Annotated in this window: 51 protein-coding genes (2 of these 51 running past the window's edge); 24 read left to right on the top strand and 27 right to left on the bottom strand. The window is 62.3% G+C overall.

The window, feature by feature from the left end; translation table 11 throughout:
- The 4 genes from atpD to J7396_RS17510 all read left to right on the top strand — a co-directional run.
- A protein-coding gene (gene atpD / locus J7396_RS17525) for a F0F1 ATP synthase subunit beta (RefSeq protein ID WP_209261812.1) crosses the window boundary here: on the top strand, window positions 1-98 show its end. 1,309 nt of this gene lie to the left of the window's left edge; the window shows 98 of its 1,407 coding nt (coding positions 1,310-1,407); its start codon lies beyond the left edge, outside the window; the stop codon is at window positions 96-98.
- 143 nt (window positions 99-241) lie between these two features.
- A complete protein-coding gene (locus tag J7396_RS17520) occupies window positions 242-664 on the top strand; it encodes a F0F1 ATP synthase subunit epsilon (RefSeq protein WP_003484011.1) in 423 nt (140 codons plus the stop codon).
- Between the two features lie 62 nt (window positions 665-726).
- Entirely contained in the window at window positions 727-897 is a 171-nt protein-coding gene (locus J7396_RS17515; protein WP_154671624.1) for a hypothetical protein, read from the top strand.
- Entirely contained in the window at window positions 894-1,463 is a 570-nt protein-coding gene (locus J7396_RS17510) for a chorismate mutase (RefSeq protein WP_031424971.1), read from the top strand. The genes J7396_RS17515 and J7396_RS17510 overlap by 4 nt, the downstream gene beginning before the upstream one ends.
- A gap of 518 nt (window positions 1,464-1,981) precedes the next feature.
- Here J7396_RS17510 and J7396_RS17505 read toward each other — a convergent pair.
- The gene (locus J7396_RS17505; RefSeq protein WP_008571035.1) at window positions 1,982-2,365 is read right to left on the bottom strand and encodes a GtrA family protein; all 384 of its coding nucleotides are present in this window, start codon (window positions 2,363-2,365) and stop codon (window positions 1,982-1,984) included.
- Between the two features lie 144 nt (window positions 2,366-2,509).
- Here J7396_RS17505 and glmU point away from each other — a divergent pair, with 144 nt between their 5' ends.
- The gene (gene glmU, locus J7396_RS17500) at window positions 2,510-3,874 is read left to right on the top strand and encodes a bifunctional UDP-N-acetylglucosamine diphosphorylase/glucosamine-1-phosphate N-acetyltransferase GlmU (protein ID WP_031424970.1); all 1,365 of its coding nucleotides are present in this window, start codon (window positions 2,510-2,512) and stop codon (window positions 3,872-3,874) included.
- 301 nt (window positions 3,875-4,175) lie between these two features.
- Here the strand turns inward: glmU and J7396_RS17495 are convergent, their stop codons facing one another.
- From J7396_RS17495 to J7396_RS17465, 7 genes are all read right to left on the bottom strand, one after another.
- Window positions 4,176-5,522, bottom strand: a complete 1,347-nt coding sequence (locus J7396_RS17495) for an ATP-binding protein (protein WP_029820332.1) — start codon at window positions 5,520-5,522, stop codon at window positions 4,176-4,178.
- Between the two features lie 8 nt (window positions 5,523-5,530).
- Window positions 5,531-6,874, bottom strand: a complete 1,344-nt coding sequence (locus J7396_RS17490) for a sigma-54 dependent transcriptional regulator (protein ID WP_136733232.1) — start codon at window positions 6,872-6,874, stop codon at window positions 5,531-5,533.
- Between the two features lie 160 nt (window positions 6,875-7,034).
- Window positions 7,035-7,340, bottom strand: a complete 306-nt coding sequence (locus tag J7396_RS17485; RefSeq protein WP_031424968.1) for a hypothetical protein — start codon at window positions 7,338-7,340, stop codon at window positions 7,035-7,037.
- A gap of 225 nt (window positions 7,341-7,565) precedes the next feature.
- Entirely contained in the window at window positions 7,566-8,792 is a 1,227-nt protein-coding gene (locus J7396_RS17480; RefSeq protein WP_014091118.1) for an FtsX-like permease family protein, read from the bottom strand.
- 55 nt (window positions 8,793-8,847) lie between these two features.
- Window positions 8,848-10,149 (bottom strand): ABC transporter permease, encoded by a 1,302-nt coding sequence (locus J7396_RS17475; protein WP_014091117.1) that lies wholly within the window; start codon window positions 10,147-10,149, stop codon window positions 8,848-8,850.
- 11 nt (window positions 10,150-10,160) lie between these two features.
- Window positions 10,161-10,880, bottom strand: a complete 720-nt coding sequence (locus tag J7396_RS17470) for an ABC transporter ATP-binding protein (RefSeq protein ID WP_209261811.1) — start codon at window positions 10,878-10,880, stop codon at window positions 10,161-10,163.
- Window positions 10,881-10,928: 48 nt separating this feature from the next.
- A complete protein-coding gene (locus tag J7396_RS17465) occupies window positions 10,929-12,200 on the bottom strand; it encodes an efflux RND transporter periplasmic adaptor subunit (protein WP_209261810.1) in 1,272 nt (423 codons plus the stop codon).
- Between the two features lie 205 nt (window positions 12,201-12,405).
- Between J7396_RS17465 and glmS the strand changes: the two genes are divergently transcribed.
- From glmS to J7396_RS17450, 3 genes are all read left to right on the top strand, one after another.
- Complete coding sequence (gene glmS / locus J7396_RS17460) at window positions 12,406-14,235, top strand: glutamine--fructose-6-phosphate transaminase (isomerizing) (RefSeq protein ID WP_136733233.1); 1,830 nt, start codon at window positions 12,406-12,408, stop codon at window positions 14,233-14,235.
- 350 nt (window positions 14,236-14,585) lie between these two features.
- Window positions 14,586-15,059 carry a hypothetical protein gene (locus tag J7396_RS17455; protein WP_005914723.1) on the top strand — a complete coding sequence of 158 codons (474 nt, stop codon included), beginning with the start codon at window positions 14,586-14,588 and terminating at the stop codon, window positions 15,057-15,059.
- A gap of 233 nt (window positions 15,060-15,292) precedes the next feature.
- Entirely contained in the window at window positions 15,293-16,432 is a 1,140-nt protein-coding gene (locus J7396_RS17450; protein ID WP_209261809.1) for a hypothetical protein, read from the top strand.
- Window positions 16,433-16,562: 130 nt separating this feature from the next.
- Here the strand turns inward: J7396_RS17450 and J7396_RS17445 are convergent, their stop codons facing one another.
- The 6 genes from J7396_RS17445 to J7396_RS17420 all read right to left on the bottom strand — a co-directional run bounded on the left by J7396_RS17445 (window position 16,563) and on the right by J7396_RS17420 (window position 23,741).
- Window positions 16,563-18,428, bottom strand: a complete 1,866-nt coding sequence (locus J7396_RS17445) for a peptidoglycan-binding protein (RefSeq protein WP_209261849.1) — start codon at window positions 18,426-18,428, stop codon at window positions 16,563-16,565.
- Between the two features lie 106 nt (window positions 18,429-18,534).
- Entirely contained in the window at window positions 18,535-19,293 is a 759-nt protein-coding gene (locus tag J7396_RS17440; RefSeq protein WP_209261848.1) for a hypothetical protein, read from the bottom strand.
- Window positions 19,294-19,616: 323 nt separating this feature from the next.
- Complete coding sequence (gene gloA / locus J7396_RS17435) at window positions 19,617-20,141, bottom strand: lactoylglutathione lyase (protein ID WP_005914729.1); 525 nt, start codon at window positions 20,139-20,141, stop codon at window positions 19,617-19,619.
- Between the two features lie 161 nt (window positions 20,142-20,302).
- Window positions 20,303-21,397 (bottom strand): copper resistance protein B, encoded by a 1,095-nt coding sequence (locus J7396_RS17430; protein WP_209261808.1) that lies wholly within the window; start codon window positions 21,395-21,397, stop codon window positions 20,303-20,305.
- Complete coding sequence (locus J7396_RS17425) at window positions 21,394-23,199, bottom strand: copper resistance system multicopper oxidase (protein ID WP_209261807.1); 1,806 nt, start codon at window positions 23,197-23,199, stop codon at window positions 21,394-21,396. Before J7396_RS17425 ends, J7396_RS17430 begins: the two co-directional genes overlap by 4 nt.
- Before the next feature lie 86 nt (window positions 23,200-23,285).
- Window positions 23,286-23,741 carry a CopL family metal-binding regulatory protein gene (locus tag J7396_RS17420; protein WP_033478377.1) on the bottom strand — a complete coding sequence of 152 codons (456 nt, stop codon included), beginning with the start codon at window positions 23,739-23,741 and terminating at the stop codon, window positions 23,286-23,288.
- 91 nt (window positions 23,742-23,832) lie between these two features.
- Between J7396_RS17420 and J7396_RS17415 the strand changes: the two genes are divergently transcribed.
- From J7396_RS17415 to J7396_RS17405, 3 genes are all read left to right on the top strand, one after another.
- Entirely contained in the window at window positions 23,833-24,936 is a 1,104-nt protein-coding gene (locus tag J7396_RS17415; protein WP_005914733.1) for a PLP-dependent cysteine synthase family protein, read from the top strand.
- Window positions 24,937-25,120: 184 nt separating this feature from the next.
- Entirely contained in the window at window positions 25,121-27,145 is a 2,025-nt protein-coding gene (locus J7396_RS17410) for a M3 family metallopeptidase (protein ID WP_031424961.1), read from the top strand.
- Window positions 27,146-27,284: 139 nt separating this feature from the next.
- Window positions 27,285-27,992, top strand: a complete 708-nt coding sequence (locus tag J7396_RS17405; RefSeq protein WP_184421074.1) for an SH3 domain-containing protein — start codon at window positions 27,285-27,287, stop codon at window positions 27,990-27,992.
- Between the two features lie 276 nt (window positions 27,993-28,268).
- Here the strand turns inward: J7396_RS17405 and fabB are convergent, their stop codons facing one another.
- Both fabB and fabA read right to left on the bottom strand, forming a co-directional pair.
- A complete protein-coding gene (gene fabB, locus J7396_RS17400; protein ID WP_209261806.1) occupies window positions 28,269-29,477 on the bottom strand; it encodes a beta-ketoacyl-ACP synthase I in 1,209 nt (402 codons plus the stop codon).
- A complete protein-coding gene (fabA, locus tag J7396_RS17395) occupies window positions 29,477-29,992 on the bottom strand; it encodes a 3-hydroxyacyl-[acyl-carrier-protein] dehydratase FabA (protein WP_014091107.1) in 516 nt (171 codons plus the stop codon). Before fabA ends, fabB begins: the two co-directional genes overlap by 1 nt.
- Before the next feature lie 347 nt (window positions 29,993-30,339).
- Here fabA and dinB point away from each other — a divergent pair, with 347 nt between their 5' ends.
- Both dinB and gph read left to right on the top strand, forming a co-directional pair.
- Window positions 30,340-31,419: a DNA polymerase IV gene (gene dinB, locus J7396_RS17390; protein ID WP_008571016.1), complete on the top strand. Its 1,080-nt coding sequence runs from the start codon at window positions 30,340-30,342 to the stop codon at window positions 31,417-31,419.
- Window positions 31,420-31,561: 142 nt separating this feature from the next.
- Window positions 31,562-32,212, top strand: coding sequence for a phosphoglycolate phosphatase (gph, locus tag J7396_RS17385; RefSeq protein WP_031424958.1), 651 nt, complete (start codon window positions 31,562-31,564; stop codon window positions 32,210-32,212).
- Between the two features lie 293 nt (window positions 32,213-32,505).
- On the opposite strand, the gene J7396_RS17380 is transcribed toward gph, so the two are convergent.
- Window positions 32,506-32,904, bottom strand: a complete 399-nt coding sequence (locus J7396_RS17380) for a TfoX/Sxy family protein (RefSeq protein ID WP_031424957.1) — start codon at window positions 32,902-32,904, stop codon at window positions 32,506-32,508.
- Window positions 32,901-33,383, bottom strand: a complete 483-nt coding sequence (locus J7396_RS17375; RefSeq protein WP_005920832.1) for a GAF domain-containing protein — start codon at window positions 33,381-33,383, stop codon at window positions 32,901-32,903. The genes J7396_RS17380 and J7396_RS17375 overlap by 4 nt, the downstream gene beginning before the upstream one ends.
- Window positions 33,384-33,614: 231 nt before the next feature.
- On the opposite strand from J7396_RS17375, the gene bioD reads away from it, so the two are divergent.
- Window positions 33,615-34,289: a dethiobiotin synthase gene (bioD, locus tag J7396_RS17370; RefSeq protein ID WP_127166848.1), complete on the top strand. Its 675-nt coding sequence runs from the start codon at window positions 33,615-33,617 to the stop codon at window positions 34,287-34,289.
- 112 nt (window positions 34,290-34,401) lie between these two features.
- On the opposite strand, the gene J7396_RS17365 is transcribed toward bioD, so the two are convergent.
- From J7396_RS17365 to J7396_RS17355, 3 genes are all read right to left on the bottom strand, one after another.
- Window positions 34,402-34,737 carry a phasin family protein gene (locus J7396_RS17365; RefSeq protein WP_014091104.1) on the bottom strand — a complete coding sequence of 112 codons (336 nt, stop codon included), beginning with the start codon at window positions 34,735-34,737 and terminating at the stop codon, window positions 34,402-34,404.
- Between the two features lie 191 nt (window positions 34,738-34,928).
- Complete coding sequence (gene queD, locus J7396_RS17360) at window positions 34,929-35,282, bottom strand: 6-carboxytetrahydropterin synthase QueD (RefSeq protein ID WP_008576903.1); 354 nt, start codon at window positions 35,280-35,282, stop codon at window positions 34,929-34,931.
- 135 nt (window positions 35,283-35,417) lie between these two features.
- Window positions 35,418-36,806 carry a DEAD/DEAH box helicase gene (locus J7396_RS17355; protein ID WP_209261805.1) on the bottom strand — a complete coding sequence of 463 codons (1,389 nt, stop codon included), beginning with the start codon at window positions 36,804-36,806 and terminating at the stop codon, window positions 35,418-35,420.
- A gap of 313 nt (window positions 36,807-37,119) precedes the next feature.
- Here J7396_RS17355 and J7396_RS17350 point away from each other — a divergent pair, with 313 nt between their 5' ends.
- Together J7396_RS17350 and maiA are read left to right on the top strand one after the other, a co-directional pair.
- Window positions 37,120-38,178 (top strand): fumarylacetoacetate hydrolase family protein, encoded by a 1,059-nt coding sequence (locus J7396_RS17350; protein WP_029820312.1) that lies wholly within the window; start codon window positions 37,120-37,122, stop codon window positions 38,176-38,178.
- 31 nt (window positions 38,179-38,209) lie between these two features.
- Window positions 38,210-38,872, top strand: coding sequence for a maleylacetoacetate isomerase (maiA, locus tag J7396_RS17345; RefSeq protein ID WP_065628030.1), 663 nt, complete (start codon window positions 38,210-38,212; stop codon window positions 38,870-38,872).
- A gap of 401 nt (window positions 38,873-39,273) precedes the next feature.
- Here maiA and J7396_RS17340 read toward each other — a convergent pair whose 3' ends face one another.
- Window positions 39,274-40,407 (bottom strand): PilT/PilU family type 4a pilus ATPase, encoded by a 1,134-nt coding sequence (locus tag J7396_RS17340; RefSeq protein ID WP_008576907.1) that lies wholly within the window; start codon window positions 40,405-40,407, stop codon window positions 39,274-39,276.
- 98 nt (window positions 40,408-40,505) lie between these two features.
- Between J7396_RS17340 and J7396_RS17335 the strand changes: the two genes are divergently transcribed.
- From J7396_RS17335 to J7396_RS17300, 8 genes are all read left to right on the top strand, one after another.
- Window positions 40,506-40,889: a DUF4398 domain-containing protein gene (locus tag J7396_RS17335; RefSeq protein ID WP_005914753.1), complete on the top strand. Its 384-nt coding sequence runs from the start codon at window positions 40,506-40,508 to the stop codon at window positions 40,887-40,889.
- Entirely contained in the window at window positions 40,886-41,776 is an 891-nt protein-coding gene (locus J7396_RS17330) for a hypothetical protein (protein WP_209261804.1), read from the top strand. The genes J7396_RS17335 and J7396_RS17330 overlap by 4 nt, the downstream gene beginning before the upstream one ends.
- 351 nt (window positions 41,777-42,127) lie before the next feature.
- A complete protein-coding gene (locus J7396_RS17325; RefSeq protein WP_003484103.1) occupies window positions 42,128-42,346 on the top strand; it encodes a YdcH family protein in 219 nt (72 codons plus the stop codon).
- A gap of 235 nt (window positions 42,347-42,581) precedes the next feature.
- A complete protein-coding gene (locus J7396_RS17320; protein WP_008576911.1) occupies window positions 42,582-43,952 on the top strand; it encodes a pyridoxal-phosphate dependent enzyme in 1,371 nt (456 codons plus the stop codon).
- A gap of 99 nt (window positions 43,953-44,051) precedes the next feature.
- The gene (locus J7396_RS17315) at window positions 44,052-45,248 is read left to right on the top strand and encodes a cystathionine gamma-synthase (protein ID WP_209261803.1); all 1,197 of its coding nucleotides are present in this window, start codon (window positions 44,052-44,054) and stop codon (window positions 45,246-45,248) included.
- Window positions 45,248-46,090 (top strand): ABC transporter permease, encoded by an 843-nt coding sequence (locus J7396_RS17310; protein WP_008576915.1) that lies wholly within the window; start codon window positions 45,248-45,250, stop codon window positions 46,088-46,090. The genes J7396_RS17315 and J7396_RS17310 overlap by 1 nt, the downstream gene beginning before the upstream one ends.
- Window positions 46,080-47,399, top strand: coding sequence for an ABC transporter ATP-binding protein (locus J7396_RS17305; protein WP_033479206.1), 1,320 nt, complete (start codon window positions 46,080-46,082; stop codon window positions 47,397-47,399). Before J7396_RS17310 ends, J7396_RS17305 begins: the two co-directional genes overlap by 11 nt.
- Before the next feature lie 20 nt (window positions 47,400-47,419).
- A complete protein-coding gene (locus J7396_RS17300; protein ID WP_008576919.1) occupies window positions 47,420-51,667 on the top strand; it encodes a glycoside hydrolase family 99-like domain-containing protein in 4,248 nt (1,415 codons plus the stop codon).
- Window positions 51,668-51,794: 127 nt separating this feature from the next.
- On the opposite strand, the gene J7396_RS17295 is transcribed toward J7396_RS17300, so the two are convergent.
- The 5 genes in view from J7396_RS17295 to J7396_RS17275 are tightly spaced (at most 23 nt apart) and all read right to left on the bottom strand, a layout consistent with a single transcriptional unit that may run on beyond the window.
- Entirely contained in the window at window positions 51,795-53,357 is a 1,563-nt protein-coding gene (locus tag J7396_RS17295; protein WP_008576920.1) for a hypothetical protein, read from the bottom strand.
- Between the two features lie 19 nt (window positions 53,358-53,376).
- A complete protein-coding gene (locus tag J7396_RS17290; protein WP_126952644.1) occupies window positions 53,377-55,356 on the bottom strand; it encodes a hypothetical protein in 1,980 nt (659 codons plus the stop codon).
- Window positions 55,356-55,757 carry a GtrA family protein gene (locus tag J7396_RS17285; protein ID WP_033479217.1) on the bottom strand — a complete coding sequence of 134 codons (402 nt, stop codon included), beginning with the start codon at window positions 55,755-55,757 and terminating at the stop codon, window positions 55,356-55,358. The genes J7396_RS17290 and J7396_RS17285 overlap by 1 nt, the downstream gene beginning before the upstream one ends.
- Window positions 55,758-55,765: 8 nt before the next feature.
- Complete coding sequence (locus J7396_RS17280) at window positions 55,766-57,073, bottom strand: NAD(P)/FAD-dependent oxidoreductase (protein ID WP_033479208.1); 1,308 nt, start codon at window positions 57,071-57,073, stop codon at window positions 55,766-55,768.
- Between the two features lie 23 nt (window positions 57,074-57,096).
- A protein-coding gene (locus J7396_RS17275) for an NAD-dependent epimerase/dehydratase family protein (RefSeq protein ID WP_209261802.1) crosses the window boundary here: on the bottom strand, window positions 57,097-57,302 show its final stretch. It continues 739 nt past the right edge of the window; the window shows 206 of its 945 coding nt (coding positions 740-945); its start codon lies off the right edge, out of view; the stop codon is at window positions 57,097-57,099.

The following is a 57,302-nucleotide window of genomic DNA, read 5'->3' as shown; positions in this document are numbered from 1 at the left end:
ACGGCGAATATGACCACCTGCCGGAGCAGGCGTTCTACATGGTCGGCAGCATCGAAGAAGCGGTCGAGAAAGCCAACAAGATGAGCGCCAAGGCGTAAGAGCCGGGATTTGGCATTCGGGATTCGGGATTTGGTACGGCGGTAATTGGGGAGCGGAAACGAGGTGAGTGACCACAGTGAAAGCTGCGGTTACCAATCCCGAATCCCGCATCCCCAATCCCCGCCTCACAGAGTGAGGCAGCATGAGCACTATCCGTTGCGACATCGTCAGCGCCGAGAAGGAAATCTTCCACGGTGAGGCGACGCTGGTCGTGGCTACCGGCGAGTTGGGCGAGCTGGGCATTGCGCCCAAGCACGCGCCGCTGATCACACGCCTGAAGCCGGGCAAGGTGGTGGTGACCACCGCCAATGGCGAACAGCTGGATTTCGCCATTTCCGGCGGCATCCTGGAAGTGCAGCCGCAGGTGGTGACCATCCTGGTCGACACCGCGGTGCGTGCGCAGGACATTGACGAGGCGGCCGTGCGCAAGGTCAAGGAAGAGGCCGAGCGGCTGCTGGCCAACCGTGGCAACACGGTGGACGTGGCCGAGGCACAGCGTCAGCTGGCCGAAGCGACAGTACAGCTGCAGGCGCTGGAGCGCTTGCGTCGCAACCTCAAGCACTAAGCGTGGTCTGTCCACTCCAGGGTGGGCATGCACGTCCGACTGCTGCAAGTTCGTCTGCAGATATGAAGTTCGAAACGCCGACCATCGTGTCGGCGTTTTCGTTTTTGGAGCGCCGCGTGCGGGTGCGTGAATCCGCGGTGGCGCGCGGCAGGCACACTGCGTGCCTTGGCGCACCGCTGCACCGCAGCGCTGCATGGCAAGCTTATCCCGGCACGTTGAGGAAGATGGCATGACCCGTTCGATCGATGGCATTCGCGCTTACATGGTGAGCGGCCTGTTGGCCGCCGGACTGCTGGGGTGCGCATGGCCGGCGCGCAGCCAGCCGCCGTTGGATCTGCTGATGGATCGCATCGTGCAGCGCAATGCCATTGGCGATGCGGTAGCGCTAAGCAAGTGGGACAGCGGCAAGCCGGTGCTGGATCAGGCGCGCGAGGCGGCGGTGCTGCAGAGCGTGCGCGATCAGGCGCCGGCGCATGGGCTGGATGCCGACGACGCGGCGCGGTTCTTTGGCGCGCAAATCGAGGCCAACAAGTCGGTGCAGTACGCGCTGCTCAACCATTGGCACGAGCGCGGACATGCGCCGAACACCGCACGTCCGGATCTCAGCGCGCTGCGCGCTCGCCTGGATCAACTGCAGAGCGAACTGCTCGATGCGCTGGCCGATGTGGCCTCGACGCGCAGCGCGCCCGACTGCCCGGCCAGCACCGCGCGTGCCGCTGCGCATTACGCAGAGCAGTGGCAGCTGGATGCGCTGCATCGTGCGGCACTGGTGCGCGGCCTGGGCGATTTTTGCCACTGATCCATAGCGGCAACGTGTCTGCGAGACCAACGCGCTGTCATGCGGTTGGAGCGGCCGACAAGACGTGTGCGCGTTCGCTTGGTGGCGATTGCAGCGGTTTTGTCGGCCGCATCCTGGTGGATGCAGTCAGGCGTTCAGATCGAACGCTGAGCGTGTCCAAGGCGCGGTGCACTGGGCGCTCGCCAGGCGCGCCCTCAACCCGTCCTGGAAAGGCGATGACGGCATCCATGCGGTCAACTGTCATGCAATCGGCGAGGACGCTGTACGAGAAAGGTCGCTGGCAGCCTGGTTGAATGCCACGCACACCGGCCGACGCGACTGGTTTTTGTTCCCCGACCGGGTGTGGACCCGATGCAGCATGGATGCCGCATAAGAGCGACAAGGACATCCGCGCGATCGATCAGCACTGGAACAGATGCCGCGCCTGTGCTGCGCGCTGTCTGCGCGCAAGCGGTGTCCCCTTTTGCGTCGTATCGCCACACGATCGAGCAATCGCTCGGCGCCTGCGCATGCCTCGATCAGCGATACACCACATGCCGGCCCAGGAAGAACGACACGACCGCCAGCCCGCCTTCGACCAGCGGTTTTGCCAGCCATGCCTGACGCAGGCCGAGTAGGTCTACCGTGGTCGAGAGCAGCCAGGTGCTGATCAGCGTGAGCGTCAGCCACATCACCGCAAAGCGGCCGAAGCGTCGCCAACCCAGCCGCGCATCGCCTTGCTGGGCGAAGGTGTAGCGGCCGTTGAGCCAAAAGCCGAGCATGGCGCCGCCGATGCGTCCGAGCAGATTGGCGGGCACCGCAGGCATGCCTGCGGCGGTGGCGGCGATGAAGATGCCGCAATCGACGACCAGCTGCAGGGCGCCAATGATCATGAACTGGCTGCCTTGGCGGAACAGACTCATGCGTGCGGGGTAAAGGAAAGGGGCGCCCATCCTAGCGGCAGCAAGGCGCAAACGTTGTTAGTGCGGGCGAACGCTGCATCCGGGCAACGACGTGAGGGGGCGCAGCGACTAGAATTTGGACATCTCCATGCCTGGAATGTCTTGATGACCCTGCCCCTGCACGTTGTGATCCTGGCCGCAGGCGAAGGCAAGCGCATGCGCTCGTCCCTGCCCAAGGTGCTGCAGCCGCTGGCGGGCCAGCCGATGCTGGCGCATGTGATCGCCACTGCGCGGCAGCTGCAGCCGGCGGCAATCCATATCGTGTACGGGCATGGTGGCGACCAGGTCCAGGCAGCCTTCGCCGATCAAGGCGATCTGCAGTGGGCCGAACAGCGCGAGCAGCTGGGCACCGGACATGCCGTGCAGCAGGCGATGCCTGCGATTCCCGATGCGGCAACGGTGCTGGTGTTGTATGGCGATGTGCCGCTGATCCGCAGCGAAAGCCTGTTGCAGTTGCTGCATGCACCGGGCCGCATGGCGGTGCTGGTTGCCGAACTGGCCAATCCCACCGGCTATGGGCGCATCCTGCGCGATGCGGAGGGCAAGGTGGCCGCGATCGTCGAGCAGAAGGACGCCAATGACGAGCAGCGCCGCATTCGTACCATCAATACCGGCATCCTCACCGCTGAATCCACTGCGCTGCGCCGTTGGCTGGCTGGTTTGTCCAACGACAATGCGCAGGGCGAGTTCTATCTCACCGACGTGTTCGCCAGCGCCGCAGCCGATTTCACGCCGGCCGACATGGTGCACGTGGCCGACCCGCAGGACGTGGAGGGTGCCAACGACCCGTGGCAACTCGCCCAGCTCGAACGTGCCTGGCAACTGCGCGCCGCGCGCACCCTTTGCCTGCAGGGCGTGCGCATGGCCGACCCGGCGCGTGTGGAGCAGCGCGGCAGCGTGCAGGTGGGGCGCGATGTGCAGCTGGATATCGATGTGATCCTGGAAGGCAATGTGACGCTGGGCGATGATGTGGTGATCGGCCCGTTCGTGCGCTTGCGCGACGTCACGCTCGGTGCCGGCACGCACGTGCGTGCGCACAGCGATCTGGAAGGCGTGGTCACCGAAGGCGCGGTGCAGATCGGCCCGTTCGCGCGTTTGCGCCCCGGCACCGTGTTGGCCGATGGCGTGCATATCGGCAATTTCGTGGAGACCAAAAAGGTCACCATGGGCGTCGGCAGCAAGGCCAACCATCTGACCTATCTGGGCGATGCGGTGATCGGCAGCAAGGTCAACATCGGCGCCGGCACCATCACCTGCAACTACGACGGGGTGAACAAGTCGCAGACCACCATCGGCGATGGTGCGTTTGTCGGCTCCAACAGCGCATTGGTGGCACCGATCGAGATTGGCGCCAATTCCACCATCGGTGCCGGTTCGGTGATCACGAGCGATGCGCCAGCGGGCCAGCTCAGTGTGACGCGTGCGCGGCAGACCGTGATCGAAGGCTGGAAGCGGCCGACCAAGAAATAGGCTGCGGTGCACGCTGGATCGCAGGGAACAGCGCCGCATTGGCGCTGATTGCGCCTGTTGGCCCGATGCATGGGAAGTGCGCAACAGCTCCGCCGTTCTCGGAACGACGCATCAAGGCTGCTCGCGGGACCAGGCGGCCCGGCCGCTGGCGGAGCGCTGAACGTGCGGGAGCGCCCCCGGGCGCGATCGGCCGTCCATCGCGCCCAGGGGTGCTGCCATGACATGCGCGGGGCGCGTGCGCTGACGGAAGGCGTGATGCAACGCATGGATTGCATCGCAAGTCCTGCAAGCCTTGCTGCGTTCAAGCCGCCAATGGCAACAGCAAGGTCACGCACAGGCCGCCGTGTTCGCGGTTGTGCAGCGAGATGCGGCCGCCGTGCGCTTCGGCGATTTCGCGGGTGAGGGCAAGCCCAAGACCTGTGCCATTGCGCTTGGTCGAATAGAACGGCATCAGTGCGTTGTGCAGCACCGCTTCGTTCATGCCGTTGCCGCGGTCGAGCACTTCGATGCGTAGCCACTGCGGCACGCGCGTGACGCGTAGGGCGACATCGCTATTGGGCGGCTGTGCTTCGCTGCAGGCCTCGTGGGCATTTTTCAGCAGATTGAGCAGCGCCTGCTCGATCTGCGCTGCATCGATCCGGCTGGAGACATCGGTCAGCGTGCCCTGTACCTGGAACGGAATCTGCTGCTGCAAGCGCTGCAAAAACGGCGCCCATTCGATGGTCTGCAGCTGCGGTTGCGGCAATTTGGCAAAGCGCGCATAGCCGCGGATAAAGCCTTCCAGGTGACGCGCGCGTTCTTCGATGGTCTCGAACACCGTCCCCAGGCGATCGGTGCGTTCGCGGCGCAGCAGCTCGGCGCCCGAATGCGCCAGCGAGGCGATCGGTGCCAGCGAATTGTTCAATTCGTGGCTGATCACGCGGATGACTTTTTTCCAGGTCTGCACTTCCTGGCGGCGTAACTCGGTGGTCAAGGTGCGGATCAACAACAGCTCGTGCCCGCGCCCGTTGATGTGAAAGCTACGCCGCGACAGGTGATAGATCTGCTCGTCTTCTTCGTCGTCGCCATCTTCGCGTACCGCGAACAGGCAATCCCCGCCACGTGCCAGCGCATCGCGCAATTCGGCCGGCATGCGGCCGAGCACATCGTCCAGATGCTGGCCTTCCAGCTTGCGTCCTTCGTACAGCAGCTTGCGTGCGGCATTGTTGGAAAACCCGATCCGCCGCAGGCCATCGCCGCCGGCGACCACCAGCAGCATGGCCACCGGTGTGTTCTGCAGCATGGTGTCGAGCATCAGCTCGCGCTGTACCAGATGGCTACGCTGCGCACGCAGCACATCGCCAAGCTCGGCATGCGCCTGCACCAGTTGCGCCAGTTCGTCGTTGCCGCGCCAATACACACCGAAGTTGTATTCGCCATCGCGGTAGCTGCTGGTGGTGCCGGCCAGCGCACGAAACAGCGAGCGCATCGGTGCGGTGGCGCGGTTGAGGCTGAACCACATCGCTGCCAGCAGGACGAGGACCGAAATTGCCGCCACCTGCCAGCCGTGGTCCAGCCAGTACGCCATGAACCATGGCAATGCAGCCGCCAGCGCAAGCACCGGCAGCAAGCGCAAAAACAGCGAAAACGTGAAAGAGCGGTTCCGCATGCGAAGGTTCATTCCGAGCTGATGCCGTAACGGTCCATGCGCCGATACAGCGCCTGGCGGCTCAACCCCAGCTCGGCGGCCGCTTGTGCGATCACGCCTTGCGCGCGTGCCAGCGCCTGTTCGATACGCGCGCGATCCGGCTCGACTGCAGCCGGCGTCGCCGGCCGTGGCGCGGCTGCACGCGGCAGGTTCAGATCGCCCGCCTCGATGCGCGCGCCCTGCGCGAGCAAGGCGGCACGTTGCAGCACGTTGCGTAACTCGCGCACGTTGCCGGGCCAGGCATGCCGTTGCAAGGCATCGCGCGCCTGCGCGGATAGCGGCTTTTCACCGGCAAGGAAGTGCTCGGCCAGCGGGCCGATATCGCCCGGGCGTTCGGCCAGTGCGGGCAGTGCGATTTCCACCGTGTTGAGCCGGTAATACAGATCCTCGCGAAAACTGCCGTCGCGGATCATCGCCGGCAGATCTGAATTGGTGGCGCTGATCACGCGCACCTTGGCGTGGCGTTCGCGGTTGGAACCCAGCCGCTCGTAACGGCCGGTTTCCAGCACGCGCAGCAACTTCATTTGACCCGCCAGCGGCAGGTTGCCGATCTCGTCGAGAAACAGCGTGCCGCCATCGGCCGCTTCGAACTTGCCTTCGCGCGCCTTGTTGGCGCCGGTGTAGGCGCCGGCTTCGGCCCCGAATAATTCGGCTTCGATCAATTCACCTGGCAAGGCGCCGCAGTTGAGTGCAATGAACGGGCCATGTTTGGTGGCCGAATTGGCCTGGATAATCTCGGCAATCTTTTCCTTGCCGCTGCCATTGGGGCCGGTGATCAGCACTGGCAAGTCCGAGCGTGCGACCTGGCAGGCCAGGGCGATTGCGCGCTCGCTGGCCGGATCGGCGAACACCGCGCCGCGCAGGTCGTAGCGCTGGGTCAGCTGCTCGCGGCCGCGGCGTTCGCGTTCGCGACGACGTTCCAGTTCGCGGCGTGCTTCGGACAGTTCCAGCAGGTTGTTGACCGTGGTCAGCAGCTTGGTGTCGTCCCAGGGCTTGGCGATGTAATCGGCCGCACCGGCCTTGACCAGGCCCACCGCGCTGCCCAGGTGCGTCCAGGCGGTGAGCAGGATCACCGGCAGGTCCGGATGACGCTGACGCAGTTGGGTAAACAGCGCCTCGCCTTCTTCGCCGGAGGTGGTGTCGGCGGTGAAGTTCATGTCCTGGATCACCAGATCGAACGCCTGCTCGTCCAGCAGCGCCAGCCCGGCCTTCGGCGAATGCGCGTGCCGCGCCTCGATGTCGTGCAACGAAAACAGCACTTCCAATGCAGTGGCCACGGCCGTGTTGTCGTCGATGATCAGGATGTGCGGCATCGCATTGCTCAAGAAGGCGCGGGATGGGATCGGCACAGAATACTGGCAACACGCAGCGACAACGCGCTGCTCGGCGGGGGCGGCAGATCGCCGGGCGGCAAGGTCGGCGGACTCAAGCGGCCGATGCAGGGTGCATCGGCTGTTGCCGGCACGGCGCTGGTTATGGAGCCGCGGGCGGCAACAGCGGTGTGTACGTGGCCGCTGTCCAGATCAGGTGCACCTGCACACCATCGCGCATGACATCCACAGCGATGGGGTTGCCTGCAGCAGCCTGCAGTGCGGCCAGCAATGTTGCGATTGTGGTGATCTGGGTTCGGCCTGCCGTGCGCACGCGGTCGCCACGTTGCAACTGCAGGCTGAGCGACGCGCTGGCCTGGGTCACCAGCAATCCGTCGCTACTGGCGACGAGCTCCAGAATTTGATCGTCATGGCGCCAGTTCAGCCGGGTGTCGTCGATGGCGAGCACCTCTTGCGTCGAAGTGCTGGACGAGGCCGACGCCGCGTGCGCCCGCGTTGCCGCATCGGCCTGGCCGGGGTGAAGGAGGCAGCAGGCGGTCAGGGCGATCAGTGCCGATGATGCAAGAGAGCAAGGCATGAGGGAATCCGGTTCGTAACGATGGTGGAAACGCACGGTGGATGGCGAGCCGGGTTGCTTCCCCACTGCCAAGCGACGGGGAAGCAACGCCGGCCATCATGCACTGCGGGTGGCAACAGCCGGGGGCACGGCGGCTGCGCGGCGGGCCGGCCAGAACACCGCCAGCTGGCCGAGCATCCATAGCAGCAGCGCGCCAATCGGCAGGTAGATTGCCGGCAGTCGCGGCAATTCATAGCGTGCCATCAGCCAGACGTTGATCGAGTAGGCCATCAGCATGCCGAGCACGATGCCGACCGAGGCGAGCAGGAAATTCTCGATCTGGAAGTAGCGCAGGATCTGGCTGCGCGTTGCACCCAGCGCACGGCGGATACCGATCTGCTTGGTGCGTTGCTGCACCCAGAAACTCGCCAGGCCGACGATGCCCAAGGCGGTGACGATCAGTAGTGCGATGCACACTGCGCCGAGTAGCCAGATCATTGCGCGATCGTTGCGGAAATGCGTATCGCGGATTTCCGTATAGGTCTGCTGCTCCCGTACCAGTCGGCTATTGTCCACCTTCATCAAGGCTGCGACCGCTGCCTGCAGTACTTCTCCCCGCCGCAAGGGGTCGCTGACGCGCAGAATGTAGCGGCCATCGGTATAGGGAGTGCGGATAGGCAACAGCATCGAATAGTCTTTCTCCGACAGCCCATTGACGTTGTTCGGTCGCGCCAGCGTTTGCACGAGTCCAACGATGCGCAAGGGTACTTCGCCGGAATAGATGGTTTTGCCAAGAGCGCTGTGATCGGGGAACAGCTTGTCCGCTGCCGCCTGCGTCAGAATGACCGCCGCGCCCTTCTTGCGGACTTCATCGTCGTTGTCGGCTTTTTCCTGGGTGATGTACTCCTCCGGAGCGAAGTCGCGCCCCGCATTCAACTGCAGACCCAGCGCGCTCAGGCTGCCTTCGCTGACCAGATACTGCGCGGCGTTGAGCGTGGGGCGTTCCTGCTCGACCGTCAGTGCCAGCCCCGTGTTGGATGAAGGATCGTCGAATGGGACCTGATTGATGATGACCGCGCTGCGCACCCCGGACACCGCGCGCAGCGCCGCCAGATCCTCCTGGGTGCGGGCGTCGGCATTGGCCTGCGGGCCGATACCGTCCACCTGGATGCTGAGCAGCTGCTGTTCGGCGATGCCGCTGGCGCTGTGGAGCGTGTCCAGACGATTGCCGATCAAAAACAGCGAATTGCAGATGATGGCGCAAGCCAGTGCGATCTCGAGCACGATCAGTGCGGCGGCCGTCTTATGGCGGCGCAAGGTGGAGATGATGGGACGGATGTCCATGGGCTGACCTTGAAGATAGGAAGCGTGGCTCGCCGCGATGCGGCGGGCAGGAGGATCAGGACGACTTGAGCTGCAATGCCGGTGCGACCTGAATGGCGCGCCAGGATGGCAGGATGCCGGCGAGCAGGCTCGCGGCGATCGCTATGGCGAATGTCAGCAGCAGCATCGTGAGATCCAGGTGCGCCAGCGCGGCGTAATCCACCGGTTGCTGACGCACGGCCCACAGCCCCAGCCACGCCAACCCAAGTCCGCCGATGCCGCCGGCCAGGCCGATGGTCCCTGCCTCCACCAGGCACTGCGCAAAGATTGCGCCACGCGACGCGCCAAGCGCGCGCCGCACGCCAATCTCTCCGCTGCGGCGCAGGAACTTCGCCAGCAGCAGGCCGACCGTGTTGAGCAGGCACACCAGCAGAAAGCCCATGGCCAGCCACAGCTGCAGGCGGACGTCGCTGGGAACCACCTTGTTGTAGTCCAGCCACTGCATCACGTTGCGCAGGCGCACATTGTTGGGCCGGGTAAAGCGCCCGGCGGCACGTTGTTGATCGGAATAGTTTTCGAGGTAGGCCTTGTAGTCGCCTGCCTGCTTGGCATTTTCCAGCTCCACCCAGTACTGCACCCAGTTGCAGGGGGCATTGAGCGCAGTACTGTCGCCTCCCTCGACCTTGCCGGAACAGTTGGTGCCGCCGGAGTGACCCAACTTCAGATCCATCGCTGTACTGAACGGGACATACAGCTGTTCTTTGGAGCCGTAGGTCTTGGTGATGTCGTAGAAGCGCGGTTCGACCTTCCAGGTATCCAGGACGCCGACGATACGGAAGGTGTTCTTGTCCACGCGCACCTCGCGGCCTACGCTGTTGCCGCCGTCGAACAACTTTTCGTTCAGCGACTTGGTGATCACCGCAACGCGTTCGTGCCGCTCGTCGCTGGTGCTAGACCATCCTTGTCCGTAAAGGAACGGCGTGTCGAACATCGCGAAGAAATCGGCCGATGTGTAGCGCAAGTTTAGCAGGAACGGGCTCAGCCCATTGCGCTGCGGCTCGAGTATGGCGTATCCGCCAGTCATGATTGCCTGACGCATGGCGCGCTTCTCACGCAGCAGCGCCTCGGCGTCGAAGCGGGTGGACTGGTAATCGGGCTCGTCTCCCGGCTGATAGCCGGACTTCGGTTCCGCATCCACCTGCACATAGAACAACCGATCGCTCTTTTGCGGAATCGGGTCGCCCGACAACACATGGAACACCGTCAGCGTGGTCATGCTGGCGCCGATACCCAGCGCGATGGCCAGCACCATCAGTGCGGTCAGCACCTTGTTGCGGCGGAAGCTGCGTACCGCAAGATTGAAGTAGTAGCCGAACATGGGTGGGCTCCTCAGTCGGCCAGGGTTGCAACGGCGGCAGGCGTGCGCATCAGGCTGGGATTGCGTTCCAGGTCGGTGGCCTGCCCGTCGACGATGTGCACGTTGCGCTGCGCGCGTGCGGCCAGTTCCGGATCGTGGGTGACCATGACGATGGTGGTGCCCTGGCTGTTGATCTCTTCCAGCAGTTCCATCACCCCGCGCGCCATTTGCGAATCGAGGTTGCCGGTGGGTTCGTCGGCCAGCAGCAAGCGTGGACTGCCGGCCAGTGCGCGCGCAATCGCAGCGCGCTGCTGTTGCCCACCGGAGAGTTCGGTGGGGTAGTGACGCAGGCGCGAGCCCAGGCCGACCTTGGTCAGTGCCTCTTCGATGCGCTGCTTGCGCTCGGCTGCCGCCATGCCGCGATACCGCAGCGGCACATCGACGTTGTCGAACAGGTTGAGGTCGGGAATCAGATTGAAGCCCTGGAAGATGAAGCCGATCTTGCGGTTGCGCAGGCGCGAACGTGCATTGTCGGACAGATGGCTGACGTCTTCGCCATCGAGCAGATACTGCCCGCTGGTGAAGGTTTCCAGCAGCCCGGCCAGGTTGAGGAAGGTGGTCTTGCCCGAGCCGGAGGGGCCGGTGACCGCGACGAACTCGCCTTCGCGCACATGCAGGTCCAGCGACCGCAGCGCATGCGTTTCCACCTGTTCGGTACGAAAGACCTTGGAGACCGCTTGCATCTTGAGCATTGCCGATTCCTTTGCGAAGAGAGTGTGCGACGAGTGGGAATGAGTGAATCAGTGGACGGTGACGCGCGGCGCGTCGCCAAAGTTGTCTGCACCGGAGACCACCACGCGGTCGCCGACCTGTAGCCCGGAGAGCACCTGCACTTCGCCCAGGCTGCTGACACCGAGCGTGACCGGGCGCCGTGCCGCGGTGTTGCCATCCATCACATAGGCATAGCTGCCGCCGGATTGTTCGACAAACGGGCCGCGTTCGACCTTGAGCACGTTGCGGCGCGTGTCCATCAGCACGCGTGCGCTCATGCGCTGGCTCTGGCGCAGGCCTGGCGGCTGCTTGTCGGTGAAGCGGATGCGCGCGGTGACTTCGCCATTGACCACTTCCGGCGACACCGCCGAGATGGCGCCGGCGAACGGTTGGCCGCTGCCGCTGGTGAGCTGGGCCGGCATGCCGATCGCCAGATCGCGGGCGAAACTCTCCGGCACCTTGATCTCCACTTCGAACTTGGACAGATCCACCACGCCCAGAATCGGCGCGTTCGCCGCCACCTGGGTGTGCTGCACCGCCTGCACCTGGCCGACCTGGCCATCGAAGGGCGAGCGCAGCGTGAGCGCGTCCACCTGGCGCTGCACTTCGGCCACCACGGCGCGTTGGCGGTCTGCCAGCAGGCGCTTGTTGCGCGAATCCAGGTCCGCACCCTGGCTCTTCAACGCGGCATCGCGCTGGGCGTGCTGCAGGTCGATATCGGTCTTCTTCAAGGTGTCCTGCGCCTTGGCCAGTTCCACCTGCGGCACGGCGCCACCGTCGTGGCCGCGTTGGTAGCGCTCCAGGTCGCGCGCGGCAGCCTGCTTGTCGATCTGGGCCTGGTCGGTGAGCTTGCTGGCGTTGGCACGCGCCAGGGTGGCATCCAGGGCCGCGCGGCTGGATTCGGCCTCCAGGCCGGCCAGGGTGGCCTGCTCTTGCGCCAGCTTGCTGCGCAGCTCGGGGCTGTCGATGCGCGCCAGTTCCTGGCCCTGCTTGACGACGTCGCCAGCCACCACGCTCAGCGTCACCGTGCCGGCAGAGATGGCGTACAGCACCGGGCTGTTGGCGGCGATCACGCGGCCGTCGGCGGCGATGTCGCGTACCAGGTCGCCTCGGGTGACGGTGGCAACGCGCACGCGGCTGGCGTCGAACGAGCGGCTGCCGGCGCTCCACGCAGCCACGGCCCAGCCGATCCCGGCCAGCACCGTCACCGCGGCGACGCCAGGCCACAGCCAACGGCGCCACGGCGCGCGCTGGGCGGGTGTGCGGAGAACCTGGTCCTGGGCAGAGGTATCGCGAATCATGGTCGGCTGGCTCGGTGGCGTCACTGCGATAAAGCAGGACCCGTGCCAACGTTCAAGTCATTGAAATGGATGGTTTTGTTGACGTGGCGACCGGTGTCCGCAGTGTCCGCGGACACTGGGGGCGGACACGCTGTCCGGGCACGGTCATGCAGCGGACAAGAGCGGACACGCTAAAATGTCCGACTTCTTTTGCGAGAGCTGTCCTATGTGCGGCATTGTCGGAGCGATCGCCGGGCGCGATGTGGTCCCGGTCCTGATCGAAGGACTCAAGCGCCTGGAATACCGCGGCTACGATTCCTCCGGCATTGCAGTGCTCGATGGCGTGCAGGTGCGCCGGGTGCGTCGCACCGGGCGGGTGGCCGAGATGGCGCAGGCCGCGCAGGCCGAACAGTTCGGCGCCACGCTGGGGATCGGCCACACCCGCTGGGCCACCCATGGCGGCGTCACCGAAGCCAACGCGCACCCGCACATCAGCGCCGGCGTGGCGCTGGTGCACAACGGCATCATCGAAAACCACGAGGAGCAGCGCGAAAAATTGCGCGCGCTTGGCTACACCTTCGAGTCGCAGACCGACACCGAGGTCATCGCGCATCTGATCCATCATCATCTGGGCAGCGCCGGCGACCTGCTCACCGCGCTGCAGCGCACCGTCAAGGAACTCACCGGTGCCTATGCGCTGGCGGTGATGAGCCAGGCCGAACCGGAACGCTTCGTCTGCGCGCGCATGGGCTGCCCCTTGCTGATCGGGGTGGGTGAGGGGGAAAACTTCGTCGCTTCCGACGTGTCGGCGATCGTGCAGGCCACGCGCCAGGTGATCTTCCTCGAAGAAGGCGACACCGCCGAATTGCACCGCGATGGCGTGCGCATCTTCGACGGCAACGATGCACCGGTGGAGCGCCCGCTGCACCTGTCGGACGTGTCGCTGGCCTCGCTGGAACTGGGCCCGTTCCGGCATTTCATGCAGAAGGAAATCCACGAGCAGCCGCGCGCCTTGGCCGACACCATCGAGGCGGCGATCGATGCCAAGGGTTTCCCGGCATCGCTGTTCGGCGCCAACGCAGAAGCGGTGTTGCGCGACATTGAAGGCGTGCAGATCCTGGCCTGCGGTACCAGCTACTACGCCGGCATGACCGCCCGTTACTGGATCGAAGCCATTGCGGGGCTGCCGTGCAGCGTGGAGATCGCCAGCGAATACCGCTACCGCGCCGCGTATGCCAACCCGAAGCATCTGATCGTGACCATCTCCCAGTCCGGCGAAACGCTGGACACGATCGAAGCGCTGAAATACGCCAAATCGCTGGGGCATTTGCACACGCTGTCGATCTGCAATGTGCCGGAAAGTGCGATCCCGCGCGCCAGCGAGCTGGTCTGCTACACGCGTGCCGGCGCCGAGATCGGCGTGGCCTCGACCAAGGCTTTCACCACCCAGCTGGCGGTGTTGTTCCAGCTCACCATGGTGTTGGGGAAGTTGCAGGGCCGCATCAGTGACGCCGAAGAAGCCGAGTATCTGGAGCAGCTGCGCTTTTTGCCCGGCAGCGTGCAGCATGCATTGAATCTTGAACCGCAGATCATGGCCTGGGCCGAACGATTTTCGCCGAAGGAGAATGCGCTGTTCCTCGGTCGCGGCCTGCATTATCCGATTGCATTGGAAGGCGCGCTCAAGCTCAAGGAAATCTCATATATCCACGCCGAAGCGTATCCGGCCGGCGAGTTGAAGCATGGGCCGCTGGCACTGGTGGATGCGGCGATGCCGGTGGTGGTGATCGCACCGAACGACCGCCTGCTGGAAAAGGTCAAATCCAACATGCAGGAAGTGCGCGCACGCGGCGGCGAGCTGTTCGTGTTCGCCGACCAGGACAGCCACTTCAGCGACTCCGAAGGCGTGCATGTCATCCGCACCCCACGCCATGCCGGCGTGCTGTCGCCGGTGATCCACACCATCCCGGTGCAGCTGCTGGCTTACCACACCGCCCTGGCACGCGGCACCGATGTGGACAAGCCGCGCAATCTGGCCAAGTCGGTGACGGTGGAGTAAGCGCTGCCGCGGTGCCGTCTGCGCGCACTGCCAGCTGCATGCAGTCGGTGCATGCACGCAGTGCATGTTCGGCTCTGTCGCTGTCATGTTCCAGGATGGCGATTGCGTGCAACGTCGTGCTGGTTGCGCTGACGCGCAACGCGCGAGGTTCAGCTCCTCGCAAAGCAGTCGCCGACGTCCTGCCTATGCACGTGGCGATGCCGCTTCCAGGAGTGGCCGTATCCGTCTGGCGAAGGCGCGGTCGCACTGCCAGCGGCCGGTCCTTAGCGCTCCACCACAGCCTCTGCCAACGCAGTGGCCCAAGTTATGCATAAGCTCCTGGCGAGGGTCCACACCACGCAGGAGGACGTATGCACGAGTCTTTCAAACAGGGGGCGCCGGCCGAGTTGTGGCAGGCGTTGGTGCGCGAGGCGGGGCAGCGGATTGCGCGTCCGCTGGACGAATCGCGCGAGCATTATCTGGTGTTCGTGTTGCTGCGCTTCCAGCGCGATGCGCATCTGCTTTCGCGCACGCAGGCGCTGGCATGGCTGCATGCGCAGGACCAGATCGGGAGCGTGCGGGCCGACGCATTGCGTGACGTGGGAGACGGTTGCCTGCTGATTGCAGGCCTGTTTCCGGGCGTGGCGCAACGCCGGCGCCTCAGTGTGGATTACTTCATCGATCTGGGCAGGGGCGCGTATTCCGAAGTGGCCGACACCCGCTGCAGCGATGCAGGTCTGTTCGCGCAACTGGCCCAGAGCTATCGCGAGCTGGTGCGTATATTGGCCGCATTGCGCACGCCACGCGATTGGCAACCAGGCCCAGGCGGAATCTTGCATGCCTAAGCAGTGAGCATCTGAGGGGCGGTCCCCACACATGCGTGGGGACCGCCCCGACTGCGATGGCTGCCGTGTGCGGGCACACTATCCCTGCAGGACGAACGGCCGGGTGCGTTGTGCCATTACCCGTCGATCAGCGCCCTGCATGTGGGAAGCCGTCGTGTGCGAGCGGTGGCGCATCGGTCGCGCTGCATGGGGGACATGCAGCGCGTCGCACTTATCCATAGGGACAGGGATTCATGAAGACGTGTATCGCGGCGGTGCTATTGGCACTGCCGGGGCTTGCTGTTGCGCAAGACGTGCCGCTGGGCTATGCCGGACAGGGCGGAATGACGCTGCAGGAGATCGACCCTGCCATTTATGCGTATCACTACGACCACGGATTCGTGGGCGAAGATGCGATGGGCTGGGATCCTGCGCTGCAATTCGCCTGGTCGCGCATCGCAGCCGCCAAGGTCTGCGCACAGCAATCGCCGTCCGATGCATTGATCGGCAAGCTGGTGGAGCAGTACGGCAAGGATGCCGGCGTGCACCAGATCAACGGCATTGGCTTCCATGAGGCACAGATGCGGGCGGCTGGTACCTTCTGTACCGCTGCGCGCGTGACCGAAGCCACTGCGGTGGTGCCTGCGTTTGCAGGCGGGGATTTCTCCACGGCAACTGCATATGCGGCTGCTGCAGTTGCAGGCACTGTGGCGGTTGCCGCAACACAGGCGCAACCAAGTCTGCAGTCCGATGCAGGCGTTGCCATGACGCCCTCGGCAGATTGGGCCTTGCAGCTCCCATTGCATTCGAGCATGCGGGTGGGCTCGAACGGCCTGCCCAACGGCGACGAAATGCTGCGTGTCGTCCGCCGCGGACATACCGGGATGGTCGTCGGTTTGCAAATTGCCACCAGCCTGTTCGCGCGCGGTGTTACGGTCTCTGCCTTCGGAAAAGATCAGCTGAAAGGCGAAAAGATGGAGGCCCTGGGGAATCCCGGCTATCAATTGCAGCGCGATGCGGTCAACGCGCATTTGAAGACCTACTTCACCGGGCATCCGCGGGCCCTACCCGCAGAACCGTTCCCGTTGCAGGTGTTGATGTCGGACTGGCTGCTGGTGTATCAGAGCCTGGCCGATACCAAGTCGCCTTACGAGCTGCGCTACGCAGTGACGATCGGTGGGGAGCGCAGCGGCTTCTTGAAGCGCAAGGCGAGCCCGGTCAGTCTGGACTGCGCGCCGACACCGCGTACTGCCTCGCTGGAAGAATGGGAAGCCAACGATTACGCGTTGGTCAAAGCAGCCGCACAAGCCTACAGCGACGAATGCGCAGCGAAATTCGCCGAGCAGTTGCCGCAGTGGTTCCCTGACAGAGAAGCTGTTGCGACGTCCAACTGACGGACCAGTGCTGGTGGCGCCGGATATCCGGCGCCCGATGTGATGGGAAACAGCGCGTAATGCAGGCGTAAACCAGAAGAGGCACCGATCCATCGATCGGTGCCTCTTCTGTGTTTGTGTTGCGCGACGATCAACCGACGCTGCGCGCCTGGCTGCGTTGTTGCTCGTGCTGATCTTGAACCTGCGTCTGCGTCTGCGCTTCCTGCCGCACAGCATTGCTGCTCTGCTCCAGCGGCCGTTCCGCAGCGGTTGCCTTGTCGGTGTAGATCCGCTGATGCGCCGGGTCGGTTGGCTGACCCTGCACGGCAAACAGTCCGTTGCCGTCCTTGCTTTGCGCCACCATGTCGATGCGTTGCATGCCGCTGACCTTGGCTTCGAAGGTCATGTGGCCGGCCGCATTTGCCAACTGCTGCCGATTGGCGAAGGCATTCGGACCGAGCTGCTCCAGCTTGTTGACGGCCTGATTGAACAGCGGGTGGTCGGGATTGGTTTTCTCTGAGAGCAAGGGCGTCTTTTCCGCCTGCTTCAACGCAGCCTGCGTATCGCGGCCAACCACGCCATCGTCCTGCAGCCCATGCGCACGCTGGAATGCCTTGACCGCCTCGCTGGTCCGTTGGCCATAGGCGCCGTCAGCCTTGAGTTCGTTACCGCCTGCGTCCTTGTAACCCAGTTGCTGCAGCGTCTGCTGCAATGTGCGCACTTCTGCGCCACGCGCATTTTCGCGCAGGACACCCGGCGCATCAGCGGCGGCGTGTGCCTGGCTGGGTTTGTGCTCGGTCGCTGCGTGAGATTGCTGCTTGTTGTGGCTGCGCTCCTGCAGCAGGTCGCGCGCCTCAGACAGCGGGTCGCTCGCATACAGCTTGACGCCCTTGGCGTGCTTGCGCTCGAGGTAGGAATCCAGCGAACTGAGCTCGACACCCTCGCCGCCACGGGATTGGCTGATCTTGAGCTGGCCATCCTTGGGGTCACGCACCACCATCGTGATGTGGTCGATGCCCTTGTAGCGCCCCTTGTCCCAACTCTGCGGGCCATTGTCCTCGCCGATGATCATGCCTTCCTTGAGGGTCTGGGCAGTCACATCCTTGCCTTGGATCAGCACGCCGGAGCGCAGCTCGGCCTTGCGCAGCAGTTCGGATGCACTGTCGAAACCCGGACTGAACTTTTCGTCCTTGGTGAAGATGGCCTTGCCGGCGCCCTTGTTGATCTCGTCCATGGTCGCGTTCTGCATCTCGACCACCCAGCCAGAACAATCGACCCTGCCTTTGTCGGGATCTTTCGCGCCCAGGCCGTATTTGACGTGATCGTATTTGTTGGTGAGGTCATAGGCTGCGTGAAGCGCAATGCCTTGCGCTGCGGGTTTTTCCGGCTGGGCAGGCGCAGAGTGCGCTGGCGCAGCGTGCGAGGGTGCCTGCTGCGTGGTCGAAATCGGCTCGATGCCTTTTTCAGGAATCCGGATACGGTCCATCTTCGTATCCCAGTACTGCACGAAGGTCTGTGCCATGTCCTTGTCGGACATGCGCCGGAACGTCGCCGAATCGACGCCGGTCAGGGACTTCAGCTCTTTCTCGCCGACATTGTTGAGAATGTTGGCGCGTGTGCTTTCCAGGCCAAAAGATCCCGTGGCGATCGCGGTCTGCAAAGAGCGATAGCCACCGGCGCCTTGCTGATGGGCCAGATACATATCCAGGCCATCGGGCTCGGGCTTGCCCGAAAGGTACGGCCGCCCATCGCGTTCGTGCCGATTGACCAGGCTCGTCCGGTTGTCCAGATACAGCCGCGCTGCTGCGTCGGTATTGGCCACCGCGTCCAGCTCGCGTCCGGCAATGCCGTACTGCTGGGCAGTTGGCGGCGTGAACTGGAATAGTCCTTTCGCACCGCCGGGGCCGCGACTGGCCAACTCGTCGAAGGCGCCGCCAGTCTCTACGTGGGCAAAACGCAGGAAGTCGTCACGCGGAATATTCCGCTCGGCCGCTTCGCGTTCGATGATGTCGAGCACTTGGGCTCGTGAGTAGTTCGTCGGCATCGCTCAAGGTCCTTGATTGAGTGCTGCAGCCACGCGGCTGCAGCGGTACGCCGCCCGAACCAATTCCTTTGGTCCTGTATCAAGGGGTCGGCAAATACGATTTGCTGGCGGCATCGTAGCGGTATTCAACCGTCGCGTCACCCCCGCTCGTCGGGGGAACGGCAGAGACCGTTACCCGCAATGCGGGCAGTCCTGGCTGCTTCACGAACGCAAGCGTGCTGGTGTTCTTGACGCAGGCAATCTTGCCGGGCGCATCTTCGCCACAGTTGGCGCTGTTGTCCTCACCCGCCGGAATGTTGCCGATATAGGTCCAATGCTTGTCGTTGACGTTATCGGTTTCTTTCGGGTTGAACACGAGTGCGTCGTAGGAAAGGATGCGCACGCCCGACTGCAGGCTCCACGTCGGCACGGCCAGCACCAGCCTGCCGTCATCGGTGACAAAGGTCTGTGGTTGACGCGTCGTGTCGACGGTGTTGCCCTGCTCCATACCGCCGAATTCGCCGATGTAAGGCTCTGCGCCAAGCAGCTTCCATGGAGCCTTGCTCCCCGGTTCGCTGGCCACAAACGTGGCGTGAGCAAGCGTCACCTTGGTACCAGGGGCAGCATCGTGATTCTCGCGCTCGGCGCCATAGAGCTCGGGCGTTTCCCAGGCGAAGCCGGTGTAATACCGCGTACCGCCGAGTTCGAATTGAAAGCCGTACCAATAATTGATCCAGCTGCCATTGGCGACCTCGTAGGAGGTTGCGCCATCGCCGTCCACGTTGCTGATGAAATACAACACGCTGTCGGTCCGCGGCGGCTGCAATTGCTGGGTCGATCCCTGGGTTGCGTCCTGCATGGGAGGTGCATCCTTTTCTGACGGTTTTGGAGGAGTGCCGGCCGCGGCTGCGGCGGTCTTCGGAGCGGTGGCGTCCGGTGTCGCCTGTGTGCAGGCGGCGATCGTTGCTAGCGCAAGGACAAGTGAAATCTTCCTGACGAGCATTGGGGTGCATCCATTGCGGAGGGCGGCGAAAGTCTACTCCAGCCCGCCGTTGTGTCCAGTCGTTGCACCGGGCCTGGCGGCTCCCGCACGTCGTTGCGGCGCGGGGCTTCCACGTCGCGGATGCGCTGCGTTCGGCCTGTGCATCCGCTGACGCGCCAGCTTGCCGCTGAGCGGCGGACTTACGCCAAGGGCGTATTGGAAATGATCTCTACCCAGTAACCGTCCGGGTCCTTGATGAAGGCCAGGTGCTTCATGCGGCCGTCTTCCAGGCGTTTCTGATACGGCACGTTGAGGCTGTCGAAGCGTGCGCAGGCAGCATGGATGTCCGGCACCGAGATACAGATATGGCCGAAACCGCGTGGGTCGCTGTTGCCGTCGTGATAGACCGGGCCATCCTGGGTTTCGGTGCCATGGTTGTGGGTGAGTTCGAGCACGCCGGGGATGCCGGCCATCCACAGGCGACGCTGCGCGTCGTCATCGGGAATGGCCGTGCCTTCGGGCAGCAGCGCGAGAAAATACAGGCTGAATTTTGCGTCGGCAAAATCGCGTGCGTCGAGCAGGCGGAAGCCCAGGACACGGGTATAGAAATCCAGCGACTGTGTTGCGTCCTTGACGCGCAGCATGGTGTGGTTGAACACGAAGCCGTGCGTGTCGGCGGGCGCGGCATTGGCGCCTGGCACGTGTTGCAGATCGTTCAAAGGCATGGCGGTCTCCTGGTGTGGATTGCGGGTGGGGGGTGTTGCGCGAAGGGGGATGGTAGCCAGGGCAGGGTTGTCGGCGTGTCATGGCGAAAGGGCAGCGGTTCGAATGCGCTGGCGTTGGAGGAGAGGGCCAACTGCATCTGCCCGTGCACGATGCCATCGCCTCAAAACCACACGCGCACACCGGCAACAAAGCGGCTGTCGCGTGCGGGGGCATCGTCCATCGCGGCGCGTTGTGCGCTATCGCCGAAGCTGCGGCTGTGCACCCAGCCGATGTACGGCGCGAAGCGGCGGGTAATCTCGTAGCGCAGGCGCAAGCCAAGTTCCACCGCTTCCAGACCGCTGCCAATGCCGCGGCGGTTGTCGTCGGTAAGCGCGATGTCGGCTTCCGCACGCGGCTGCAGGATCAGACGGTTGGTCAGCAGTACCTCGTATTCGCCTTCCAGCCGCAGCGCCGCGCGGCTGCCAGTGCCCACATACAGCGTGGCTTCGGTTTCGAACTTGTAGGGCGCCAGGCCTTGCACGCCGAAAGCGGCCCAGCTGCGATGTTCGCCTGCGCCGATGTCCTGGCGCGCGCCGATGAGTACATCCCACCATGGCGAAATGGCATGGCCATAGAACGCCTCCAGCGAGGCAGGTTCGGTGCGCCCGTCGTGCCGTTCGCCCTCGCTGCGCAGCCAGAGCCGGTCGATGTCGCCGCCGATCCATGCGCGCGATTCCCAGGCCTGGCCGCTACCGCGATGCGTGTTGGACGCTTCAAGCCGATCGAGCAGGACATAGTGGTTGATACCTGCCGAGTGCATCGTATGCGTGTGCAATGGTGCGAATGCGGCGGCGATGTCGTCCGCCGTGGGTGGGGGAATGGGGTCGCGAGGGAGTGGGTGACTGCGTGTCTCGGCGGGTGATGCAGGAGTTTGTGCAGCGTGTGTGGGCTGCGTGTGGTGCATCTTGGAGTGATCCATCGACGCGTGATCCATCGCCTGGTGGTGCATGGATGCATCGCCCATGGATCCATGCTTCATCGATTCATCGTCCATGGGGCCGGTACCCGTGTCAGCGTGCGCCATGTGAGCGTGGTCCATGTGAGCGGCCTGAGATGAGGCAGGGGTCGTCTGCATGCCATCGGTCACTTGCATCGCATGGTCCTGCATGTGCTGCGGTGCGTCCTCCAGCGCATCGTGCTGATGCTCCTGCGCAAGTGCAGATGCGCTCGCCAGGAACGCAGCAGCCAACCAGGCCTGTGTGCGAAAGCGACTCATGCCTCCACCCGCACTTCGCGCATCATTCCTGCTTCCATGTGGTACAGCAGATGACAGTGATAGGCCCAGCGGCCGAGCGCATCGGCACGCACGCGGTAGGTGCGGCGGGTGCCCGGCGGCATGTCGATGGTGTGCTTGCGTACCTGGAAGTTGCCGTGTGCATCTTCCAGGTCGCTCCACATGCCATGCAGGTGAATCGGGTGCTGCATCATGGTGTCGTTGACCAGCACGATACGCAGCCGCTCGCCGTATTGCAGACGCAAGGGTTGCGCGGAAGCGAACGCGATGCCATCGAAGGACCAGGCGAATTTTTCCATGTGCCCGGTCAGATGCAGCTCGATGTCGCGCCCGGGTTCGCGCCCATCCGGATCCTCGAACACGCTATGCAGATCGGCGTAGCACAGCACGCGGCGGCCGTTGTCGCGCAGGCCCACGCCGGGGTCGTCCAGGCGCGGTGCGGTGGCATTGCTGCGCATGTCGATCAGCGGGTTGCCGGTTTCGCTGGCGGGATGATGCGGCGCCTTGTCGTGTGCCTGGGCATCGTCGTGCGAGTGCATGGTGTGCGTCCCATGCGCCGCCAACATCCCGGGCGCGCCGTGCATTGCGGGTAGCGCGTGGTGCATCCCATCGCCATGTCCCATGTCCTGCATGGTCAGGATGGCGCGCCGATCCAGTGCGGGAATCGGCGCCTGCAAGCCGTGTTGCACTGCCAGCGTGCCACAGGCAAAGCCGGTGCGGCCCATGTCCTGCGCGAATAACGTAAACGCATCCTGGCCGAGCGGTTCGACGATCACGTCGAAGGTCTCGGCCGCGGCGATGCGCAGTTCGTCCACGCTGACCGGATGCACGTACTGCCCGTCGGCGGCCACCACGGTCATGCGCAGGCCGGGAATACGGATGTCGAAGTAGGTCATCGACGAGCCGTTGATGAAACGCAGCAACACCTTTTCGCCTGGCTTGAACAACCCGGTCCAGTTGCCGGCCGGCGCCACGCCGTTGAGCAGGTAGGTGTAGGTGTTGGCGTTGACGTCGGACAGGTCGGTCGGGGTCATGCGCATGCGCCCCCACATGCCGCGGTCGGCCAGCGTGGCGCGCAGGCCGTCGTCGCGCGCATTGCGCAGGAAATCGACGACCGTGCGCTGCGCGTAATTGTCGTGGCTGGGCATCTGCTTGAGCCGGCGGAACAGGGCTGCCGGGTCCAGGTCGGTCCAGTCCGAGAGCAGCACCACATGCTCGCGATCGTGCCGGTACGGCGGCGGCGTCAGCGGGTCGATGACGATGGCGCCATACAGCCCGGACTGCTCCTGAAACATCGAATGGCTGTGGTACCAGTAGGTGCCGGACTGGCGCAGCGCAAAGCGGTAGTGATACTCCTGGCCCGGCGCGATGCCGTCGAAACTCATGCCCGGCACCCCGTCCATGTTGGCCGGCAGCAACAGGCCATGCCAATGCACCGAGGTGGCTTGGTCGGTCAGCGCGTTACGCACGCGCACGCCCACCGTGTCGCCCTCGCGCCAGCGCAGGGTGGGCGCCGGCAGGCTCTGGTTGACCGTGATTGCGGAGCGGGTGTGTCCGGTGAAGTTCACCGGCAGGCGGCCGATCTGCAGCGACTGGCTGCTTCCGCGCAGCACCGGCGTGGTGGCCTGGGCGGCGGCGCGCGCGTCGTAGCGCCACAGGCCGCTGGCGGCGACGACGCCGCCCAGGGCCAGGCCCTGGACGAAGCGGCGCCGGCTCAGGCCGCTGGCGGTTGAGCCGTGGGAAAACGGGGGATCGAAAGACATGACATCTCCTGCGCGCTCCATCGGCAAGATGGAGCGCAGCGCACAACTGAGGAAACCCGCGCAAGCACGCGCGGGGCCGAGGACGGCCAAGGCAGGGCCGTCGGCGCTCAGGCGATGGGAGGTCGTACCGGTTGGTCGGGCAGCGGGCTGCTGCGCCCCTCGGTCAAGGTGTCCGGCACCGCCGGGTGGCCGAGCAGGCCGGCGGCTACGGAAGGCAAGGTCAACAAGGCGAGGCTGGCGTGCTGCAGGCAATCGCAGCTGCCCAGCTTGCAGCAGTCGGGCGCGTGCGCATGCGTGGCCTTGTCGTGCCACTGCATGGCTGTCGGTGGAGGCATCGCCTCATGGCACGGCAGGGCTGCCGGCGACTCGCTCTGGGTCGCGGCGGTGCCTCCCGCCATGGTCGCGGCGGGCATCGCGCCCGGCGCCATTGCCGGCATGGCCATGCCCACCGACGCCCACGCGCCGGTGGCCGTATTGGCAACCAGGCTCAGGCACAGCAGCAGGCGGAGCAGGCGATGCAGCACAGGTAGTCGCGGCAGTGACAGGTGCAGCGAGCATAGCATCGGCCCCCAGCTGTCCGCCCGATGCGCTGGGTGCGTAAGCGGGCAGGTGGGGGCGGTAGAATTGAGGCTACTTTCGCAGCCAAGTCCTGCCATGTCGCAGCGCCAGTGGGTGGCCGCCGCCATCCGGAAGATCGAGGCCGATTTCAATCGTTCGGCCGACACCCACCTGATTCCGATGGAACTGCCGGGCTATCCGGGCATCGACCTGTACTTCAAGGACGAGTCCAGCCACCCGACCGGCAGCCTCAAGCACCGCCTGGCGCGCTCGCTGTTCCTGTACGCGCTCACCAATGGCTGGCTGCGCGCCGGGCGCCCGGTGATCGAGGCGTCCAGTGGCTCCACGGCCATTTCCGAAGCGTATTTCGCGCGTTTGCTCGGCGTGCCCTTCATCGCGGTGATGCCGGCCTCGACCTCGCCGGAGAAGATCGCCGCGATTCAATTCCAGGGCGGCCGCTGCCACCTGGTCGAACGCGCCTGCGACCTGGACAGCGCCTCGCACCAGCTCGCACGCGAGACCGGCGGGCACTTCATGGACCAGTTCACCTATGCCGAGCGTGCCACCGACTGGCGCGCCAACAACAACATCGCCGAATCGATCTTCAAGCAACTGGCCGAAGAGCCGCACCCGATCCCGGACTGGATCGTCTGCAGCCCCGGCACCGGCGGTACCAGCGCCACTCTGGGCCGCTACGTGCGCTATCGGCGCCATGCCACCCGCATCCTGTGCGCCGACCCGGAAGTGTCGGTGTTCTTCGACGGCTATTGCCGCGCAGTGGACGGCCAATGCCCCAAGGAGCTGGCCATCACCGGCGGTTCGCGCATCGAAGGCATCGGCCGCCCGCGGGTGGAATCGAGCTTCATTGCCAGCTGCGTGGATGTGATGATCAAGGTGCCCGATGCGCTGAGCCTGGCGGCGATGCGCCACGTCAGCGCCACGCTGGGCCGCCGCGTGGGCGGCTCCACCGGCACCAACTTCGTCGGCGTGCTGCAGGCTGCCCGGCGCATGCGCGACGAAGGCCGGCAGGGCTCCATCGTCACCATCCTGTGCGATGCCGGCGAACGATACGCGCACAGTTATTACGACCCGGCCTGGTACCAGGCGCGCGCGATCGATGTCAGCGACAGCGATACAGCCATTGCGCTGGCCGTGAACGGCGGCGATTTGCCTGCCTTGCCTTGTGCGGCGCTGGAATGACCGCCATATCCGGGACGTAGGCATCAAGGCGCTGCGCTCACCGCCACGCCCGTGCGATCGGTGTCCGCAGTCGGCGGGTCCAGGCGCGCACCGTGCCCTCGGTGCCGTGCTCACCTGCTGACGGTTGCGTGCCACGTTTGCCGATCCTTGAATCCACTCACCCAGTCCATTGCCGGAGCGCTCCATGACCAACCCGCTGCTCGATCTGTCCGGACTGCCGTCCTTCGATGCGATCGGCCCCGAACACGTGGGCCCGGCGATCGACCAACTGCTCGCCGAGGCCGAGGCGGCGGTGAAGGCGGCCGAGCAGGTCAGCCCGGTGTGCTGGGACAGCTTCGTCACGCCGCTGGACGATGCCACCGAGCGGCTATGGCGTGCGTGGGGGCAGGTGGGGCACCTGCAGGCGGTGGTCAACACGCCCGAGCTGCGCGAGGCCTATAACTGCAATCTGCCCAAGGTGAGCCGCTTCGGCAGCGCGCTGGCGCAGAATCTGGCGCTGTATGCGCAATACAAGGCGCTGGCGCAATCGCCGGAAGCCGCACACTTCGATGAGGCGCGTCGCAAGGTGCTGGAAAACGCGCTACGCGATTTCCGCTTGGGCGGTGCAGAACTCGATGATGCCGCCAAGGCGCGGTTCGCACAGATCCAGGAAGAACTCTCGGCGTTGGCAGCCAAGTTCTCGCAGAACGTACTCGACGCTACCGATGCGTGGTCGTACGTGACCGAAGACCAGACCCAGCTGTCGGGCCTGCCGGCAGAAGTGATTGCCGCCGCACGCGCCGCCGCCGAAAAAGACGGCGTGCCGGGCTGGAAATTCACCTTGCAGATGCCGTGCTATCTGCCGGTGCAGAGCGATGCCGACAGCCGCGATCTGCGCGCGCGGCTGTATCGCGCCAATGCCGAGCGCGCGTCCGAATTCGGCGATGCCACGCTGGACAACAGCGCCAACATCGATCGCATCCTGGCCCTGCGCGCCGAGTTGGCGCAGCTGCTCGGCTTTGCCAGTTACGCCGACTATTCGGTTGCCACCAAGATGGCGCAGAGCCCCGACGAGGTGATGGGCTTCCTGCGCGATCTGGCCGCGCGCGCCAAGCCGCATGCACAGCGCGACCGCGCCGAGCTGGAAGCCTTTGCGCGCGACGAGTTGGGTCTGGATGAACTGCAGGCCTGGGACCTGGCCTACGCCTCGGAAAAACTCAAGCAGGCGCGTTACAGCTTTTCCGAGCAGGAGGTGAAGCAGTACTTCACCGAACCGAAGGTGCTGGCCGGCCTGTTCGATGTGATCCACAGCCTGTACGGGCTCACCGTCAAACCCGACAGCGCGCCGGTGTGGCACCCGGACGTGCGGTTCTACCGGTTGGAAGATGCGCAAGGCACCCTGGTTGGCCAGTTCTATCTGGACTTGTACGCGCGCGAAGGCAAACGCGGCGGCGCGTGGATGGACGATTGCCGCAATCGCCGCAACACCGCCAACGGCGTGCAGACGCCGCTGGTGTATCTGGTGTGCAACTTCGGGCGCGGCAGCGGCGATGCACCGGCCACCTTCCGCCACGGCGAAGTCACCACGCTGTTCCATGAAATGGGCCACGGCCTGCATCAGTTGCTCACGCGGATTGGCGAGCTGGGCGTGGCCGGCATCAATGGCGTGGAGTGGGACGCGGTAGAGCTGCCCAGCCAGTTCATGGAAAACTTCTGCTGGGAGTGGGAGCGCATGCAGGCGATGACCGCGCACGTGCAGACCGGTGAACCGCTGCCGCGGAACCTGTTCGATCGCCTGCTGGCGGCGCGCAATTTCCAGAGCGGCATGTTCACCGTGCGTCAGCTGGAATTCGCCTTGTTCGACATGCAACTGCACAGCACCTACGACCCGTCGCAGGACAACGTGCTGCAATTGATCGAGCGCGTGCGCGACGAAGTGGCGGTCAATCGGCCGCCGGCATGGAATCGCTTCCCGCATCAGTTCAGCCATATTTTTGCAGGTGGCTATGCGGCCGGCTATTACAGCTACAAGTGGGCCGAAGTGCTCAGCGCCGATGCCTATGCCGCATTCGAAGAGGCGCCCGACCAACTGGAGCAGACCGGCGCACGGTTCCGCGCCGAGGTGCTTGCGCGTGGCGGCAGTCGTCCGGCAGCGGAGAACTTCCGCGCGTTCCGCGGTCGGGCCCCGACCATCGATGCGCTGCTACGGCATAACGGCATGGCGGGCTGACGGCGCCGATGGCGCAGTCGTCACCTGCTACCGTCGCCACGGCGTTCGCATTGCATTGAGGTGAGCTGTCCTATAACCGCGACCTGGCGCCTCTTCGGGAGGCGCAGCATGCGGTGGGATAGGGCACAAGGAGAGCGCAATGCAGCGACGTTTTTCATGGAGTGCACTATGGCTGATGGCCGCGGCCCTGCCGGTTTGGGCGCAGCACACCGGCCACGCCAACGGTCTGGTTGGCCTGCGCGCCGGACCTTCCGAAGAGTACCGGCGCGTGGGCGAAGTTCAGCCCGGCGGTACGCTGCAGGTCTATGGCTGTCTCAAGAGTGGCGCCTGGTGCGATGTGCGTTCACCGGAGGCACGTGGCTGGCTTCCTGCGGCCTCGATCGTGCTCGCTCACGGCGCCCTGAATCAGGTGGTGCCGAAGCTGACGTTTTCGCTGGATGCCTACTGGGACACGCATTATCGCGGCCGCGAATGGACCGTCGAGAGCGAGCGCGCCTACTGGCGCGATCACACTCCAGGGGACTCGCTGCCACTAGAGCTGCTGGCACCTGGCGAGGGCGTGACGGCGGACGGAGTACAGTCCCTGGCAAGGCGCGCCAAGGCCGAAACACGCGCAGAAACCGAGCGCACCCAGCGCGAGCGGGCCGTGATCGACCGGGCTGCGCTGAATCGGATAGATGCCGACAGGCGGGACGACAAGATACATCGATGCGAACGCTCGGGAAGTCAGGACAGCACCGTGCAGAGCTGTATCTCCCAGGCACGCAGCGATTACGAGCAATCGGTTCGGCAACGGTGCGAAAATTCACGCAACCAGGATGACGCGCTACCGCGTTGCATCGATTAGGCACGCATCGAGTGCGACAAATCGCCTCGGCAATGGAAATTGGTGGCCGTCACGATTGCCAGCCGACCGCTCGTCGAACCGAGCCCGGCGTGTACTAGGGGATACGCGCGGCTGGTCCCCGGGCCGGCACCAGCGGCGCAAGCGTGCGCTTGCTACGGCAGGCCTGACGCTTCGGCTGAGTGCCTGCAAGACCCTGGCAGCATTGCGTGATCTACGCGCGCGTTGCCGCATCGCAGGCGAGCCACCGCAGCGTGATCGCGGCGGTGGCGCCAGTGGTTACACCCGGCCGAAGACCAGTGCCGCGTTGGTGCCACCGAAGCCGAAACTGTTGGACATCACCGTGTTCAAGGTCGCGTCCTGTGTCTGCCGCAGGATAGGAAAGCCTTCGGCACGCGGGTCGAGTTCGTCGATATGCGCCGAGCCGGCCATGAAGCCATCGCGCAGCATCAGCAGGCTGTAGATCGCCTCGTGCACGCTGGCCGCGCCCAGCGAGTGCCCGGAGAGCCCCTTGGTCGAAGACAGCGGCGGCACGTAGTCGCCGAATACCTCGCGCACCGCGCCCAGTTCGGTGACATCGCCCAACGGCGTGGACGTGCCATGCGTGTTGAGGTAATCGATCGGGCGCTGCAAGCCCTGCATGGCCATGTGCATGCAGCGCACGGCGCCTTCGCCGCTGGGCGCGACCATGTCGGCACCGTCGGAGGTCACGCCATAGCCGAGCAGTTCGGCATGGATGCGTGCGCCACGCGCGATGGCGTGGTCGTAGTCTTCCAGCACCAGCATGCCGCCGCCGCTGCCGATGACGAAGCCATCGCGCTGCGCATCGTACGGGCGCGAGGCCACGGCAGGGCGATCGTTGAAGCCGGTGGACAGCGCGCCCATCGCATCGAACATGACGCTCATGGTCCAGTGCAGTTCTTCGCCGCCACCGGCGAACATCACGTCCTGCGCGCCATGCCGGATCAGATCTGCCGCTGCACCGATGCAATGCGCAGACGTCGCGCACGCGGCCGACAGCGAGTAGCTCAGCCCGCGTATTTTGAACGCGGTGGCCAGCGATGCGGACACCGACGAACACATCGTGCGCGGCACCATGTATGGGCCTACTTTGCGCACGCCACGGTTGCGCAGCAGGTCGGCGGTTTCCACCTGCCATTGGCTGGAGCCGCCACCGGAGCCGGCAATCACGCCGGTGCGCAGGCCGCCGACCTGCTCGGCATCCAGGCCCGCATCGGCGATCGCATCGCGCATTGCCAGGTATGCGTAGGCCGAGGCATCGCCCATGAAGCGTTTGAGCTTACGGTCGATCAGGCTGTCCAGATCCAGCGCCACCGCACCGCCGACCTGGCTCCGCAGGCCTGCTTCGGCGTGATCGGGCAGCGCGGTGATACCGGAGCGGCTCTCGCGCAGTGCACTGGAGACGGTGTCCAGATCGTTGCCCAGGCATGAGGTGATGCCCATTCCGGTAATGACGACGCGACGCATCAGAAATTCTCCGTTGAAGTGAACATGCCCACACGCAGATCCTTGGCGGTGTAGATCTCGCGCCCATCCACCAGCATGCGTGCATCGGTCTGCGCCATCACCAGCTTGCGGTTGATGACGCGGCTGACATCGACCTCGTAGCGCACCAGCCTGGCGCTGGGCAGCACCTGGCCGGTGAACTTGACCTCGCCGCAGCCCAACGCGCGGCCACGGCCCGGCGCGCCGATCCAGGTGAGGAAAAAGCCGGTCAGTTGCCACATCGCATCCAGGCCCAGGCAGCCTGGCATCACCGGGTCGCCGATGAAGTGGCAGCCGAAGAACCACAGGTCCGGGCGGATATCCAGTTCGGCACGAATCAGCCCCTTGCCATGTGCACCGCCGGCGTCGCTGATCTCGGTGATGCGGTCGAACATCAGCATCGGATCGTTGGGCAGACGGCCGCTGTCGGGCGCAAACAATTCCCCACGCGCGCTGGCCAGCAATTGGTCGCGCGAGTACGTACTTTGACGAGTCATGACGAACGTGTCCTGCAAGGAGCGAGAGGCGAGGCGGGGAAGGGTGCATGAGGTCGCGCGGTTCAATCAAACGTTTTATCCGTACGCATGCGTGCTGTTTTCCGCTGAGTGCCCAGTGCGCAGATGCACTGTTGCAGGCGAAGTCACGGTGCTCGGGACCGCCGTCGGCACATGCGTGGCAGGCCTGCATGGTTGGCCGTGCAGGCGCTGTCGTCGGATGCGTTACCTTTGCTATTGAGGACGCGCTCGTGTTCGCTTTGCCAATCCGTGGCGATGTCTCTCGACGCAAGGGGTGAGACGGCGCTGGCTTATCATGGGCGCAGACCTGCGACAGAGAACCCCGCTTGATGCGCAAGATCGTGCACGTGGACATGGATGCGTTCTACGCGTCCGTGGAGCAGCGTGACGACCCGGGCCTGCGCGGCAAGCCGGTAGTGGTGGCCTGGCGCGGCGCGCGCTCGGTGGTGTGCGCGGCCTCCTACGAAGCGCGGACCTTCGGTATTCGCTCGGCGATGCCGGCCGTGCGTGCCGAGCGCCTGTGCCCGGACGCGATCTTCGTGCCGCCGGATTTTGCGCGCTACAAGGCGGTGTCGCGGCAAGTACGCGAGATTTTCCATCGTCATACCGACTTGGTGGAGCCGTTGTCGCTGGACGAGGCCTATCTGGACGTCACGCACGCCAAAACCGGCATGCAGTTGGCCACCGAGGTTGCGCAGTTGATCCGTACGCAGATCCGCGAGGAAACCCAGCTCACCGCATCGGCCGGCATCGCGCCGAACAAGTTCCTGGCCAAGATTGCGTCGGATTGGCGCAAGCCCGATGGCCAGTTCGTGATTGCGCCCAGCCGCGTGGATGCATTTTTGCTGCCGCTCAAGGTCAATCGCATTCCCGGCGTAGGCAAGGTAATGGATGGCAAGTTGGCGGCGCTGGGCATCGTCACCGTGGCCGATCTGCGCCAGCGGCCATTGGAAGAACTGCAGGCGCATTTCGGCAGTTTCGGTCAGAGCCTGTATCGCCGCGCGCGCGGCATCGACGAGCGCCCGGTCGAGCCGGATCAGGAAGTGCAATCGGTCTCCTCGGAAGACACCTTCAGCGAAGATCTGGCGCTTGATGCACTGGACCCGCACATCCTGCGGCTGGCCGAAAAGACCTGGCTCGCCACGCGCCGCACCGAACGCATCGGGCGCACGGTCGTGCTGAAATTGAAGACCTCGAATTTTCGCATCCTGACGCGCTCCTACACGCCCGAGCAGCCGCCTACCTCGCAGGAGGCATTGGCCCAGATTGCCCTGGCATTGACCCGCCGCGTGGAGCTGCCCACGCAGACGCGCTATCGCCTGGTCGGTGTGGGCTTGAGCGGTTTCAGCGATGTCGAAGATGGCGCCGTGCAGGGGCAGTTGTTCGGCCAGATGCCGCCGTTGGAGTGAGCGGCCCGTGCTGCATCGCGTCTCGCATGCGGCGATGACTGCATCTAACGCAGGTGGCGAGCAATCCACGGTGCTTGGCAGTGACACGCGCTGAATCTTGCACTGCGTACACTGCGGCTCTCCCACGCACGAGGCCGTCCGAATGTTTCCGTATCCGCTGGTGATCTTCGACCTGGATGGCACGCTGGTGGACAGCGCACCCAATATCGCCGAGGCTCTCAACGGTACCTTGCAGGAGTTGGGGCTACAGCAGTTCAGCCAAGCCACGATCCGCAGCTGGATCGGCGAAGGCGTCAAGGTATTGCTTGCCACCGCATTGCGCGAAGCCGGCAGCACGCGCGATGCCGATGCCGAAATGCCGGTGATGATGCGCCATTACGAGGCGAGCCTGCTGCACGACCCGCAGTTGTACCCGGGCGTTGCCGAGGCGCTGGCCGGCCTGCGCGATGCGGGCGCCACGCTGGCATTGTGCACCAACAAACCTGCGCGTTTTATCGCGCCGTTGCTGGAGCATCTGGGTATCGCCGCGCATTTCAGCCGTGTGCTCGGGGGCGATTCGTTGCCGCAGCGCAAGCCTGACCCGGCACCGCTGCTGCAGCTTGCCAGTCACTTTCAACGCAGCCCGCAACAGTGTTTGATGGTTGGCGATTCGGCCACCGATGCCGCCGCCGCAAACGCCGCGAACATGCCGCTGGCGATGGTGCGTTACGGCTACCTGCGCGGTTTCGATGTGCAACGCGCCGGTGCCGTGACCATCGTCGACGACATGCGTGAACTGCTCGCGTTGCGCTGACCTACGCGCGCACCACGGATCGACCGATGCGGCGGCGTGCGTTACGGCCGCAGGCGTAAGCTCGGGCGTCTGCGCTGAAGCGGGAGATTGTGCAACAGCGACCTGTGCCGCTGAGCGGCCAGCACCCAAGACACGGTGGTGAGCCATGCATGCCGACCGGTGCGTGTCGTCGCAGGACCTTGCGCTTCAGGCTCTGAAACGAGCCATGCGTAGTGCGACGCGAGGCTGCATGCATGAGCGCGCGCATGGGCCAGCTGCATCGATCAGCCGATTGCCGGGCGCTGCCGGCCGATTCAATCCTCGCCTGCTCGCTCTGCATCCGCAGCGTCGTAAAGGTCGGTTGCCGTAGCCGCGTCGCCGTGCGTATCGTCGTTGTCGGCGCGCGCATAGTGCACGGTTTCCACCGGCCCGCCGACGGCACGCCCGCGCACCGGCAGCAGCGCGCTGGCCGCTTCGTACTCGGCGAGCAAGGCATGCCGGCGCGCTTCGGGCACGTCCTGCCAATGGCAATCGGCCAACGCGCCTTCCAACGAATACAGCAGGTTGAGGCTGGGCTTGAAGCCCGCGCGGCGCACCTTGACGAATGCGCCCACCGCACCCACCGCTTGCAGGTCCTGCTGCGTGCGCAGCCCGACCTGGCGCAGCCATGCCGCGCTTTTGGGCCCGATGTTGCGCATCCGCTCGGTGGTCACGCCAGCGCGTCTACGAAGAGTTGCGCAATGGCTTCCAGGCCACGTTGATCGTCGGCATCGAAGCGGTCCAGCTCCGGGCTATCCAGGTCCAGCACGCCGATCAGCGCATCGCCTTTGACCAGTGGAATCACCAGCTCCGAGCGCGATGCCGAATCGCAGGCAATATGCCCGGGGAACGCGTCCACATCGGCAATGCGCTGGCTCTGCCGGGTACTGGCAGCCGCACCGCACACGCCTTTGTCCAGCGGGATGCGCACGCACGCCGGCAGGCCCTGGAACGGCCCCACCACCAGCTCGCGGCCGTCGTAGAAGTAGAAGCCGGCCCAGTTGAGCGACGGCAACGAATGGAAGATCAGCGCGGCCAGATTGGCGGCATTGGCGATCCGGTCCGGCTCGCCGTGCACCAGTGCCTGGGCCTGGGCGGTGAGCTGGGCATATTGTTCCGGCTTGCTGCCGGTCAGCGAAGAGGTGGCGAACATCGGCAAAGTTTAGCAGTGGCCGTCTTGCAGCGTGGTTGCGATCGGGCAAGGAACGCGCAGGAGCTTTCCAGCACTGAGTCGCGATCATTGGCCGAGGCAGCCAGCGGCGCGCACAGGGGCAACGTGGCCCCGCAGGCAAACGACAACCAACCGTCCTCAGCCGCACGTGCAGTGCGCACGGTATGCTGCGCGCCCTCACGGCAATGGCGGCGCGGCCGCAGGATCAGGCGTATGCAGCATCCAGCTTTTTATGTCACCGGCACCGATACCGGCATCGGCAAGACCATGGGCAGCACCGCGCTGTTGCACGCCTTGCGCGCACGCGGCCATCGCGCCGTCGGCATGAAGCCGGTGGCCAGCGGCTGCGAGCACACGCCGCAGGGTTGGCGTAACGAAGACGCGCTGGCGCTGCAGGCGGCCAGCGATCCGCAGCCGGACTACGCCACGCTCAATCCCTACGCCTTGCCGGCGCCGCTGGCACCGGAACTGGCGGCGGCCGATGTCGGCGTAACGCTGGCGCTGGAGCCCATCGCACACGCGTTCGCGCAATTGCGCACGCAGGCCGAGGTGGTGGTGGTGGAAGGGGTGGGCGGGTGGGCCGCGCCGCTGAGCGCGACCCTGGACCAAGCCGATCTGGTGCGCGCCTTGCAGCTGCCGGTGGTGCTGGTGGTCGGCGTGCGGCTGGGCTGCATCAACCACGCGCGGCTCACTGCTGCGGCCATCGCCGCCGATGGGCTGCAGTGCATCGGGTGGATCGCCAATGAAATCGATCCGCAGATGGAGCGCATCGAAGAGAACATCGGCATGCTGCGCCAGCGCCTGGCGATGCCGTGCTGGGGCCGGATCCCGTGGCGACCGGGCGCCGACGCTGCCGCCCAGGCACACGGGCTGCAGTTGCCGCGCTAGCTGGCACGGCGCGCTCGCGCGGGCAATAAAAAAGCCCGACAGAGGGAGGGATCTGTCGGGCCGGATTGCACGGGGGGAGGGACCCATGCAAAGACGCTGAATTTATTGGCGCTTACTTACGCCGGGTCTTGCCTGATGCGCCGGCCTGGTCGCTGCCGTTTTCGAACTGCTGCTTGGCAAACTGCCCAAGTTCGCTGGACATCTTCAATCCCAGCCCGACCACTTCCTGATTGACCGAGGCCAGGCGTTCCAGGTTGTCGCGCGCAACCTGCAAGCCTTTCGGCCAGAGCGTCTGGTAGGCGCCCAGATCGCGCGCCTGCGCAAACTCGCCGAAGAAGCTGCTGGTCGCGTTGACGTTGCGTTCCAGCGTCTCCAAGGCCAACTGGTTGGCACGTGCTGCGACAGACGCGAACTGATTGGTGAAGCTGTTTTCGAACTGCGCCGACATTGCGAACCCCTTGGGGAAAGCCGTGACCGTTTGTTGCGTTGCAGCATACGCCGATGTTGCTGCGATGCAACACGTTTCCTGAAGATTTTCCAAACGTGCGTAGAAGCGCTTTAAGATCAACAGCTTAGGCGGCCGCTCAAATGAGAAAAGCCGCCAGCTGGCGGCTTTAGGTCACTCCACTGCGCTGCCGCTCAGCCGCGATAGCGACAGCCGGAGGTGCAGGTCTCGTGCACCACGATCTCGCTCAGCTGCGGCAGTGCCGGCTTGAGCTGCTGCCAGATCCAGATCGCCAGGCGTTCGCTGGTGGGGTTTTCCAACCCTTCGATGTCGTTGAGGTAATGGTGGTCCAGGCGGTCGTAGATCGGCTGGAAGGCCGCCTTGATGTCACCGAAATCCATGATCCAGCCGGTCTCGGCGCCGGGTTCGCCGCTGACATGCAGCTCAACGCGAAACGAATGGCCGTGCAGGCGCGCGCATTTATGCCCAGGCGGCACGTTGGGAAGCCGGTGCGCGGCTTCCAGGGTGAAGACCTTGAAGATGTCCATGATGGTGATTCGGCAAGCAGGAAGAAGGAGAGATGCGTGACTGCACAGGGCAGGATCCCGCAAGAGCCCGGGCAGGCCGGGACGGACAGAACAAGGGCCGCATCGCGGCCCTTGTTCTCAGCGCATGCCCAGCGCTCAGGCGCCGCGGTTGGCCGGACGGCCATTGCCGCCACGTCCACCATCGCGACGGCCTGCGCCCGCGCCAGCGTTGGCCTGACGCGGCCCGCCGCTGCGCTGGCCACCCGGCTTCTTCGGGCCGGCATGCGCATGCGCCTGACGCGGTGCATCGCCATGCGGACGACGGGCGTGGCTCTTGCGCGGCGCGCGCTCGCCACCCGGCTGCTCGGCGCGACCCGGCGCGCTGTTGCCCCAACGGATCGGGGTCTGCGGCTCGTAGCCCGGCACGTCGCGGATTTCCACGTCGCGGCCCAGCATGCGCACGATCTGGCGCAGCAGCTTGGCTTCGTCCTGCGCCACCAGCGAAATCGCCTCGCCGGTGGAGCCGTTACGGCCGGTGCGGCCGATGCGGTGCACGTAGTCCTCGGCCACCATCGGCAGGTCGTAGTTGATGACCTTCGGCAGCTGGTCGATATCGATCCCGCGCGCGGCGATATCGGTGGCCACCAGCACGGTCACGCGGCCTGCCTTGAAGTCGCTCAGCGCGCGCATGCGCTGACCCTGGCTCTTGTTGCCATGGATCGCCGCGGTCTTGATGCCGGACTTCTCCAGGAACAGCGCCAGCTTGTCGCTGCCGTGCTTGGTGCGCGCGAACACCAGGGTCTGCTCGCGGCTGTCCTGCGCCAGCAGGTGCAGCAACAGATCGCGCTTGCGGGCGCCGTCGACCGGGTGCACGCGGTGAGTGATGCTCTCGGCCACGGTGTTGCTCGGGGTGACCTGGATCTGCATCGGGTTGCGCATGAACTCCAGCGCCAACTGCTTGATGTTCTCTTCGAAGGTGGCCGAGAACAGCAGCGTCTGACGGTCCTGGCGCGGCAGCTTGGTCAGGATGCGCTTGATCGACGGCAGGAAGCCCATGTCGAGCATGCGATCGGCTTCGTCCAGGATCAGCACTTCGATGCCGGACAGGTCCACGCTGCGACGTTCGATATGGTCGATCAGGCGGCCCGGGCAGGCGATCAGCAGGTCCACGCCACGACGCAGCGCATCGAGCTGGTTGCCCATGCCCACGCCGCCATAGATCACCGCGCTGGGGATGCGCAGGTACTTGCTGTAGCCGCGCAGGCTGTCGTGCACCTGGGTGGCCAGTTCGCGGGTGGGGGTCAGGATCAGCGCGCGCGGCTTGCGCGGGCCGTTGACGGTCTGCGGCGCGGTGCCCAGGTGCTGCAGCAGCGGCAGGCCGAAGGCAGCGGTCTTGCCGGTGCCGGTCTGCGCGCCGGCCAGCAGGTCGTGACCGGCCAGCACCAACGGGATCGCCTGCTGCTGGATCGGGGTGGGGGTTTCGTAGCCCTGCTCGGCCAACGCGCGCAGCAGGAAGGGCGCAAGGCCCAGGTTTTCAAAAGACATCAGGAAGCTCCAAGTAAAGCGTCGCCGCCAAGCCAAGCCAAGCCCGGAGCGCAAACGCATTGCAGATGCAAGAAGGTGAGGCTCGGAGCGTTCCCGTGAACCGCGCTGCGAGATGGTGGATCAACCCGATCAAGGAGCGATGGGTTTGTCGGCACCACGAAAGGCGTCGGGTGGGGCGGGCGAGCGGATCGATCGATCCTGGCCTCGCCGGCTGTCCCTAAGGGAAACGGACGGCCGCATGCAGACCCGGCAAGTGTACTCGCGTTTGGCGCGCTGCACAAAATCGCGGTTTCGCGGTTGTGGTCACGGTCAGTTGTTTCAGGTGCAACCAGTAGTGCGGCAGGCCGTACAATCGTCCGATCAGCCACAGCACAGGATGGTCATGAAGCTAGGTTCCCTGAAGGAAGGCGGTCGCGACGGCAGCCTGATCGTGGTTTCACGCGACCTGCGCACCGCCGTGCGCGCCACCGGCATCGCGCCCACGCTGCAGCGCGCGCTGGAGGACTGGAGCAATGTGGCGCCGCGCCTGAATGCCTTGTCGGCCTCGCTCAACGATGGCAGCGCCGACGGCGTGTTCGATCTGGATGTGCAGGCCTTGGCCGCCCCCTTGCCGCGCGCCTACGAGTTCGTCGACGGCAGTGCCTACCTGCCGCATGTGGAGCGGGTGCGCCGCGCACGCAATGCCGAAGTGCCGGAAAGCTTCTACACCGACCCGCTGATGTACCAGGCCACCAGCGCCGGCTTCTATGGCCCGCGCGATGCGATCAAGGTGATCAGCGAGGACTACGGCATCGACCTGGAGGCGGAGATTGTGGTCATCACCGACGACGTGCCGATGGGCGCCTCGCCCGAGCAGGCGGCCGCGCATATCCAGTTGGTGGGCCTGGTCAACGATGTCTCGCTGCGCAACCTGATTCCGGCCGAGCTCGCCAAGGGCTTTGGTTTCGTGCAATCCAAGCCGCGTTCGGCGCTGTCGCCGGTGTTCGTCACCCCCGACGAGCTGGACGATGCCTGGCGCGACAACAAGGTGCATCTTCCGCTGGTCACGCACGTCAACGGCGCCTGGTTCGGCGCGCCCGAAGCCGGCAACGACATGCAGTTCGACTTCGCCCAACTGATCGCCCACGCCGCCAAGACCCGTCCGCTGTCGGCCGGCACCATCGTGGGCTCGGGCACCATCGCCAACCAGGACACCGCCTTGGGCGCCTCGTGTTTTGCCGAGCAACGCGTGGTCGAGACGCTGCGCGACGGCAAGCCCAGCACGCCGTTCATGGCGTTCGGGGACATGGTGCGGATCGAGATGTTCGATGCCAGTGGCGCCAGCATCTTCGGTGCGATCGAACAGCGCGTCGAGCGGCAGCCGCTGCCATGACCTGCGGCGCAGCGACGACAGGCGGTCGCGTATGAGCGCGGCCCTGGAGCTGTTTTCGTACTGGCGCTCCAGCGCGGCGTATCGCGTGCGCATCGGTCTTGGGCTGAAGGCGCTGGATTACATCGTCCGCCCGGTGCATCTGGTGCGCGATGGGGGCGAGCAGCACGCGCCGGCCTATGCGCAACTCAATCCGCAGGAACTGGTGCCGACGTTGCGGCATGGCGATGTGGTCATCACGCAGTCGCTGGCGATTCTGGAGTATCTGGAAGAGGCATTCGCGGGCACCACGGCGCTGCTGCCGCGCGCGCCTGCCGAACGCGCCCGGGTGCGCGCATTGGCGCAGCTCATCGCCTGTGACGTGCACCCGCTCAACAACCTGCGCGTCATGCAGGTGCTGGAGCGCGAGTTCGCGCTGGAGGGCGCACAACGCCAGCAGTGGACACGGCGCTGGATGGAGCGGGGCTTTGCGGCGCTGGAAACGCAGCTGGCGCGCGATGCGCAGACCGGGTGCTTCTGCCACGGCGATGCACCGGGCCTGGCCGATTGCGTGCTGATCCCGCAGCTCTACAACGCGCATCGGTTCGAGGTCGATCTGGCGCCATATCCGACCCTGCGGCGCATCGAGCAGGCCTGCCTGCAGTTACCGGCCTTCGACGCGGCGCGCCCGGAGATGCAGGCCGACGCGGTGGGCTGAGGGCAGGCTGTCACAGCCCTCATCCGCCCTTCGGGCGCCTTCTCCCATGGCACGGGAGAAGGGCAGGCAGGCAATCACCCGGTTCGGGCAGTCGGCGTCACGCCAGGCGAATTGGAATGTAAGTTTGAGAGCTTCGGCACCGGCACCTGAAAGCACCGTGCGAGCGCCGATCCCTCCCTTCTCCCGCAGGAGGGAGGCCGCCGGCCTTTTCCTCCTGCCGCAAGCGGGGCGCCGATCTCGTCCTTATCCGCAAGCGGGAGAAGGTGGCGCGCAGCGCCGGATGAGGGCGCCGGTTGCATCGGCATCGCGAATGCGGAGCACGTCGCAGAGTTCGCTCTTAACCACCAGGATCCAGCGGCCCCCCGGTGCCGCAAGATCACCGATCGTCGCCGCCAAACCGATTAGATGAACCCGTGACTGATCTTCGGTGCCGCGGCCGCTTCGTAATCCGCATACGGGTCGTGCTCGCCGGAGCCGCCCTCGGAGAGACGGAACTTCAGCGCCAGGCCGTCGCGCGAGTCGGCCGCGCGCAGTGCTTCTTCCTGCTCGATTTCGCCCGACTTCACCATCCGGAACAGGCATTGGTCGAAGGTCTGCATGCCTTCTTCCAGCGACTCTTCCATCGCTGCCTTGACCTCGTGCACCTGGCCGCGCCGTAGCAGGTCGCGGATCATCGGGGTATTGAGCAACACCTCGGTGGCGGGGCGGCGGCGCCCGTCCACGCCCTTGACCAGGCGCTGGGAGACCACTGCGCGCAGATTCAGCGCCAGGTTCATCAGCACGTTCTTGTGCGCGCTTTCCGGGAAGAAATTGAGGATGCGCTCGATGGTCTGGTCGGCGTTGTTGGAGTGCAGCGTGGCCAGGCACAGGTGGCCGGTTTCGGCGAAGGCGATCGCCGCCTCCATGGTTTCGGCGTCCAGGATCTCGCCGATCAGGATCACGTCCGGCGCCTCGCGCATGGCGTTCTTCAGCGCGCTCTGGAAGGCGTGCGTGTCCAGGCCCACCTCGCGCTGGTTCACGATCGACATCTTGTGCTTGTGCAGGTATTCGATCGGGTCCTCGATGGTGAGGATGTGCCCGGTGGTGGTGCTGTTGCGGTGGTCGATCATCGACGCCAGCGAGGTCGACTTGCCCGAACCGGTCGAACCCACCACCAGCACCAGCCCGCGCGGGGTCATGATGACGTCCTTGAGCACCTGCGGCAGGTTGAGCTCTTCGATGCTGGGAATCCGGCTGCGAATGGCGCGAATCACCATGCCCACCTCGCCGCGCTGCTTGAAAACGTTCACGCGGAAACGGCCGGCATCGGGCAGGGCGATGGCCATGTTGAGCTCGAGCTCGCGTTCGAACTGCGGCACCTGGCCTTCGTCCATCAACGAGTAGGCGATTTTCTTGACCATTCCCGGCGGCAACCCCGTATTGCCGAGCGGGTAAAGCTTGCCCTCGATCTTGATGTACACCGGCGCGCCGGTGGTCAAGAACATGTCCGAGGCATTCTTTTCGGTCATCAGCTTCAGGAAGTAGCCGATATCCATGCGCAATGGTTCCCCAACAAACAGCAGCGTCTCGTTGCAAGTCCGCCGCAGGCTTCCGACAATGGCCGTGCTCGAGACTTCTCGCTACGGCTCCCCTAATGACGGCTAGCTTCGCATACTTGCGGCGATCCCTGTATGGCATCGCCTGTTTCATGGTCCTTTCCTCTCCGGCCGCCGCCCAGGTGGCACCGGAGCTCACCGCCGCCGAACAGGCCGTGCAACGCGCCACCCAGGCCGATGCCGACCAATACGCCCCAGACCTGGTCAACCTGGCCCGCCAGGAATTGATGCAGGCCCAGCAGGCGCAACTGGACAAGCGCCAGCGCAAGCAGGTGCCCCAGATCGCCTTGCGCGCCGCCGCCGACGCCGACCTGGCCAAGGCCCGCAGCGAAGAAGCGGTGGTCACCGCTCAACTGGAACAGCGCAGGAAGGAAGTGGCGCAGTTGCAGAACACCCTCAATACCGGGGAGGGCGGCCGATGAAACTGCGCCCCCTGCTGTATCTCGGTGTGTTGAGCCTGGTCACGTTGCCGCCGCTGGCGATGGCGGCCAAGGACGACCCGCAGGCCGACGCGCTCAACCGGCGCCTGGCCGCACTACAGAACGACCCGCAGACCAACGATCTGGCGCGCTTTGAGCGGCTGCAGGCGCAGCAAAGCGTGGCTGCGCTGGCCGAGGCCAAACGCCGTGACCGCGACGAGCTGGTGTTTCTGGCCGACCGCCGGGTCGAAATCGCCGAACTCACCGCCCGTACCGCGCTGGCGCGGCGCGAATTGGACCGCCTGGAAGGCACGCGCAACGACTTGCTGATCGAAGCCAGCCGCCGCGATGCCGCACGGGCGCGCCAGGAAGCCGAACGCCTGCGCGTGCAGGCGCAGATCCAGACCGAGGCTGCCGAGCAGGCACGCCAGGCCGCCGAACAGGAAGCGCTCGCCCGCCAGGACGCCGAGCTGGCGTTGACCAGCGTGGCCGGCAAGCAGACCGCCAAGCTCAACGCGGCCCAGCAGAAGGCGGTGCAACTGGCGCATGAGGAGGCCGAGCTGGTCGCCGGGGCCAAGCTGCCGGCCGCCAAGTTCGACAGCCGCGGCGAAGTGTTTTCCCTGGGCAGTGGCGCCTTCGGTGGCAAGGCGGCGTTGTCCGGGGATGCCGCCGGGCAGGCCAAGGCATTGGCCGAATATCTGAACATCGGCAAGAAGGGCCGGGTCAGCATCGTCGGCTTCGACACCGATCCAGCCATTGCCAAGAAGCGTGCCGAAGCACTGCGCGATGCGTTGGTGGCAGGCGGCGTGTCGGCCTCGCGGCTGCAGGTCACCGGCACCAAAGGCGCGGCCAGCAAGACCCGCGCGGCCGAGGTCGTTGTCGCGCCCTGATGTCATTTGTTGCAAGTGATTGGAAGTTAAGGTCTTTTAACCCGTGCATGACGCCTGGTTGAACCGCGGTCACTGATTGAGGCAGGGAACGGCAAATGCGGCCGTTTCGGTCTTGAACCCCCTGGGCGACCGGCGTAGGGTCGTACCTCCGGGCAGCAACTCCGCGGCCCGGGAAGTACGGAGGGCCGGGCCAGTGATGCAGAGGCACGCAACGAGACAACATGGTGGAGCAGTTGTTGGTGGTTCCGCCGGTGTGTCGGCCTTTGCAACGCGTTGGTCTTCCATCCCCAAGCTGCGCCCCGTGCCTTCGCTGGCCGGGGCGTTCTTGTTTTAAGTGAAGGAGGTAACGCCATGTTCGAAGGGCAACCGCAGACCGAAATCGACGCATTGATGAAGTCCGATCCCCAGTTCAAGCAGCTCTACCAACGCCACAAGCTATTGAACAAGAAATGCATGGATGCCGAACTCGGGGTGCTCCCGATCGACGACGTGACCTTGGGCCAGATGAAGCGCGAGAAGTTGCAGGCAAAAGAAAAGCTCACCCGGATGTACGACCAGCTCACCCACTGATCCTTCCCCACCGTTAGAACAAGTTCACCGTCGCGGGCGGTGGCGGCCTCCTCGTCGGCTTGCCACCGTCCGCGTCTTTAGTTGGAGCGGCGTTTGCTGGCGGGGGCACATCGGCGAACGGTTGAGCCTGTTCGTTCATCGGCCTGTGCAATCGGTTCAATGCTGAATGAGCATTCCCCGGCGGTTCGTCGGATAATGACCGGTCTAGCCCGCGTGGCGCAGCGACGATATCCCGATGGCGATTCATTCCTCCGTACTCGAACTGATTGGCAACACGCCGATCGTCAAGGCCCAGCGTCTGGACACCGGCGTCTGCGAGCTGTTCCTCAAGCTGGAGGCGAATAATCCTGGCGGATCGATCAAGGACCGTATCGGTCTGTCGATGATCGAAGCGGCCGAGCAGCGCGGCGATCTCAAGCCCGGCGCTACCCTGGTGGAGGGTACCGCCGGCAACACCGGTCTGGGCTTGGCCCTGGTGGCGCAGCAGAAGGGCTACCAGTTGATCCTGGTGGTGCCGGACAAGATGAGCCGCGAGAAGATCTTCAATCTCAAGGCCATGGGCGCCAACGTGGTGCTGACGCGCTCGGATGTGGCCAAGGGCCACCCCGAGTACTACCAGGACCTGGCTGCCAGGATCGCAGCCGAGACTCCCGGCGCCTACTTCATCAACCAGTTCGGCAACCCGGACAACCCGGCCGCGCACGAATTCGGCACCGGCCCGGAAATCCTGGCGCAGATGGGCGGCCAACTGGACGCCATCGTGTTCGGTTGCGGCAGCTCCGGCACCATGACCGGCCTGTCGCGCGCCTTCGCCAGCGCCTCGCCGCACACCGAACTGGTATTGGCCGACCCGGTCGGTTCGATCCTGACCCAATACATCGAAGAGGGCACGGTCAGCGAAAAGTCCGGCAGCTGGTTGGTCGAAGGCATCGGCGAGGATTTCCTGCCGGATATCTCCGACTTTTCGCGGGTCAAGAAGGCCTATTCCATCAGCGACGCGGAAAGCTTCCATACCGCGCGCGAGCTGCTGGCCAAGGAGGGCATCCTCGGCGGCTCGTCCACCGGCACCCTGCTGGCCGCGGCGCTGAAGTATTGCCGCGAGCAGACCACGCCCAAGCGCGTGCTGGTGTTCGTCTGCGATACCGGCAACAAGTATCTGTCGAAGATGTACAACGACTACTGGATGCTCGACAACGGCTTTTTGGAGCGCCCGCAACATGGCGATCTGCGCGACCTGATCCTGCGCCCTTACAACAAGCGCGACACCGTGGTGGTGGGCCCGAAGGATCTGCTGACCACCGCCTACCAGCGCATGAAGCTGTACGACGTCTCGCAGTTGCCGGTGATCGACGATGGCGAGCTGGTGGGCATCGTGGACGAAAGCGACGTGCTGCTGCATGTCTATGGCGACGAATCCCGTTTCCGCGACCCGATTTCCACTGCCATGGTCAGCAAGCTGGATCGTCTGGACGTTGCGTCGCCGATCGAAGCGCTGCTGCCGGTGTTCGACCGTGGCCAGGTCGCCATCGTCATGGACGGCACGCAATTTCTTGGCTTGATCACCCGCATCGACCTGCTCAACTACCTGCGCCGTCGCGTGCAGTGATCGTGCAGTAATCCGGCACTGCCGCGCGCTCGGATGAGACGCGCGGCACGGGCCATTCAGACCTGCTTGTTACAATCGCCCACTTTTTCGGGAACCTCCATGTCCAATCGCACCACTCATAGCCATGGCGGCGAGCGCGCGCTGTCGCTCGCAACGCTGGCGATCCATGGAGGGCAGTCGCCAGATCCGAGCACCGGCGCGGTGATGCCGCCGATCTATGCGACGTCCACCTATGCGCAGTCCAGCCCCGGCGAGCACCAGGGCTTCGAATATTCGCGCACCCACAACCCCACGCGCTTCGCCTACGAGCGTTGCGTTGCCGCGCTGGAAGGCGGTACGCGCGCATTTGCGTTCGCTTCCGGCATGGCTGCCACCTCGACGGTGATGGAGTTGCTGGATGCCGGCAGCCACGTGGTGGCGATGGACGACCTGTACGGCGGCACCTTCCGCCTGTTCGAGCGCGTGCGCCGTCGCACCGCCGGCCTGGATTTCAGCTTCGTCGACCTGACCGACCCGGCCGTTTTCGAAGCTGCAATCCGCCCCGATACCAAGATGGTGTGGATCGAAACCCCGACCAACCCGATGCTCAAGCTGGTCGATATCGCTGCCATTGCCGCGATCGCGCGCAAGCACGGCCTGTTGATCGTGGTCGACAACACGTTCGCTTCCCCGATGCTGCAGCGCCCGCTCAGCCTGGGTGCGGATATCGTCGTGCACTCGGCCACCAAGTATCTCAACGGCCACTCGGACATGGTCGGCGGCATCGCGGTGGTTGGCGACAACGCCGAGCTCGCCGAGCAGATGGCGTTCCTGCAGAACTCCATCGGCGGCGTCCAGGGCCCGTTCGACAGCTTCCTCGCCCTGCGCGGCCTCAAGACCCTGCCGCTGCGCATGCGCGCGCATTGCGAGAATGCCCTGGCGCTCGCGCAATGGCTGGAAACCCACCCTGCGATCGAAAAGGTCATTTACCCCGGCCTTGCTTCGCACCCGCAGCATGCGCTCGCGAAAACCCAGATGTCCGGCTTCGGCGGCATCGTCTCCATCGTCCTCAAGGGCGGCTTCGACGCAGCCAAGCGTTTCTGCGAAAAGACCGAATTGTTCACCCTGGCCGAATCGCTCGGCGGCGTGGAAAGCCTGCTCAACCATCCCGCCGTCATGACCCACGCCTCCATTCCGGTTGCCCGCCGTGACCAGCTTGGTATCAGCGATGCGCTGGTGCGGTTGAGTGTGGGGATTGAGGATGTGGGGGATTTGCGTGGGGATTTGGAGCGGGCGTTACAGCCTGAAGCCTCGTAATGACCGTGACTGCACCATCGATCCTGTCGCGGGTTCGCGCTATTGCACTGGGGCCATTTGATGCGCTAATCGGGCGTAGGGATTTGACCAAGGAACTTGCAAAACGCGAAGTTCTGGGGCGTTATCGCGGGGCCAGTTTTGGTTTATTGTGGTCACTGATTAGTCCATTTCTGCTGCTGATCGTATACACAATTGCATTCGGTTCAATTATGAAAAGCCGGTGGCCCGAAGTCGCTGCAGGACAATCGCATTTTTCCCTAGTGCTTTTTGTAGGGTTAATCGTTCACGGCTTCTTTGCGGAATGCCTAATGCGTTCCCCTCACCTAATCATGGGTAATCCCAATTTCGTCAAGCGCGTGATCTTTCCGTTGGAGATATTGCCTTGGCCAATGGTGGCTTCAGCGTTATTCCACGTGTTGATGAACACCTTGGTGTTCGCAGTGCTCCGTCTGTTGCTGGACGGACAAATGGTATGGACCATCGTGCTTCTTCCTATTGTGATGCTCCCTCTGGTCGTCCTGGGGCTCGGAGTGTCTTGGTTTCTGGCTTCTTTTGGTGTGTATTTTCGAGATGTCACGCAGGTAACGGGGGTTCTGTCAACGGCCCTGCTGTTTCTTTCTTCGGCAATGATTCCACCTCAAGCCATTCCGGAAAACATGAAGCTAGTGTTTCTGCTGAATCCGTTGACCTTCATCATTGACCAAGCGCGGGAAGTGGCCCTCTGGGGCAATCTGCCGGATTGGTCTGGGCTTTCTATATATCTATTGCTAGCGATGGTGGCTTTCTACGGTGGGTTTGTTTGGTTCAGGGCGACGCGCAAGGGGTTTGCGGATGTCATCTGAACCGGTGATTGAAGTCAGAAACGTAGGTAAGGTCTTTCCAATCTATCAGAAAGCCCACCATCGTCTCATGCAGATGCTGAGTCCGCAGTCACGGAAGGCAAAATGGTTCCGTGATTTTCATGCGTTGCACGGAGTCACATTCGAAGTGGGTAAAGGGGAAAGTGTTGGTATTGTCGGCCGAAACGGCTCCGGAAAATCGACACTTCTTCAAATAATTTGTGGAACCTTGTCGCCCACTACGGGCTCCGCCGAGGTCAATGGACGGGTTGCTGCACTGTTGGAATTAGGCGCCGGCTTCAACCCGGAATTCACGGGGCGCGAAAACGTCTTCGTTTACGGATCGGTGCTCGGATTGTCCAGACGTGAAGTCGAAGATCGCTTCAACAAAATTGAGGACTTCGCCGACATAGGTCAATTCATCGATCAGCCGGTGAAGACCTATTCCAGTGGTATGTTTGTCCGGCTCGCCTTCGCGGTCGCGATCAACGTGACGCCTGACGTGTTAGTTGTGGACGAAGCGCTAGCTGTGGGCGACGCCAAGTTTCAGTCAAAATGCTTCGCCCGCTTGCGCGAGCTGCGCGAACAAGGGACATCAATCCTTTTCGTGTCGCACTCCACTGAGCAGATCGTCACCCACTGCGACCGTGCGATCCTCCTTGATGGGGGACATCTTTTAATGGATGGAGCACCTAAGGCAGTTGTACATCAGTATCTTGATCTTCTTTTCGGCACGAGTCGAGCATCAGAGGGGCCTGCATCGCGTAACGACGCGTTTCTCGAACCGCGCGATGGAGAGAATCCATTTTTAGGGCAACCGGCCGAGGGAACGGATCCTTTTTCACAGCACGCCAACTATAACCCCCACGAATACCGCTGGGGTGATGGCGGCGCAGTGTTGCAGGACTTCCATCTGCAGATTGGTGGGGCCAACTTCCCACAGATTGTATCCAGTGGAAAATCAGCGCGTTTGAGCCTAGCTCTTCGCTTCGTGCAGGAAATACAGCGCCCCATCATTGGCATGACGCTGAAGAACACTGAAGGGGTAACGGTTTACGCAACAAATACCGAGATGCAGTCCGTCAAGGATATGGTGGAGATCGGAAGCGCTGGTACATCGGTAAGGATCGACATCGATTTCCAGTGTTTCCTGGGGAGCGGTGATTACTTTATATCAGTGGGCGTCGCCAGTCGAGTTGGAGACGATGTTATTCCCCATGATCGCCGGTATGATGCCATTCATTTTCAAGTTATATCCGAAGGCTTCGTTGGTTTTAGCGACGTGCGGGCCGCTATTCGTCCCGTGCTGTAGTCGAATAAGGAATGTCATAAATGTCTAAGTTTTCTCCCGGCATCGAAAATAATTATAACTACAACGGGGAAGTGTGGGTTCCCAATAGTCGTGCCCAGGAGTTTGGCTATACGGACGGAGACGAAGCAGAGGAACGTATCTCTGAGTCCATTTCGGGTTGCGATGACGTATCTCTTTTTTCGCGATCACTACAGGAATATCAGACAGACTGGCCGTCGCGTTACCACTTGAGCGCTGGACGCGCGAATCTACTGCGTCCGATATCCGATCTGCTAAAGGGACGAGTGCTGGAAGTCGGCTCTGGATGCGGCGCGATATCACGGTATCTCGGCGAGATAGGTGCATCGTTGACTGCGCTTGAAGGTAGTAGTCGCCGTGCGCAGATCACGGCATCTAGATGCCGTGATCTGCCAAACGTAAGAGTTGTAAACGACGTGCTCGAAAACTTCTCGTCCCAGGAGGAGTTCGATGCTCTGACACTTATCGGAGTTCTGGAATATGCCAACGTCTACGGACAGTCCAGTGAGCCGGCGCTAGCGTGGTTGCAGAAAGCGTACTCGTTGCTTGCAGATGATGGTTGCCTGATCGTCGCTATTGAGAATCAGCTTGGTCTCAAGTACTTCGCTGGAATGCCAGAGGACCATGTTGGCAAGCCGATGCATGGCATCTCCGACAACTACGACGAAAAAACCGTTGCGACGTATGGGCGGTTGCAGCTCATTGAAATGTTGCGTTCCGCAGGCTTCGAAGGCTGCGAGCTGCTGCTTCCATTTCCTGATTATAAGTTTCCTACTGTGGTGCTCGCGCCCGGTGCTTATGACGGTTCATATCCGGAATTCGATGCAGGTGCGTTAGCTGCTCAAAGCGCTATCGCTGACCCGCAGCTGCCCCACGCCCCGTTGTTCTCGCTTGAGCGCGCTTGGTCGGTCATCGCTCGTAATGGGCTTCTGCCCGATATGGCGAATTCCTTTTTATTTGTCGCCAGGAAAAAGGCTAAGCCCGTAGGCAGTGTGCCACCGGGCAGCACGCTGGCGCATCACTTTGCCACCAACCGACTTCCGATGTTCTGTAAGCATGTCCAATTTCAGGCAAAAAGCGACGGGGTCGGAATAGAGGTTGTACCCAAGCGTCTACTGAATGACGACAGCTTAGAGCTATCTCGGCCAATCAGAATGGAGCTGAAGGCCTCGGAATACGTTCCTGGTCATTTGCACAGCCGTACCCTGGAAAAGATCGTGAGTCGAGATGGTTGGCGCGCGGCAGAGATCGCAGAGTGGCTTATGTTTTGGAAAGATGCCCTGTTGCGGGGCGTTGCTGCTTCGCAGGATGCATCGAGCGAGTCGGGGTTTTTGCCCGGATGGGCGCTTGACGCGTTGCCGCGAAACCTCATGATCGATCAGAGTGGCGCCGCAGAGTTTATCGATCTTGAGTGGATATGGCACGGTCGGCTTGAACTGTCTTATCTCTCCTACAGGGCCCTTGTAGGCTCAGTGACGTCACTGGTTGCAGTTGGCATTCCGGAAGATATTTCCCATCTTCATGTGCCTGTCTTGCTGCGGACGGTCATGCAAATCATCGGGTCACCGATCGACGAGACGGACATTGAGCGATTCATTGAGTTGGACGGGGTCGTAACACGGCTTGTATATGGCCGCGACAGTGGATTGATCTTCAAGAATTTTACGGGCCTGTATCTGCGTTCGCTTCCCGATGTAGAAAAGATGTCCGGCGACTGGAATGCGGTTAAGGCAGATGCAGCTGAGCGCATCGCAAGCGTCTTGCACTCGGCAGAAACCGAGCGTGCAGCCAACCTCGCTAAGGAAGCCCAATTTCTTCAGGAGCTGTCCGAGCTGCGTGTCGAGCTGGAAGATAAGGATGTAGAACTTACGGAGTTAAGAGGCCAGCGAGCCGATCAAGAGCTAAAGCTAGAGAAGTTGACACATCTTGCTGAGCAAGCTCGCGTGAATGAACAGAGATTAGAGCGTGATCTAATTCAATCGAGAGATACGATAGAAGCGTATACGGAGCTCGTGGCATTGGCTGCATCACGCGCCAACGAGCTGAATGAAGTGTATTCCTCGACAAGTTGGCGTATTACCATGCCGTTGCGGGTCATGAGAAATATACTTCGCCTACGCTCCGCCAAAGAAAATTTAGGGCGTGGGTTGCGCAAGATTTATTTGAAGGTTCCAATTTCAATTAGTTCTAGACAACTACTTAAAGCGACCTTATTTAAGTTGTTTCCGTGGCTGTTTTCTAGAACAAACGCTTACCGGAGCTGGTATGCCTGCCGACATCTTGGTGGGAGGCCTTTGGCGCCGGCTGCTCCACATATAGAAGATGCGTCGAACGTGGGGACCGCCCATGCTCGCTACGTACGGTCGGTACTTCAGCTTCCCAATTCACCCTCCAATGACTACGTGCCTATCGCCGCGACGGCTGATAAACAACAAGGTGCGGCTCGCGTGATTGCGTTTTACTTGCCGCAATTCCATCCCATTGCTGAGAACGACGAGTGGTGGGGTCGCGGCTTCACTGAATGGACCAATGTCGCCAAGGCTGTTCCGCAATTTATTGGGCACTATCAGCCCCATTTGCCTGGTGAGCTAGGCTTCTATGACCTGCGCATTGTTGATGTGATGCGTAGGCAGGCCGAGCTGGCCAAACTCTATGGCGTAGAGGGGTTCTGCTTCCACTATTACTGGTTTGCCGGTAAACGACTGCTCGAGCGGCCACTAGATCAGCTGCTTGCTTCCGACATTGATTTGCCATTTTGTATCTGTTGGGCCAATGAAAACTGGACGCGACGCTGGGATGGTCTCGAGAATGAAGTGCTTATCGCACAGGATTACGGTCCTGAGGACGATCTTGCCTTCATAGAGACGTTGGAGCCCTTGCTCCGCGATCCACGCTACATACGGGTTGATGGGCGGCCGCTTGTGATTCTGTATCGACCGTCCTTGTTGCCTGACGCAGCGAGTACTCTTGACCGGTGGCGCACTCACTGCCGCGAATCTGGCGTCGGTGAGTTGTTTCTGTGTATGGTTCAGTTCGATAAACTCGATCCGCGTGAGTATGGGTTTGATGCTGCTGTCGAGTTTCCACCGCACAAAGTGGCAGCTGGTCTGCCTTCCATCAACAGTGAGTTGGAGATCATCAATCCTGGTTACCAAGGTAGCGTTGTCGATTACGCCAATGTTGTTGATAAGGCACTGTCGGAGGTCAAGCCAGAATTTGACCTGATACGTGGCGTGTTCCCATCATGGGACAACGACGCCCGCAAGCCAGGTCGTGGCTACACCGTAGCTCGTTCAACTCCTGCCCGCTATCGTACGTGGCTGCGCGGAGCGATCGATTATTCAAGAAAGTTCCCCGTACGCGGGGAATCACTCGTTTTTGTCAATGCGTGGAACGAGTGGGCCGAAGGGGCCCATCTTGAGCCTGATCGAAAGTATGGCTACGCTTACCTCGAGGCAACCCGGCGAGCTCTGAGGCGCCCCGTAATGCCAAGGACCCCTGAGCGAGTCGCTGTGGTTATTCATGCGTTTTATCCTGAGATTCTTCCTGAAATGCTTAAGGAGCTTCAGTCATGGGATGTGCCGTACTTTCTAATCATTTCTACCGTTGCTGACAAGGCAGATGAGGTAAGAGGATATCTTGCTGATTTGTCAGTCGTGGCAGATGTGCGTGTATTCGAAAATCGAGGGCGAGACATCCTGCCATTCCTCGAAATCATGAAGGATCTTCGCGGACGCGAGAGCCTTGTCCTAAAGCTGCACACAAAGCGGTCTCTTCACCGCCAGGACGGTGAATCGTGGCGGCGTGACATGCTTGAGAAGTTGCTCGCACCTAAGGTGGCATCCGAAATTTTTGCTGCCTTCAGAGAGCAGGAACGCTTGGGTCTAGCCGCGCCAGAGGGGCATATTCTTTCGATGACAACGTATTGGGGTGCAAATGCTGACACAGTGCATAGGCTCTCCAAGCAAATGCATGTCGATCCGGTCAATCCGGTTACCGCCATGTTCGCTGCTGGTTCAATGTTCTACGTCCGCCCTGAGGCCATCGATTCGATTATGGATCTAGACCTTCGAAGAGAAGACTTCGAGCCTGAGGCTGGCCAGGTTGATGGCACACTGGCGCATGCGATCGAGAGGTGTTTCAGTCTCGCCGTCTGCTCAACTGGTTATTACATTGCTTCGAGTAATCTGCCAATGGTTGAGGCATACGAGCCTTTTGAAACATACGCATATGCCGATCCGGCACCGTGAAAGGATGTAGAGGATCCACATCTTCAGCTCAGTGTTCGATCTGCATTGTTTTGAATGATTTACGATATGTGGCCTGAATAAAAACGCCGGCAAGCGCTGGCGTTTTTATTTCTATTTTTTGACGTACTCATTCCTGCTCTGCACGGCATGACTGAATTTCAAAACGATCGTAGAATAGCCTCAATGGTTCGCATCGTTTGCTAAGTCGAATGTAATCGGTGCTATCGGGTAGCGGCAAATGTCTGTCGATAAATAGCAGTCCCTCATCGCTCAACGTGGATGGAGTGATCGCAGTAAATCTGCCGTGGCCTGCTCCGAGATACTCTTGGCTAGCAATATGTGCCCACCAAGGAGCGTAGACGATTCCAGAATAGCTTGCCAAGAAACTTTGAACTTCTTGCTGCTTCTGTGCTTCGGTAAGCGTGCTCGAGTCTGTGCTTCGAACGGCAGGTAGCCAAACATCCGCGATGTATCCAGTGATGCTAGCGTGGTTCAGGGCGCACCACGCTATGATTGAAAGCAGCGCCGGGATGGGTAGTTCCCCCCGCCTTACATACAAGATAGGAATGCAGATCAAGGCACAGCCGTACAGGACCGCGTTGAAGGCGTAACGTGGCCAGCCATTGGAGAAAAATATCCAGTAACCGAGATGCACAAAAAATGCTATCACTAGCAGCGAGGTTAGTGAGCGGACCTTTATGTCTTGAGTTGACCAGAGCGTCAGCGCTGCACTAAATACTCCCCATGCGAGGAGCCAGGCCATGCCGATGTTGAAACGCTCCTTGAAGGTGATGGCACGAGCATGAATGAGCTGATCAAATGTTGACGAAGCGGATCCGGTTCCCTGTGTGCGAATAAAATGTATATGGTTGTCCCAATTGGTGACCCAACCAATGCTTCCGAGGGAATGCCAACGGTACAGTTCAAATAATACGATCGGAATTAAGGTCCCGATTGCGGCTGCGCTAAGCAATGTCAACCACCTTCTTGTCTCCTGCGTCGATCTCCGTTTCACGATGGACGAACGGACGGCCATATACAACATCATCGACCCTAGAGGGATGACGTAAATCGCTGATAACTCTTTTGCTTCGAAAGAGGCTCCCAACAGTACGCCGGACGCAAAAAAAGTACCTATACGTGGATGGCAGTAGGCGGCGACGACAAAGGCCGTATAGGCGAGCAAGTAAGATTGCAGCTCACCCAAGAAAGCGAACCACTGCTCGTGGTGCATGGTTGTCGTGGAGATTGCAAGCAGCGTGGTTACGGCAGTGAACGCGCACGCACGAGCATGCCCAGACCGTCTGGAAATAAGCATTATCGACAGGCATGTCAGTGCAGTGTTGAAAATTATCAACACCATGCCCGGAATCCATGGAGCGTTTCCAAAAAAGTGGATTGCGACAGCGCCTAGAATGATTGTGCTAGGTCCTGTTCCCAATGCAGGGTGGAATAGCGACCCTCGATGATCTTGGTTGCCATAGTCTAGGCTAAGCAGGTAACCGTCGCCTGCCGCAAGGTTCTTAGACACTACAGCAAAGGATGCGTCGTCAAAGCAGCAGGTCCCCCGATTAAAAGCATTGATAAGAAGTTCTGTCAAGATAAGTGCCAAGCACAGTAGGCTTACGCTGATGAGCAGCCTCTTATGCCACTGCTGCACGCGATTGCTTTGGTTGCCAATCATTTGCATTTGGTTGGTCTCAATGGGCTCAAAATGTTACAAACGGGACGCCGGATTTAGTTAAAATGATTTTGTGCCCGGTGTCGCAATAAGCTTTGCTCTTGCCTGAAACAAAAACCCGGTACGTCTGTGCAGGGAGTGTTGATGCGGTAATGATGGCGTCAAAACCGGAGCGCTCATAGCGGCTATTCTTTAGTGCAGTGGCGACGTCAGGGCGACTCGTTCTGCTGTAGCCAGTATCAAATTCGAAAGCCTGATCTTGTCCAACTAGCGCAATCTTCAGGCTGGGAAAATTCATCGGTCCGACACCGAGAACAGAAGGCGACGCCCATCCTGAGAGGCGCATTGGCATCTGATCGACGGCAGTGAGCGGCTGGATAGCAGTGCTGCGTTCGTTGAGTGAATCTAGCGCACATTCCCGCTCGGCAGCCTTTGGTTGGTTGATCACATGTCCGCGGGGAAAAATCGAAATGTCCAGCGCTTGTCTTATTTGCATCAGCCGGGCGGAAAATGCGCCCGTCGGTATCACTACCGCTTGTCCAACCAAAGCCGCGGTGCCGACATGAGAACAATCCACCTCAACCTTTGAATAATTATCAGCTTTGCTGGCGCCAACCGAGCATCGTCCTGCAGTCATTGGAAGTTGATGCCCGGACAGCGCCCGCGCGCCCAGAACTGAGGTTGGAAGGGTGCTTGTTTGGTCTTTGTCGTGCAGACTCTGTGCCAACCGTACTGGGTCTGGGTATGGTACATGTGCGTGTGGCTTGTTTTGAAAGGCGCTAATATCCCCGTCAAGAAAGCGTGCCGTATTTAATGTGGACATTTTTAAAAAATAAGCGCGTTCCTGCACCTTTGAAAATTGGTCAACACTTTGTATTATGAGTGATCCCGTAACAACAGCAAAGGCAAGGCATGCTGGCACCCTATAAGGGTTTCTTCTATGACCGAAAATGTTATTTGTCGTGGCGAGGCGTAGCGCAAAATAACACGCAGCGATTGATGTTGGTAGAATAGTGTCAGTGTATCGTGATGTAACCTCCGTTAAATCGTGGCCCCGCGAATACGAAATGGCCAAGGAATTAAGCAGTCCGAGGATGTTCAGGCCAAAGAAAAATAGGTCGCTTGTGCTCTTTTGCTGCCGACCTGTTCGTAAGAGCCACATCAGGAGTGGTGTTATCAGGAGGATCTGCCCGATTGCAGGAGGCATTGGCCAGCTGGTGGTAATCCATAATGCGGAGATCCACTCGCCGATGTTCTGGGCCTTTAAGATCGCATGGTATGTAGGTGATGGGGTCAGGCCGTAGCCGATAATGCCGAGCATGCACATCAACATTGCCAGAATTGCCGAGCGGATGCGGATCTCTGGGTCGGTTAAAGATCGAAGAGAAAGCACGCCTGCACAGCAAAATGCGGTGAGCACTCCGTTGGCCATGGCAAGCATTGATGCGCCGACTATCATTAGGGGCAAGATGCATAGAGGGCTACGGAAACTTGTATAGGCACATGCGCTGATCGCAAAAAATGCCAATAGCGCATTGATATAAAATTGACTTTGAAAGCCAACTAGAGTGTTTTCCCAGCCGAACGGAAGGGCGCCGGCGAGTATCACCACGAGGGTCATAGCGATTGCTTTGAAGCGAGTCAATGCTTGGGCTGCAAATAAAACAGGGATCGTAAGTGCTACGCAATAGATTCCACTGGACACAACTGCTTCAAGCTGATTATCCCATTGCTGCCCGTTTACATTAAATAATATGATGGTCAGGAGACGAGTCCAAAAGATACGATGCTCGTTATGTGCGGAAAGTAGTTGTTGCCAAGTCAGGCTGCCGTTCTGAAAGGCGCTGAAAATTGCATTCTCGCCACCCCATTGATCCCAGAACGGGACTGAGCTGCCTGCCGCCATTAACAACATGAAACGCGAGGTCGCCAGCACGACAAACGTTCCAATGCACAGAAGCGTGATTTTACTGAGATGGAACTTTTCGGGAGGATGAGTAGTGGACATCATGTCCTTTTCTGCGAAAAAGAAAGATATTTGTGGCCGATGTAGCTTGTTACCACCGGAACCGCAACGCCAATCCCATGGGCCAAGGTCTCGGCGTGGAAGTCGATCGCCAGGTAAGGAAAGATGATGCGGGCGAGCGCAAGGCTGATCAGTAGGGTTTGAATTACTGCGGCAATATTGACGAGTACGAACCAGAGAATCTGCTTATAAAGTTGTTTATCGCTTCTCTCAAATACGAAGAGCTTATTGAGAGAAAATGCGGTGACCATGCCCAGGCAGTAGGCGATGATGATAGCTGGGACGTAATGAAGCCAATGGCTCAGTAGAATGCGTGAGCCAAAATTGACAACTGCCGCAGTTCCTCCTGCAATCAAGAATAGGGCAAACTGCCGCGACACCAGAATGCGAGTCACGTTGGACTAGCTCTATTGCTGGCTTGAGCTGCCAATGTTGCTCCGACCAATATACTTTCGTTTATTGAGCGATCTTCCGGGTAGTAGTACGCCGTATCCGCCATGTAGAAGCCCTGCAGAGGCGTGCTCATCGACGGCAGCATGTTCTGAAAACCCGGTGGGCAGATGGTCTGCGCATACTCGTAGCGATGACAATGAGTGGCGCGAATCCACTCCGGCTTGAAGTCCGGGTTAATCATCGGCAGGTAGCTGACGACTTCGTCGATCAGTTGCTGATTGCTCCATTGCCACTTCGGATGAGTCTTGGGCATGTAATAGGGCGCGTACACGATATGTTCGCCCGGGCCCTTGCCGGGATTGAGGTTGCTGTACTCGATCAGGCCGGGTATGGAGATCCGGTCATCGCTGATGTTCATCCAGAAGTTCTCGCTGACCGGCTTGGACAGCTTGAGGATCACGCAGGCGACCGGGATGTTCTCGATCGCGGAGACCTGATCGGCAAAGGTCTTTGGCAGGCCCGGCACCATGCCAGGCACGTACTGGATCGGCGCCGTCGATACCACGCCGTCGTAGGCATGATGGCCGTCGCGGGTCCGGATGCCGGTGACCTTGCCGTCGACCGAGGCGACTTCCTCGATCGGTTGCGACAGCAGGATGCGTCCGCCGAGGCGCGCGACTTCTGCGGCCATGCGTTCCAGCAACACGGCCGAGCCGCCTTCCAGATAGCCTATGCTTTCGTTGAAGAGATTGCGCCGCGACAGTGCCACGCGTTTGATTCGGGTGCCGATCCACGACGCGGACAGCTCGTTCTGGTACTCGAAGAACTTAAGCGCGAAGGCCTTCTCCCACATTACCTTGTAGGCCTTAGGGCCGATCCAGCGTGTGATCCAGTCACGGGCATTTTCCTTGTCAAGCGCAGTCCAGTCACTGATGCCCTTGGTGTGCATGACGTGCAAGGCGTAGCGGATCTTGTCGACCAGACCCAGGTGCGGGAAGCCGAGCAGCGCGAACGGCGTTCCCCACTTGTGCAGCTTGCCCTGGTAGTAGTAGCCCATTTTGGTGTCCGTCCAGTGCAGGCGGTCGGACAGCTTCAGCTCCTCGAGCAACTTGAACAGCGGGAAATCGGTCTTGCAGATGAAGTGGTAATAGCGCTCGATGCGCAGGCCGTCGAAATCGAAGTCTGCGGACATGCCGCCGATGCGGTCGTCGCGTTCGTACACGTCGACCTGGTGGCCCTTTTTCAACAGTTCCATGGCAGCCATCAGGCCCATTGGGCCGCTGCCGACGATCGCGAATCTACTCATAGTTCTAAGTCTCGTATGACGGTTCAGCGCTTTAGCACAATATGGCTGTAGCGCGGGTCGGTATAGCTTTCGCGGATCGCATCCTCGAACGGCGTTTGTCGCACGCCGAACACCGCTTCGGTATCGACGCCCTTGAAGTCGTCGCCCGCGCTGAGCGCCTTGAGCTGGTCGGCGGTGAACGGCGGCTTGGAACTGAAGAGCGAATACACCCGCAGCAGGAAGGCGAAGA

Source organism: Xanthomonas sp. A1809, assembly GCF_017746015.1.
Taxonomy (GTDB): Bacteria; Pseudomonadota; Gammaproteobacteria; order Xanthomonadales; family Xanthomonadaceae; genus Xanthomonas; species Xanthomonas euvesicatoria.
Note: the sequence above shows the minus strand (reverse complement) of the source record. Positions and strands in the feature narration are given on the sequence as shown.

What these genes read in the sequence shown, in the direction of transcription:
- J7396_RS17355 (WP_209261805.1), bottom strand. Translation starts at nt 36,806, where the DNA reads ATGTCTTTTGAAAACCTGGGCCTTGCGCCCTTCCTGCTGCGCGCGTTG.
- J7396_RS17305 (WP_033479206.1), top strand. Translation starts at nt 46,080, where the DNA reads ATGTCATCTGAACCGGTGATTGAAGTCAGAAACGTAGGTAAGGTCTTT.
- queD (WP_008576903.1), bottom strand. Translation starts at nt 35,282, where the DNA reads ATGGACATCTTCAAGGTCTTCACCCTGGAAGCCGCGCACCGGCTTCCC.
- bioD (WP_127166848.1), top strand. Translation starts at nt 33,615, where the DNA reads ATGCAGCATCCAGCTTTTTATGTCACCGGCACCGATACCGGCATCGGC.
- J7396_RS17365 (WP_014091104.1), bottom strand. Translation starts at nt 34,737, where the DNA reads ATGTCGGCGCAGTTCGAAAACAGCTTCACCAATCAGTTCGCGTCTGTC.
- J7396_RS17375 (WP_005920832.1), bottom strand. Translation starts at nt 33,383, where the DNA reads ATGTTCGCCACCTCTTCGCTGACCGGCAGCAAGCCGGAACAATATGCC.
- J7396_RS17290 (WP_126952644.1), bottom strand. Translation starts at nt 55,356, where the DNA reads ATGTCCACTACTCATCCTCCCGAAAAGTTCCATCTCAGTAAAATCACG.
- J7396_RS17405 (WP_184421074.1), top strand. Translation starts at nt 27,285, where the DNA reads ATGCAGCGACGTTTTTCATGGAGTGCACTATGGCTGATGGCCGCGGCC.
- J7396_RS17280 (WP_033479208.1), bottom strand. Translation starts at nt 57,073, where the DNA reads ATGAGTAGATTCGCGATCGTCGGCAGCGGCCCAATGGGCCTGATGGCT.
- J7396_RS17430 (WP_209261808.1), bottom strand. Translation starts at nt 21,397, where the DNA reads ATGAGTCGCTTTCGCACACAGGCCTGGTTGGCTGCTGCGTTCCTGGCG.
- J7396_RS17335 (WP_005914753.1), top strand. Translation starts at nt 40,506, where the DNA reads ATGACGGCTAGCTTCGCATACTTGCGGCGATCCCTGTATGGCATCGCC.
- maiA (WP_065628030.1), top strand. Translation starts at nt 38,210, where the DNA reads ATGAGCGCGGCCCTGGAGCTGTTTTCGTACTGGCGCTCCAGCGCGGCG.
- fabA (WP_014091107.1), bottom strand. Translation starts at nt 29,992, where the DNA reads ATGACTCGTCAAAGTACGTACTCGCGCGACCAATTGCTGGCCAGCGCG.
- J7396_RS17310 (WP_008576915.1), top strand. Translation starts at nt 45,248, where the DNA reads ATGACCGTGACTGCACCATCGATCCTGTCGCGGGTTCGCGCTATTGCA.
- J7396_RS17295 (WP_008576920.1), bottom strand. Translation starts at nt 53,357, where the DNA reads ATGCAAATGATTGGCAACCAAAGCAATCGCGTGCAGCAGTGGCATAAG.
- J7396_RS17520 (WP_003484011.1), top strand. Translation starts at nt 242, where the DNA reads ATGAGCACTATCCGTTGCGACATCGTCAGCGCCGAGAAGGAAATCTTC.
- J7396_RS17420 (WP_033478377.1), bottom strand. Translation starts at nt 23,741, where the DNA reads ATGCTATGCTCGCTGCACCTGTCACTGCCGCGACTACCTGTGCTGCAT.
- glmU (WP_031424970.1), top strand. Translation starts at nt 2,510, where the DNA reads ATGACCCTGCCCCTGCACGTTGTGATCCTGGCCGCAGGCGAAGGCAAG.
- gph (WP_031424958.1), top strand. Translation starts at nt 31,562, where the DNA reads ATGTTTCCGTATCCGCTGGTGATCTTCGACCTGGATGGCACGCTGGTG.
- J7396_RS17325 (WP_003484103.1), top strand. Translation starts at nt 42,128, where the DNA reads ATGTTCGAAGGGCAACCGCAGACCGAAATCGACGCATTGATGAAGTCC.
- J7396_RS17300 (WP_008576919.1), top strand. Translation starts at nt 47,420, where the DNA reads ATGTCTAAGTTTTCTCCCGGCATCGAAAATAATTATAACTACAACGGG.
- J7396_RS17410 (WP_031424961.1), top strand. Translation starts at nt 25,121, where the DNA reads ATGACCAACCCGCTGCTCGATCTGTCCGGACTGCCGTCCTTCGATGCG.
- J7396_RS17340 (WP_008576907.1), bottom strand. Translation starts at nt 40,407, where the DNA reads ATGGATATCGGCTACTTCCTGAAGCTGATGACCGAAAAGAATGCCTCG.
- J7396_RS17455 (WP_005914723.1), top strand. Translation starts at nt 14,586, where the DNA reads ATGCACGAGTCTTTCAAACAGGGGGCGCCGGCCGAGTTGTGGCAGGCG.
- gloA (WP_005914729.1), bottom strand. Translation starts at nt 20,141, where the DNA reads ATGCCTTTGAACGATCTGCAACACGTGCCAGGCGCCAATGCCGCGCCC.
- J7396_RS17495 (WP_029820332.1), bottom strand. Translation starts at nt 5,522, where the DNA reads ATGCGGAACCGCTCTTTCACGTTTTCGCTGTTTTTGCGCTTGCTGCCG.
- J7396_RS17465 (WP_209261810.1), bottom strand. Translation starts at nt 12,200, where the DNA reads ATGATTCGCGATACCTCTGCCCAGGACCAGGTTCTCCGCACACCCGCC.
- J7396_RS17475 (WP_014091117.1), bottom strand. Translation starts at nt 10,149, where the DNA reads ATGTTCGGCTACTACTTCAATCTTGCGGTACGCAGCTTCCGCCGCAAC.
- J7396_RS17450 (WP_209261809.1), top strand. Translation starts at nt 15,293, where the DNA reads ATGAAGACGTGTATCGCGGCGGTGCTATTGGCACTGCCGGGGCTTGCT.
- J7396_RS17320 (WP_008576911.1), top strand. Translation starts at nt 42,582, where the DNA reads ATGGCGATTCATTCCTCCGTACTCGAACTGATTGGCAACACGCCGATC.
- J7396_RS17415 (WP_005914733.1), top strand. Translation starts at nt 23,833, where the DNA reads ATGTCGCAGCGCCAGTGGGTGGCCGCCGCCATCCGGAAGATCGAGGCC.
- J7396_RS17505 (WP_008571035.1), bottom strand. Translation starts at nt 2,365, where the DNA reads ATGAGTCTGTTCCGCCAAGGCAGCCAGTTCATGATCATTGGCGCCCTG.
- J7396_RS17515 (WP_154671624.1), top strand. Translation starts at nt 727, where the DNA reads ATGAAGTTCGAAACGCCGACCATCGTGTCGGCGTTTTCGTTTTTGGAG.
- glmS (WP_136733233.1), top strand. Translation starts at nt 12,406, where the DNA reads ATGTGCGGCATTGTCGGAGCGATCGCCGGGCGCGATGTGGTCCCGGTC.
- J7396_RS17425 (WP_209261807.1), bottom strand. Translation starts at nt 23,199, where the DNA reads ATGGAGCGCGCAGGAGATGTCATGTCTTTCGATCCCCCGTTTTCCCAC.
- dinB (WP_008571016.1), top strand. Translation starts at nt 30,340, where the DNA reads ATGCGCAAGATCGTGCACGTGGACATGGATGCGTTCTACGCGTCCGTG.
- J7396_RS17315 (WP_209261803.1), top strand. Translation starts at nt 44,052, where the DNA reads ATGTCCAATCGCACCACTCATAGCCATGGCGGCGAGCGCGCGCTGTCG.
- J7396_RS17330 (WP_209261804.1), top strand. Translation starts at nt 40,886, where the DNA reads ATGAAACTGCGCCCCCTGCTGTATCTCGGTGTGTTGAGCCTGGTCACG.
- J7396_RS17480 (WP_014091118.1), bottom strand. Translation starts at nt 8,792, where the DNA reads ATGGACATCCGTCCCATCATCTCCACCTTGCGCCGCCATAAGACGGCC.
- J7396_RS17470 (WP_209261811.1), bottom strand. Translation starts at nt 10,880, where the DNA reads ATGCTCAAGATGCAAGCGGTCTCCAAGGTCTTTCGTACCGAACAGGTG.
- J7396_RS17490 (WP_136733232.1), bottom strand. Translation starts at nt 6,874, where the DNA reads ATGCCGCACATCCTGATCATCGACGACAACACGGCCGTGGCCACTGCA.
- J7396_RS17440 (WP_209261848.1), bottom strand. Translation starts at nt 19,293, where the DNA reads ATGCAGGACGCAACCCAGGGATCGACCCAGCAATTGCAGCCGCCGCGG.
- J7396_RS17510 (WP_031424971.1), top strand. Translation starts at nt 894, where the DNA reads ATGACCCGTTCGATCGATGGCATTCGCGCTTACATGGTGAGCGGCCTG.
- fabB (WP_209261806.1), bottom strand. Translation starts at nt 29,477, where the DNA reads ATGCGTCGCGTCGTCATTACCGGAATGGGCATCACCTCATGCCTGGGC.